The organism is Luteimonas aquatica, assembly GCF_022662575.1.
In the GTDB taxonomy this organism is placed as follows: Bacteria; Pseudomonadota; Gammaproteobacteria; order Xanthomonadales; family Xanthomonadaceae; genus Luteimonas; species Luteimonas aquatica.
The window spans coordinates 1-57,671 of record NZ_JALBFU010000008.1 but is presented as its reverse complement, the minus strand read 5'-3'; the positions used below and the strand labels follow the sequence as shown (position 1 = coordinate 57,671).

Below are 57,671 nucleotides of genomic sequence, written 5' to 3'. Positions count from 1 at the left end.
AGGACCTGCTGCTGGAGAACGCCAAGATCTTCACCGAGCAGGGCAAGGCGCTGAACGAAGTCGCCAGCCGCAACGTCAAGGTGCTGGTGGTCGGCAATCCGGCCAACACCAATGCCTACATCGCCATGAAGTCGGCGCCGGACCTGCCGGCGAAGAACTTCACCGCGATGCTGCGCCTGGACCACAACCGCGCGCTGAGCCAGCTCGCCGGCAAGGCCGGCGTGGCCGTGGGCGACATCGAGAAGCTGATCGTGTGGGGCAACCACAGCCCGACCATGTATCCCGACTACCGCTTCGCCACCGCCGGCGGCGCCTCGCTGAAGGACAGGATCAACGACGCGGCGTGGAACAGCGACACCTTCATCCCACAGGTCGGCAAGCGCGGCGCGGCGATCATCGAGGCACGCGGCCTGTCCTCGGCCGCCTCGGCCGCCAACGCCGCCATCGACCACGTGCGCGACTGGGTGCTGGGCAGCAACGGCAAGTGGGTGACGATGGGCGTGCCGTCCGACGGCAGCTATGGCATCCCGGAGGGCGTGATCTACGGCGTGCCGGTGACCACCGCCAACGGCGAGTACACCCGCGTGGAAGGCCTCGAGGTCGACGCCTTCAGCCGCGAGCGCATGGACAAGACGCTGGCCGAGCTCGAGGAAGAGCGCGCCGGCGTGGCGCATCTGCTCTAAGTGCCTTCCACGACGCCTTCTCCCGTGACGCGGGAGAGGGCGGCGGGCATGATCGGCATCCGGGCCATCCGCCGGGCGGCGGAGCCGGCGAAGGCACCGCTTACTTCATGCGCGCGTCCACCGCGCGCCAATCCACGATGTTCCAGAACGCCTCGAGGTATTTGCCGCGCGCGTGGCGGTAGTCGAGGTAGTAGGCGTGCTCCCACAGGCAGCAGGCCAGCAGCGGCGTGTCCTCGCCGGTGAGCGGCGAAGCCGCGTTGGCGGTGGCGGCCACGGCCAGCGCGCCGTCTCCGCGCTGCAGCAGCCACAGCCAGCCCGAACCGAACAGGCGCTCGGCGACGCCGGCGAATTGCGCCTTGAAGCGCGCGAAATCGCCGAAGGTCCTGTTGATGGCCTCGGCCAGGCGTCCTTCCGGCTCGCCGCCACCGCCGCCGGCGGAGGGCCGCAGGCCTTCCCAGTAGAAGGCATCGTTCCAGGCCTGCGAGGCGTGGTTGAACAGCGCACCCTGCGCCCGGCGCACGATCTCCTGCAGCGGCAGCTCGGCCAGTTCGGTCCCGGCCACGGCGGCGTTGACCTGCTCGATCAGGGCCTGCTGCCGGCCGTGATGGGCTTCCACCGTATCGGCGGACAGGTGCGGTTCCAGGGCGCTGCGGTCGTAGGGCAGGGGGGAAGGTTCGATGCTCATGTGCCGTTCGGGGGAAAAGGGGCGTGGAGCGCCGCCGCTGCGGGCTCCGGGGCTTACAATATGCAATTCCCACCCCACAAGCACGACCCACGGCTTCCGGCGCATCGCCGCAGCCCGTGCCGCGCAGGAGTTTTCCGCAATGCCCGTCCTCGAGCGCATCCAGGCCGAAGTCGAAGGCCACCCCATCGTCCTCTTCATGAAGGGCACGCCGCAGTTCCCCATGTGCGGCTTCTCCAGCCGTACCGTGCAGGCCCTGAAGGCCGCCGGCGCGGGCGAGCTGCACACCATCAACGTGCTCGAGGAGCCGGAGATCCGCGCCAACCTGCCGCGCTATTCCAACTGGCCGACGTTCCCGCAGCTGTTCATCCACGGTGAGCTGATCGGCGGCTGCGACATCACGCTGGAGCTGTACGAGTCCGGCGAGCTGGCGCGCATGATCTCGGAAGTGCAGAAGGCGTGAGCGCGGTGCGGGCCGACGACGCGGCCGCGACGCGGGATCCGCAGGCCGGTTCCGCGCTCGCGGGCCGGGTGATCCTGGTGAGCGGTGCCTACGGCGGCCTCGGCCGCGCCGCCGCGCTCGCCTGCGCGCGCGCGGGGGCCACGCTGGTGCTGCTCGGCCGCAAGGTGCCCAGGCTCAATCGCGTCTACGACGCGATCCGCCAGGAGACGACGGCCGCGGAGCCGGCCAACTATCCGCTCGATCTGGAGGGCGCCTCGCCCGACGACTACGCCGAACTGGCCGCGCGCCTGGAGTCGGGCCTCGGCCGCCTCGACGGGCTGCTGCATTGCGCCGCCGAGTTCAAGGGCCTGGCGTCGATGGAGCGCACCGATCCGGCCGACTTCGCGCGCGCGGTGCACGTCAACCTGACGGCGCGTTGGTGGCTGACGCAGGCCTGCCTGCCGCTGCTCAAGCGCGCCGAGGACGGCGCCATCGTGTTCGCGCTCGACGATCCGGCGCGCACCGGCGCCGCCTACTGGGGCGGCTACGGCCTGGCGCAGCATGGTGGCGCGGGCCTGGTCGGCATGCTGCAGGCCGAGCTGGCCAGCACGCCGGTGCGTGTGAGCGGCCTGCAGCCGGGGCCGATGCGCACCGTGCTGCGCTCGAAGGCCTACGTGGAGGAAGACGACCGGCAGGCCCGCGATCCGGCCGCCTATGCCGAGGCCTGCGTGCGGCTGCTCTCCCCGGCCGGCGCCGAGCATCGCGGCGCGATCTGGGCGCCGCGCGCGTAACGCCATGTCGATCGCCTCGGCCGCGCTGCTGCTGTTCATCATCCTCGATCCGCTGGGCAACGTGCCGGTGGTGCTCAGCCTGTTGCGTCCGCTCACGCCCAAGCGCCAGCGCATGGTGCTGATCCGCGAGCTTGTGATCGCGCTGGCGGTGCTGCTGCTGTTCCTGTGGTTCGGCAAGTACGCGCTGGAACTGATGCACCTGCGGCAGGAATCGGTGTCGATCGCCGGCGGCATCGTGCTGTTCCTGATCGGCATCCGCATGATCTTCCCGCCGCCGGAAGGCCTGATGGGCGAGCTGCCGGGCGGGGAGCCCTTCATCGTGCCGGTGGCGATCCCGATGATCGCCGGGCCCTCGGGCATGGCCGCGGTGATGCTGATGGGCAGCAACGACCCGGCGCGCCTGGGCGACTGGAGCCTGGCCCTGCTGATCGCCTGGGGGGCGACGGCGGTGATCCTGCTCTCGGCCACCATGCTCTACAAGGTTCTCGGCGGCCGCGTCCTGACCGCCATCGAGCGGCTGATGGGCATGCTGCTGGTGGCGATCTCGGTGCAGATGTTCCTGGACGGCATCAGCGCCTACCTGGGCCTGGGCGCCACCCCCTGATCGGCCCGACCGGGCCTCAGCCACTTAGCCGGGATTGCTGAGGCAGGCCGGCAGACAGTGCCGCTAGATCGCCTCCGCGGCAGGCCGGGATGACATTTTAGAGTCAGGGCTCGAGCCGATTCCCGTTGCGCTGCAAGGCCGTGATCGCCTTCGGCGAAAAACCGTCATTTCACTGTCATCCGGGCGGGCTACCGTGTTAACCTGTTGTTAACCCCGCGTGAGTGCCACGTGCAGCCGAGGGGTTGGGGAAATCCCTCACAGAACATCATTTCGATCGCGCGATCACGCGCGTGTCATCCGTCTAAATCTGTTCCGAGGCCATCATCGATGAAACATAACCGCGTCCGACTCTCCAAGCTGTCGCTCGGTCTGATCGCCGCGCTCGCCGCAGCGCCCGCCTTCGCACAAAACACCTCCGCCGGCGTCGGCGGTACGGTCACCGGCGCCGACGGGCAGCCGGTCGCGGGTGCCGAAGTCACCATCACCCACGTCGAGTCGGGCACGGTCAGCCGCGCCACCACCGACGCCAACGGCCGCTACACCGCGCGCGGCCTGCGCGTGGGCGGTCCGTACAGCATCACGGTCAACAAGGCCGGTTCCGGTACGGACACCGAGGAGAACGTCTACCTCGGCCTGAGCCAGATCAGCACCGTCGACGCGCAGCTGAAGAACGACGTCACCACCCTGGGCACCGTGCAGGCGGTCGCCGCCGGCGGCTCGGAAATCTTCAGCGCCACCAAGATGGGCACCGGCACCAACGTGACCCGCGAGACGATCGAGGCGCTGCCCTCGATCGGCGGCAACATCCAGGACTACATGCGCACCGATCCGCGCGTGGCCTTCATCGACCGCGCCTCGGGCAGCATCAGCGCCGGCGGCCAGAACCCGCGCTACAACGCCATCCGCATCGACGGCGTCTCCGCCAGCGACACCTTCGGCCTGGAAGGCAACAACATGCCGACCCGCCGCCAGCCGGTGGCGATGGAAGCGATCGAGGCGATCAACATCGACCTGGCCAACTACGACGTCACCATCACCGGCGCCACCGGCGCGGTGGTCGACGCCGTGACCAAGTCGGGCACCAACGATTTCCACGGCTCGGTGTACGGCACCTACCGCGACGACAGCATGGTCGGCGACGATCCGCCGGACGCCAGCGGCCGCCGCAACGAATTCGCCGGCTTCAAGAAGGAAGAGAACTACGGCTTCACGCTGGGCGGTCCGCTGATCAAGGACAAGCTGTTCTTCTTCGTCAACTACGACAAGTTCAAGCAGGCCGCCCCGGGCGCCGACGTCACCAGCGGCCCGCTGGGCGAGGGCACGCTGACCGACGCCGACATCACGCGCGCGCAGCAGATCGCGCAGGGCTTCGGCATTGCCGCCGGCAGCCTGGCCTCCAACTCCGACACCGACGTGGAAGAGTACGCGGTGAAGCTGGACTGGAACATCAACGACGACCATCGCGCCAGCTTCCGCTACAGCAAGATCGACCAGAGCAAGCTGCGCCTGAACGGCTTCTTCGCCGGCGACGACGGCGCGGTCTCGCTCAGCTCGTACTGGTACCAGCACGACAAGAAGGTCGAAAGCTACGTCGCGCAGCTGTTCAGCGACTGGAGCGACAAGCTCTCGACCGAGTTCAAGGTCTCCTACCGCGACTACACAGCGGTGCGCAACATCCCGACCAATGCGCCGAGCGTGGAGATCCTCTTCGCCGAGGACGGCGACTATTCGAACCCCGACGTCGCCCCGAGCGGCGCCTCGATCTTCCTGGGCACCGAGACCAACTCCCAGGCCAACGTGCTGGAGACCAAGACCTGGAACGCGTTCGGCGCGGCCACCTGGCACGCCGGCGACCATGACGTGAAGTTCGGCTTCGACTACTCGAACAACGAGATCTACAACCTGTTCGGGCCGCAGGTCTACGGCGTCTACCAGTTCTACGGCATGGACCGCTTCGCCGCCGGCGAGTGGAGCCGCTACGACCTGCGCACGCCGCGCGCCGGCCAGGACGTCGACTCCATCGCGGCCGTGTTCAAGTACAAGAACTACGGCCTGTTCGTGCAGGACCAGTGGTTCGTCAACGATCGCCTGACCCTGACCTTCGGCCTGCGCGGCGACAAGTCGGACGTCAACGTCAACCCCGAGCACAACGCGCTTGCGCAGCAGGTGTTCGGCTACGACAACAGCAAGGTGCTCAGCGGCGACATCCTGTGGCAGCCGCGCTTCGGCTTCAACTACACCTTCAACAGCGAGCGTCCGACCCAGCTGCGCGGCGGCGTCGGCCTGTTCCAGGGCGATTCGCCGCAGGTGTGGCTGAGCAATGCCTATTCCACCACCGGCCTGAACTACATCCAGTACACCCAGTTCCACAACTCGGGCGAGAACTGGGAGGACCTGCCGTTCAACGGCAACGGCAACAACCAGCCGGTGCCGGGCAACCCGGCCAGCCAGCGCCAGAACGTCAACTTCGTCAGCCCCGACTTCGAGCAGCCCTCCACCTGGAAGGCGAACCTCGCGATCGACCACGAGCTGCCCTGGAACAACATCGTGTTCTCGGCCGAGCTGCTGCTGACGAAGGTCAAGAACGCGCTGTTCTACCGCAACCTCAACCTGGGCACGGCCACCGGCATCGCGCAGGACGGACGCCTGCTGTACTGGGATCCGAACAAGCCGTCCGACTGGGCGTCGGGCAATGCCCGCTCGCAGCGCGACAAGCGCTTCGACCAGGTCATGCTGCTCGACACCACGCACAAGGGCAGCAGCCAGCAGTTCACGGTCGGCCTTGAGAAGCCCTGGACGCCCGGCAGCGACTGGTCCTGGAGCCTGGCCTACACGCATACCAATGCGGAAGAAGTCAGCGGCCTGACCAGCTCCACCGCGACCTCGGGCTGGAACTACAACTACGTCTTCCAGGACAACGCCGACGAGGCCACCACCGCCCGCTACGAGATCGAGCACCGCATCACCGGCGCGCTGAGCTGGAAGCACAACTTCTTCGGCGACTACAAGACCGAGATCGGCCTGTTCTACGAAGGCCGCAGCGGCCGTCCGTACAGCTACCTGTTCTCGAACGACGTGAACGGCGACGGCCGCAACAACGACCTGTTCTACGTCCCCAACGGTCCCGGCGACGTGCTGTTCGGCACCTACCGCAATGGCGTCTTCACCGCCGATCCGGCGAAGGAAAAGGCCTTCTTCGAGTGGCTGGGCAAGCACCCGGAGCTGGCCCGCTACCGCGGCGGCTACGCGCCGGCCAACTCCGGCCGCGCCAGCTGGGTGAACACCTTCGACGTGCGCATCAGCCAGGAACTGCCCGGCTTCTTCAAGGACAACAAGGCCGAGATCTGGCTGGACATCCAGAACGTGGGCAACCTGATCAACAAGGACTGGGGCCACATCTACGACTACGGCTTCTTCGCCGACAAGACCGTGCTGAACGCTCCCAGCATCGTCGGCGGCAAGTACGTCTACAACTTCACCGGCGCCGAGGCTTCCACGCCCGCGAACGCCGATGCCGACGGCTTCAACGTGGGCGTCTCGCAGTGGTCGGTGCAGGTGGGTTTCCGCTACCAGTTCTGATTCCGGTTCGGGTGCGAGCTTGGAAAACGGCCGGGTCTCCCGGCCGTTTTCTTTTTGGGGGGAGAGTGAGCTAAAGTCCCGCTCCAACAAGAGAAATTGTGATGAAAATGACCGATACGAGTACGGCGGCGAAGGCGCTGCCGGTGGTGGACGCGAGGATCTACCCCAAGGGCGGCCTGGACGTGCTGTCCCGCGACGAAGTGGCGCGGCTGAAGGACGCCTCCGGCGGCGGCATGCACGAGCTGCTGCGGCGCTGCGCCCTGGCGGTGCTGACCAGCGGCAGCGCCTCGGACGATCCGCGCGCGGCGCAGGAGCTATATCCGGACTTCGACATCCAGGTGCTGCAGCAGGACCGCGGCGTGCGCATCGACCTGGCCAACGCGCCGGCGATGGCGTTCGTGGACGGCGAGATCATCCGCGGCGTCGCCGAACTGCTGTTCGCCGTGGTCCGCGACCTGGCGTATACCGCCATCGAGCTGGGCCCGGAGTACGCGGCCGACCTGGAATCCTCCTCCGGCCTGACCAACGCGGTGTTCGGCCTGCTGCGCAACGCGCGCATCCTGCAGCCGTCCGAGCCCAACCTGGTGGTGTGCTGGGGCGGCCACTCGATCGGCCGCGACGAGTACGAGTACACCAAGGACGTCGGCTACGAGCTCGGCCTGCGCGGCCTGGACATCTGCACCGGCTGCGGCCCCGGCGCCATGAAGGGACCGATGAAGGGCGCGACCATCGCCCACGCCAAGCAGCGCAAGCGCCGCACGCGCTACATCGGCATCACCGAGCCGGGCATCATCGCCGCCGAATCGCCGAACCCGATCGTCAACCACCTGGTGATCATGCCGGACATCGAGAAGCGGCTCGAGGCCTTCGTCCGCCTCGGCCACGGCATCATCGTCTTCCCTGGCGGCGTCGGCACCGCGGAGGAGATCCTCTACCTGCTCGGCATCCTGCTGCGCGAGGAAAACGCGCAACTGCCGTTCCCGCTGATCCTCACCGGCCCGGTGGCCGCGGCGCCGTACTTCGAGCAGATCGACAAGTTCATCCGCCTGACCCTGGGCGATGCCGCCACCAGCCGCTACCAGATCATCGTCGGCGACCCGGCCGCGGTCGCCAAGCGCATGAGCGCCGGCATCGCCAAGGTGCGCGAGTACCGCATCGCGCAGAAGGATTCGTTCTACTTCAACTGGGCATTGACCATTCCGCTGGAATTCCAGCAGCCCTTCGCGCCCACGCACGAGGCCATGGCCGCGCTCGACCTGCACCACGGGCGCAAGCCGCACGAGCTGGCCGCCGACCTGCGCCGCGCGTTCTCCGGCATCGTCGCCGGCAACGTCAAGGAGGACGGCATGCGCCGCATCGAGCAGTACGGGCCGTTCCAGATCCACGGCGACACCGACATGATGCAGGCCCTGGATGCGCTGCTGCGCGCCTTCGTCGAGCAGCGCCGCATGAAGATCGCCGGCGAATACCGGCCCTGCTACGAAGTGCTGGCCTGAGCCGCGAGCGCCGGCGGGCTAGGGGGCGCCAGCGTCGTCGACGCCCAGCGGCAGGTTGACGGTGGCGTAGAAGCGCAGGCCGTCGCTCTGGATGCGGACGCTGCCGCGGCCGCCGGTCAGCGCCTCGATGCGCACCTGCGACGCGCTCAGGCCCACCTGGTGGCCATGCGCCTGCTTGCCGGCGGGCGGCACCGGATTGCTGATGCGCACGGTCACCGCGTTGGACGTGACCGTGACCGCGATGTCGATGTCGCCGCCGCCGGGCAGCCGTTCGATGCCGTGGCGGATGGCGTTTTCCACCAATGGCTGGATCGAGAGCGAAGGCACGTTCGCCGCGGGGAGCGCCTGCGGCAGGTGCCAGTGGACCTGGAGCCGGTCGCCGAGCCGGAACGCCTCGATCTCCAGGTAGCGCCGGACCAGGAACAGTTCGTCCTCGAGCGAGATCTCGCGCGGACCGGCCAGCGCCGCGCGGAACAGGTCGGCCAGATCCAGCAGCACGCGCTCGGCCGCCTCGGGCTGCTGGTGCACCAGCGCCGCGCCGGTGTTCAAGGTGTTGAAGAGGAAATGCGGGCGGATGCGCGCCTGCAGCGCTTCCAGCTCGGACTGCTTGGCGCGCAGCGCCATCTGTCGCGTGCGCCACTGGTTCTGGAACGCGGCGAGGCCGAAGATGCCCACCGTGGTGACGATGCCGAGCGCCCGCCACTGCGTCCACGCCCATTCCCCGCGCGCGATCCGCCAGCTGTCGCGGAACACGAACCCGATCAGTTCGGTGATGCCCCAGGTATTGAACAGCAGGATCGCCAGCACGACGTAGGCGATGCGGTGCGGCGGCAGCGGACGCAGCGGCTTGCGGATCAGGTAGGTCACCGCCAGCGTCCACAGCAGCGTCCACTGGATGGCGATCGACACCAGGCCGAAGTAGCGCAGGCGGTGTTCTTCGCTGCCCGGCGCCAGCGCCAGGACCAGCGCCAGCGCTTCGCCGGCGAACAGCATCCAGGCGATCGCCGGCGCCTGCCACAGGGTGTCGAGCGGACTGTGCTTGGGGGGCGAAATGGGCATTGCGTCACATGATAGGGGCCGGCGATGCGTCCGTCGGGCCATCTGACCGCCTGTCCCGATTCCGCTTGCCCGGCAATCGCGGGCCGCTAACCTTGGCATATCAAGGGGAGGGGGTACATATGCGACCGGGTCCGGTGCGCGGCTTCACGCTCGTGGAATTGATGATCACCGTGGCCGTCCTGGCCATCGTGTGCGCCATCGCGTTCCCGAGCTTCGAAGGCGTGATGCGCTCCAACCGCCTGGCCACCACCACCAACGAGATGATCGCCTCGCTCTCGCTCGCGCGCAGCGAGGCCATCCGCAGCGCCCATCCGGCCAGCATCTGCGGCAGCGACGACGGCAGCGCCTGCAGCGACGACTGGGAAGGCGGCTGGCTGGTTTGGGACGACGCGGACGGCAACGGCGAGATCGACGACGAGGAGCGGATCGTGCGCTTCTCCAAGGCCAACGCCAAGATGAGCGTCGCCGGTCCGGAAGGGGGCGTGATCACCTTCGACGGCCGCGGCCGGCGCGCCGGCAACGATGCCCAGGCCGTGGTGCTCAAGGCCAAGGACTGCAACGGCGACAATCTGCAGATCACCTTGGCGGTATCGCCAACCGGCCGCGCCGACGTCAGCGAGAGGCAATCATGCACATGAAGGCAAGACCAAGACACGCGCCGCGCGGCATGCGCGGCTTCAGCCTGATCGAAGTCCTGATCGCCATCCTGGTGCTGTCGTTCGGACTGCTGGGCCTGGCGATGCTGCAGACGATGAGCGTGCGCTTCGCCGAAAGCGCGAACTACCGCACGCAGACCACCAACCTGGCCTACGAGCTGCTCGACCAGATCCGCGTCAACCGCGTCAACCTGGCCTCCTACGAAGGCACCTACCGGGCTACCGCCGGCGGCGACGATTGCGCGCCGGCCACGGGCGCCAATCTGACCACGGCGCGGTACATGGCCGCCTGGCGATGCCGCCTGGGCAGGACGTTGGGCGACGACGCCACGGCGAATGTCGCGATCGGCGCGGACGACGAAGTCACGGTCACCATCAACTGGGGCGACGAGCGCTGGAACGCCGATTCCGGCACGCAGAGCCTGGAGGCGACGACCCGGCTATGAAACCACGGCGCAACCAATACGGCCTGTCCCTGATCGAGCTCATGATCGCGCTGCTGATCGGCACGATCCTCATGCTCGGCCTGCTGCAGGTCTTCAGCGCCTCGCGCGCCTCCTACCAGCTCTCGGAAGGCCTGAGCCGCACCCAGGAGAACGGGCGCTTCGCGCTCGACTATCTGCAGCGCGACATCCGCATGGCCGGCCATTTCGGCTGCGTCAACGACCAGGCGCACGCCCAGCAGAACCCGAACGGATTGGACACGACCTTCGGTGCCGGCGCCGAGGAAGGCCTGCGCTTCGACATCTCGATCCGCGGCTACGAGGCGACGGGCACCGCGCCCAGCGCCACCGGCGTCGCGGTGGAGGAGAGCCCGGGCGCCGGCAGTACCGCCTATACCCCGGCACTGCCCGACGACATCGAAGAGGCCACCCCCAACCGGATTGCCGGCAGCGACATCATTGCCTTGCGCTACCTGGCGCCCGAAGGCGTGCCCGTGGCGGTCATCGCCGGATCGGCGGGAGAGCCGAGCTTCAGTTTCGATGCCGAACGCTGGGACGTGCTGCGCAGCGGCGTCGACGATCCCGGCCTGTTCGGCGTGGCCGACTGCACCGGCGCGACCGTGTTCGAGGCGGGGAACGACAGCGACGGGGCCGGCGGCGAGATCGTCGTGGACGCCGACGCGCCGGCGAACGATGGCGACTTCAGCAAGGTGTTCACCGCCGGGCAGGCCATGCTGTATCGCGCCGAGAGCGTCGTCTACTACGTTGGCCGCAAGCGGATCCCCGACGGCAGCTGGCGGCCCGCGCTGTACCGCGTGCGTTTCCAGGCGGCGCCGGGAGGCGAGGTCGAAGCCTCCGATCCGCAGGAACTGGTGGAAGGCGTGGAAAACCTGCAATTGCTCTACGGCCAGGATCGCGAACTGAGCGCGTCGGCATCGCCCACCGGCTTCGTCGATCGCGTCGGCACGGCAGGGGCGGTGAACACCTCGGTACCGAACGCCGCCGATGCCTGGCGCCGCGTCGGCCTGGTGCAGGTCGGCGTGCTGATCGCCAGCAACGACCGCACCGCGTCCGAGCAGGCCACGCAGCGGCCTCCGACCTCGCTGGGCGTGGGGTTCGCGCTGCCCGACGACGGACGCTACCGCACCGTCTACGAAACCACGGTTGCGCTGCGCAACCGGCTGTACGGCAACTGACGCTGGAGTCCGCCATGACCGGTCGAAATTCCCCGTCCGCAACGCCTGCTCGCCAGCGCGGCGCGGTGCTGTACGTGGCCCTGGTCCTGCTGATCCTGATGGCCCTGATCGGCATCGCGGGCATGCGCGTGATCAGCATGCAGGAGCGCATGTCGTCCAATTACCGCGGCGCCAACCTGGCCTTCCAGAACGCCGAGCGTTCGGCCCGAGACTCGGAGGCCAACATCAGCCGCGCGCTCACCAGCGCCGCCGGCACCTTCGCCGCCGACCAGGAAGTGTGCTCGCCGAGTTTCGATCCGGCCAGCTGGGCCGACGGCAAGGACACGACCCGGCCGATCGGCGACGTCAACGAGGATACCTACATCCGTCGCGTGGACCGCTGCTTCGCCGCATCCAGCCGGCGCGTCGGCAACAAGCAGAACGAAGAGACCGGCAACATCTACGAAATCACGGCATTGGCGAGCGATGCCGAAGACAACCCCAGTTCCAGTGCGGTCATCGACACCGTTTTCATCCCCTGATCGACCGCGGAGACCGTTATGACCATCCCAGCCTGGTTCCGCCTTTCCGCGATCGTCCTCATGGTGACGCTTCTGGTCACCCGCAGCGTCGACCTGACGGCCGGCAACAACGACTACGACGTCTCGCAGGTGCCGCTGTTCTCCGGGCAGTCGGATCCGCCGCTGATGATGCTGGTCATGTCGCGCGACGAGCAGCTGTTCAACAAGGCGTACCCGGACTACACCGACCTGAACGAGGATGGAAAGCTCGATACCACTTATCAGGATCGTTTCGACTACGCGGGCTATTTCGATCCGAAGCTGTGCTATGCCTACAACAACGGCAAGTTCAAGGCGGCCGGTCAGGCAAATGGCCACAAGTGCTCGAATCAGTGGAGCGGCAATTTCCTGAATTGGGTCACGATGAGCCGTCTCGACATCCTGCGGTTCGTGCTCTACGGCGGGCAGCGCAGCACAGACAACGCCACCACGGTGCTCGAGCGAGCCAATATCCCCAGCGATCTGCATGCCTGGGTGAAGGTCTACAGCGGTTCCGACATCGGCAGCTATACGCCGCTCTCGGGGCCCCAAACGTTCTGCAACACCAGTACCGGCATCAACAGCGATCCCCTGATGCGCGTCGCGTCCGGAAATTGGTCGGAATGGGCGGCGACGGCGGTGCGGCAGTGCGCCAAGCGAGGAGAGGTTTCCAGCGGCGACGATGATCGGCCATCCGGCACGATTACCGACATCACCGTGCGCGTGGAGGTCTGCGATCCGCGCGCCAGTGCCGCCAACCGCGAGAGCTTCTGCCAGAAGTACAGCAGTGGCACGACCGACAGTTTCAAGCCGGTCGGCCTGCTGCAGACCTACGGCGAAGCCGGCCGCCTGCGTTTCGGCATGGTCAGCGGCACCTTTTCCAAGCCGCGCAGTGGCGGCGTGCTGCGCCGCAATATCGGCCGCCTGGCGGGGAATAGCGGCACCGCCACCGGATGCACCGCAGGCGACGAGGTCGATCTGAGCAACGGTCGTTTCTGCAATCAGACGGACGGCACCGAAGGCATCATCAATACCCTGTCGCGCTTGAAGCTGACGCAATGGAACTACTCCCACGTCTGGAACGACTGCAATACGTGGGGCTACCTCAATCGCCAGGGCTTCAGCGACGCGGGCAACGGCTCGCTCAACAATCCGGGTACGGGCACCAACGACTGCAACGCCTGGGGCAATCCTTTGGCGGAAATGTACGCGGAAGCGCTGCGCTACGTTGCCGGACAGACCACGGCAACGAGCGCCTTCGCCGGTGGTACCGACCTGTTAGGAATGCCGGTGCCGACCTGGTCGGACCCCTACCGTGCTCCGGAGAGGGGCGGCAATTCGTTCTGTGCGACCTGCAACATCCTGGTGATGTCCTCGGGGCTGCCTTCCTTCGATAGCGACGAAGTGCCGACCGTTCAGCCTATCGCCGCCGCGGCGACGGCGACGGACAATGTCGGTACGGGCGAGGGTCTGTCCGGTAGCTACATGGTCGGCCGCGTGGTCGCCAACCAGGCCGAACTGGCCGTCGGCAATTCGGTCAACACGCACGAGGACATCTGTACCGGAAAATCGCTTGGAGCGGCGCTGTCCAGGGCGCGCGGCCTGTGTCCGGACGTGCCGTCCATGGAAGGCAGCTATCTGATGTCCGGCCTGGCCCATCAGGCCAGGATCACCGACATGCGGCCTGGTCTGCAGGGCAAGCCGGCGGGCTACAAGAACACGGTGACGACCTACGCAGTGGCGATGGCCGAGAACCTGCCGAAATTCGATATTCCGGTGGGCAACGGCAAGATCACATTGTCGCCCCTGTGCCAGGCGAACAAGTCCGGCACCGCCAAGATCAACGGCGGCAGCGAGGACAAGAACTGGCGCACCTGCTTCCTGGGGTCGGTCGGGGTCGGGAAGAAGGAGTCCCGAGTGTCCCCGTACCATGTCTATGGCCGCGACCTGGAAAGCGACGGCAGCGCGGGAAGCTTTTCCCTGGTCTGGGAAGACTCGCTATGGGGCAACGACCACGACAACGACGTGGTGTCGATGATGACCTATTGCGTCGGTTCCGCCTGCAATGCGAACACCAATCCGCGCAACACCAGCTACAACGGCAAGGACATCTGCTGGCGCTCGGATTCGCCCGTCTGCGGCGCAAACGGCTCGCCGTCGGTCGGCGCCAACGAGGTCCTTGTCCGCATCGAGAACATGTCCGCCTATGCGGGCAATGCGATGATGACCGGTTTTACCGTGACCGGCAGCAACGACGACGGCGTCAAGCGCCTGGCGCTGCGGCCCGGCAGCTCCGACAATTCGATCCTGACCACGCAGGCCGATCCGCCGACCAACTGGTTCAAGCCGAAGGTACTCAAATTCACCCTCGGTACCAGCAATGCCAAGCTGCTGGAGAGCCCGCTCTGGTATGCGGCCAAGTATGGCGGCTTCAAGGACAGCAACGGCAACAACCTGCCGGACCTGGCCAGCGAATGGAGCACGCGCCAGCCCGGGACGCCCGACAACTACTTCCTGGCCCGCGATCCGTCGAAGCTGAAGACCGAGCTGGACCGCATCTTCGCCGAGGCGGCCGGCAGCAAGGCGCCCACCGGCGGCGCCGGCGGCGGCGCGCGCATCACCGGCAACTCGTTCACGCTCGAAGCCACCTACGAGCTGAAGGACGGCACGGTCAACGACTGGATCGGCAACGTCCGCGGCGTGCAGGTCAAGCAGGACGGCTCGGCCGGCAACGAAATCTGGAACGCGGAGGCCAAGCTGCCGACCGCGAGCAGCCGCAACAAGATCTTCATGGTGACCGAACCCACCAGGATCCGCGCCGACGGCACGGTCAGCGATGAAGCCTCGGCGGCCTCGTTCACGGGCAACAACATCCCCGGCACCACGCGCGAGGCCAAGCTGGCATCGATGGGCATGCCCGCGATCCCGACCTGGTTCCGCAGTACCTACAGCGTGAACACGCTGGTGTCCTACATCAAGGGCGATCATTCCAACGAACGCGGCAAGGGGGCCGACAGCCAGAAGACCTTGCGCAACCGCAGCTCCGCGCTCGGCGACATCATCAATTCCACCCCGGAAATCGCCTCGCCGCGCGACGATTTCGGCTACGCGAACTGGGCGAGCTTCAGCACCGTGGAATGGAAGCGCAAGCTGGGCGGAAGCTACGGCACCTACCTCACCACCAAGGCCACGCGCACGCCGGTGATCTACGTGGGCGCCAACGACGGCATGCTGCACGGCTTCAGCGCCAAGAACGACGCGAGCGGCGGCGAAGAGCTGTTCGCCTTCATTCCCTCAGGCTCGCTCGACCACCTGGCCAGCCTGGCCGACCCGAACCTGCTGCACCGCTACTACCTGGACGGTCCGGTCACCACATCGGACGTGCCGTTCAGCGCCGAGGGCGACTGGCACACCGTGCTGGTCGGCACCCAGGGCGCGGGCGGCAAGTCGGTGTTCGGCCTGGACGTTTCCACGCCGGGCGCCTTCGACGACGACGACGTGCTCTGGGAACTCAGCGGCAAGACGGTCAACGAACTCGGCATGGTGATGGGCAAGCCCGTGGTGGTGCCGGTCAAGAGCACCGGCGGCAAGCCGCGCTGGGTGGCCATCTTCGGCAACGGCGTCAATTCCGACTCCGGCGCACCCGTGCTGTTCGTGGTCGATGCCAAGGACGGGACCGTGCTGGCCCGCCTGAAGCCTTCCGAGACGGACTACGCCGTCCGCAACGGCCTGATGAGCATCGCGCCGGTGGCGCTGTCCAACAACGACGGCATCGTCGACACCGTCTACGGCGGCGACCTGCAGGGCAATGTCTGGAAGTTCGACCTGTCCGACGAAAACCCCGAGGACTGGACCATCGCCTACAGCGAGCAACCGCTGTTCACGGCGAAGATCGGCGACGTCGCCCAGCCGATCACCGGCGGCATCGAGGTGGCCACCGGACAGGGCGGCGGCGTCAATATCTTCTTCGGCACCGGCCGCTATTTCGTGGTCGGCGACAACCAGATCAGCGCCGATCCGCCGGTGCAGAGCCTCTACGGCATCCTCGACAACCTCGGGGCGGTCCGCATCGCCGGCCGCGACGAGCTGGTCGAGCAGACCATTTCCAACGTGGCGCTCTCCAACGGCTACACCACCCGGGACGTCTCCAACAACCTGGTCAGCTACGGCACCAAGCGCGGCTGGTACATCGACCTGAAGGTGGATGACGCCGCCAAGGGCGAGCGCTTCATCGGCACGCCCAGGGTGCAGAACGGCAAGGTGATCTTCACCACCTACGAAGGCATCGACGCGACCTGCTCGGCCGGCGGCGGCAACAACTGGCTGTACGCGCTGAACCTGTTGAGCGGAGCGGGCGGCATGTCGGGCGTCTCGAACACGCGCGGCGGCAATCCGGTCTGCACGGGCGACTGCGGCGCCATTTCCTTGAACAAGGAAGGCAAGAACATGCCGCCGGTGAAGGACACCAATGTCTTCGTGCCGCCGCCGCCGACGCTCGAGGAGCTCAACGGCCTGTGCAACATCGCGACCGACCCGACCTGCCTGCAGAAGCGCCTCGACGCCAAGGAGTGCACCTTCGTGCTGCGCGCGCCGGGCGCCGATCCGCTCTTCCTGCCGCGTCCATGCGGCCGCCAGTCCTGGCGACAAGTCCGATAGGTGGCATGTCCATGATCCTTCTACCCATTGCCGCGGCGCGCAGGTCCAGGGGATTCACCCTGATCGAGCTGATGATCGTGGTCGCCGTGATCGCGGTCATCGTGGCCTTCGCCTATCCTTCCTACGTCGACCACGTCCGCAAGTCGCGCCGTGCCCAGGCCAAGGCGGACATGGTGGAACTGGCGCAGCTGCTGGAGCGCTGGCATACCGTGGAGAACACCTACGAAGGGTTCGCGGCGCCTTTCGAGCGCTCCCCGCGCGAGGCGGCCGCGGACACCGAGCAATATCAGATCGGGGTCGCGGTGGACGATGCCAACAGCTTCACGATCACCGCCACGCCGCAGAGGCAGCAGGCGGACGACCGCTGCGGCACCCTGACGATGAACCAGGCCGGCGTGAAAACGCCGGACAGCCCGCCCGAATGCTGGTAGCGCGGCGGGCCCGCCCGCCGAGGGATTCCCGTCCCGGCGATCGCCGCTGGGCGGGCTCGAGCGTCTCGCGGCTTGCGGCCGAGGTACCTCGCCTTTAATATTCGCATCCCCCGCCCGAATAGCTCAGCCGGTTAGAGCACTTGACTGTTAATCAGGGGGTCGTTGGTTCGAGTCCAACTTCGGGCGCCATTTTCAGGATCAAGGACTTACGGAGTCTCCGGGTCCTGTTCCCGGCGTGATGCGGCGATCGCCGCCGCGCAATCCGACCTCCCGGCGGCACGCGACGACCGCACCCGGCCGACATTGTTGACGGCGACGACGGCGTTCAGCTCCCCGCCGGTGCACAGGCGGATCACCACATTGCTGCCGGCGGCGCGGCCGTCCGGCTGGAAGCGGATCAGGCGGCGCGCGACGCTGCTGCGCAGCCGGAGCGGACTCGGGGCGCGTTCCACCACCTGGAGAATGTCGGCGCGGCCCTCCGGCTGACCCATGTGCCGCGGGTCGCGGAAGACCATCCAGCCGCGATCCCAGACGCCGTCGCGGCGGCAGCGCAGCCGGGGCGGCGTGATCGGGCACACGACCGTCGGCGCCGGCAGGGAGATCGCCGCCATGCGTGCCGATGCCAGCGACGCGCTCATCAGATGCATGCCGGTGATGACGCGGCCGCTAGTCACCAGTCGCGCGACGGCGGGCATCGCCACGCCGAGGCCGATCGCCATGACGGCGACGGTGACGACCATCTCGATCAATGTGAATCCCAACTGACGCCGCATCCCCGCTGCTCCGTTTCGATCCGTGGAACATTCTCGGCAGCGGGCCGCGGACCGGCGATCGGTATCAGCCGGTGAGAAGGGTAGGGATATCCTGTCCGGATGTGTCGGCGACGTTCCCGCGCCCGGGTCGGCCGCGATCCCGCGCACGGCATCGCCGGCACGATCGCCGTAAACTAGCCAATCGCCCTTTCGACGCACACATGAACGACGCTTCCCACCCAGCAGGATTCGAACTGATCGCGCCCTACCGGCCTGCCGGCGACCAGCCGCAGGCGATCGAGCGCCTGGTCGACGGCTTCGAGTCCGGCCTGGCGCGGCAGACGCTGCTCGGCGTGACCGGCTCCGGCAAGACCTACACGATCGCCAACCTGATCCAGGCGATCCAGAAGCCGGCGCTGGTGATGGCGCCCAACAAGACCCTGGCCGCGCAGCTGTACGGCGAGTTCAAGGCCTTCTTCCCGCACAACGCGGTGGAATATTTCGTCAGCTACTACGACTACTACCAGCCGGAAGCCTACGTGCCGTCCTCGGACACGTACATCGAGAAGGACAGCTCGGTGAACGAGCACATCGAGCAGATGCGGCTGTCGGCGACCAAGGCGCTGCTGGAGCGGCGCGATGCGATCATCGTGTGCACCGTCTCGGCGATCTACGGCCTGGGCGATCCCACCGAGTACTTCAAGATGGTGCTGCACATGGTCAAGGGCGAGCGCATCGACCAGCGCGAGCTGATCCGGCGCCTGACCGAGATGCAGTATTCGCGCAACGACACCGAGCTGCGCCGCGCCACGTACCGCGTGCGCGGCGAAGTGATCGACGTGCACCCGGCCGAGTCCGACGCCGAGGCGCTGCGCATCGAGCTGTTCGACGGCGAGATCGAGAAGCTCACGCTGTTCGATCCGCTCACCGGCGAGACCATGCGCACGCTGTCGCGCTACACGATCTACCCGAAGTCGCATTACGTCACCACGCGGCGCACCACGCTCGACGCGATCGAGGCGATCAAGCAGGAGCTGCCGCAGCGCCTGGAGCAGTTCTACGCCGAGGGCAAGCTGGTGGAGGCGCAGCGCCTGCAGCAGCGCACGCAGTTCGACCTGGAGATGATGGCCGAGGTCGGCTACTGCAACGGCATCGAGAACTATTCGCGCCACCTCACCGGCCGCATGCCGGGCGAGGCGCCGCCGTGCCTGTTCGACTACCTGCCGCCGGACGCGCTGCTGGTGGTGGACGAGTCGCACGTCACCGTCCCGCAGATCGGCGCGATGTACAAGGGCGACCGTTCGCGCAAGGAGACGCTGGTGGAGTTCGGCTTCCGCCTGCCCTCGGCGCTGGACAACCGGCCGCTGCGCTTCGAGGAGTGGGAGGCGCGCTCGCCGCGCAGCGTCTACGTCTCGGCCACGCCCGGCAAGTACGAGATGGAGAAGACCGAGGGGCAGGTGGTCGAACTGGTGGTCCGGCCGACGGGCCTGATCGATCCCGAGGTGGAGATCCGCCCGGTGGCGACCCAGGTCGACGACCTGCTGGGCGAGATCCACGAGCGCGTGGCCCTGGGCGACCGCGTGCTGGTGACCACGCTGACCAAGCGCATGGCCGAGAACCTCACCGAATACCTGGGCGAGCACGGCGTGCGCGTGCGCTACCTGCACTCGGACGTGGACACGGTCGAGCGCGTGGAGATCATCCGCGACCTGCGCCTGGGCAAGTTCGACGTGCTGGTGGGCATCAACCTGCTGCGCGAGGGCCTGGACATGCCCGAGGTGTCTCTGGTGGCGATCCTGGACGCCGACAAGGAGGGCTTCCTGCGCTCCTCCGGCTCGCTGATCCAGACCATCGGCCGCGCCGCCCGCAACCTGCGCGGCAAGGCGATCCTGTACGCGGACCGGGTGACGCGCTCGATGCAGGCCGCGCTCGAGGAGACCGACCGCCGCCGCCAGAAGCAGCTCGAGTACAACGCCGAGCACGGCATCGTGCCCAAGTCGGTGGCCAAGCCGGTGGTCGACATCATGGAGGGCGCGCGCAGCGAGCCCGCCGCCGAGAAGCGCGCCCGCGGCCAGGCCCGCCGCGTGGCCGAGGAGACGGCCGAATACGCCGCGCTCGATCCGGCCCAGCTCGCCAGCCGGCTCAAGGCGCTGGAGCAGCAGATGTACCAGCACGCCCGCGACCTGGAGTTCGAGGAGGCGGCGCGGATCCGCGACCAGATCCGCCGGGTCAAGGAGGCCTCGCTGGCGGGCTAGGGCGGGACCGGGCCTCGGCGGCGCCCCGGGGCCGCCGAACCGGGATTCGCTTGTCCGCGAGCCGCCTGGTGGGCTAGAATCCGCGTCCTTTCGGGCGGTTAGCTCAGCGGTAGAGCACTACCTTGACATGGTAGGGGTCACAGGTTCGAACCCTGTACCGCCCACCACCTTAACCCCATGATTCGTGGCGGGTTTCGGTGGAATCTTCGATCTGGATTTGCGGGCGACTGCCCCGCACCGACTCCGCTAAGCGCGAGCACATCCTTCGCCAGATCCGTCATCCAGGCGTCTAGCGCCTTGCGCACCTTCTCCTTGTCGAGCTTGGCGCAAGCGCGCGTTGCCGCGGCGCCGTCGTCTTCCGCTGCCGGCTTCAGTACCGCGGAATCGACCCATCCACAGTCGCCGCCCATGCATCGATGCCGCCTTCGATCGCGTAGACGTCGCGATGGCCCAGCATGAGAAAGTATTCGGCGGCATGCCAACTGCGGTCGCCGCGATGGCAGAGCACCGCCAGCGGCACTTCCGGGGCCAGGTTGCGGATTTCGTGCGTGCCTTCGTCCATGAACAGGAACGGCAAGGAAAGCCGCGCCAGGGCGCGCTCTTCCTTGCGGCGGATGTCGACGATGGTCAGCGTCCCGGCGCGGACGCGGGCATCCGCGTCGGCGGGAGACATCCAGCGCACCGGCTCGGGCACGGGCGCCCTGGGATGGTGGATCAGCAGGCTGGGGCCGCGCTCGACGTCTTGCCAGTCGATCGACAGGCCGTCGGCGCGGCGCGCGCTGGCCAAGTCGAACTGCAGCGGGACGCCGTCCACCTCGGTCGCGATGGTGTGTTTCCTGCGCGCACGAAAGTGCAGACTGGTGCGGAACTGCGAGTCGATCGCGATGTCCACGACCACGACGTTGCCTGTGCCGTCGACGACGTCACGCAGGAACCGGGCGGCGGCCGGGGTCAATCGCACCGTGGGCGGCGTGCGGTCGGGCGCGGACAGCCCCAGCGCGGCATGCAGTTCGTCAGCGTTGGCCATCCGCTCGACGGCATCGCTGTCACCTACGAGTTTCCCGTCGAGATACAACTGCGGGATGGCATGCAGCCCGCCATAGATCTTGATGTGTTCGCGGAGCCTCGAATCCGACGATACATCGACGTGCGCATAATCCAGTCCCAGGTCGTCGAGCAGACGGCAGATCTTATGCGAGAAGAAACGCTCGGGCGTATCGGGCGCCCCGTTCATGAAAACGACGAGTCGATCGGCGCGCAGCAGGGTTTCGATGCGCTGGCGGGCTTCGGCGGACAGTGTCATGGCGGTCGGCGGCAATGGGAATGTTCGGTGCGGAGCGCCGGGGCACGGCGTTTTGGCGAGTGTGTTCCAAATGCTTCGGCAAATCGGCGTCGCATCAGTCGAAGCAGGCCTCGAAGTTGTGCGACTCGATCCGCATTCGATTGAATGTCCTGACGAATGTCTCGGGCCTTTGCAGGTAGCGGTCGTAGCTTTCCCGGCCGGTGGATACCGCATGGGCGACCGCGTCGTAGAAGCTGTCGTCTCCGCCCAGGAAAAGCTGTCGCTTCGCCTGCTTCTCGGCCTTGAGCACCGCGGCCTGCAGCCGGCGCCTGTGGCCGATGGCCATCCGCCACAGGCGCCTGACGTTCTGCAGGCCATAGCATTCGCGCAGGGTCGCCCTGGCCTGTTCGGCATAGGCCGGATCCTTGTGGTGCCTGGGCCAGTTCAACGCATGCACGACGGCCCAGAAATCCTTCGGGTCCGTGCGCTCGAGCCGCGAAGCGAGCGCCCTCGTCCTGGCATCGGCTGCGGGAGGCCCCTCCGCCAGCGGCGTGCTGCGTTTCAGCAGCAGTCGCGCCTCCTCCTCGGTCAGCGAGAAGACTGCCGTGGGGCCGAGTTCCTTCAGGATCAGGCGATAGACGCCTTTTTTCGAACCCGCCCGGCGCAGGCCGAACAGGCCTCCCTTGATGAGCGATCCTTGCTGGCGCTTCGCGCTTTCAAGCGGGTGCACGGCCTTCGCCGTGTAGACATGCCAATCGTAAGCATCCGTTCCGCGCAAAGCCATGGGCGTCCCCGCTGTCCGAACCGCGCTTTCCATCCTGTCGGATCGCAGCATAGCCGACCGGCGCGCTCCAGGCCGATGTCTTCCAGGCAAATCCCCGGGACGGCGATCCCCTGGTGCTCGGCGCGAATCCATGCTGTCATAGGCCGCAGCGAAGGGAAGCACCGATGAAGCATGTCGCGCACATCGTCGTATTGACGTTATTGGCAGTCGCCGTCCCGTGCCACGCAAGGGAAGGGCGGCCCGGTTCCCCGGACCGGAAGGCGGACACGGCCGTTCGAGGAGCCTCGGCTCCCGTCGACGACGACCGGCTGGTGCCGAGCGAGGTCTCCGGCGACGACTGCGCCGCGGATGCGAGCATCGGCGTCGTCCCCGACCAGCGGATGCGCCTGCTCCACGCCCGCCTGTGCGAAGCGCAGGTGCAGCCGGCCTATCGGGCGCGCTGCGGCGGATTGGCCAAGGATCTGCGCACGATCCCGTTCGTGACCGATCACTGCGCATCGCTCGAGGAGCCGCTGGAGGTTTCCCTGGGCGGAAAGTCGTACCGGCTGCGCCGCGTCGGCACCGAACCTGCCGAGGGCGCGCCGCTGCTGGCCGGAACCTTCGCCGGCGACGGCTTGCGGATGCAGGTGCGACCCGGACGGGTGATCCGGGAACACCTGGAAGAAGGCGAGCGCATCGGCATCGAGCAGGAAGTGGCGGTGACCTTGACCCTGGGCAGCGCCACGCGCACCTTGTCCGCGGTGTACTCGGACGGCCCGTGAGCGCCGACGTCGATGCGACCGCCGCGTAGAACCGCGACCGACGACACAGGAATCGATTTGCATGAATCTCCATCCGCGCATCGTCGCCGTCGCCGCCATGCTGCTGTTCGGGCTCGGCATCGATTCTGCCGCCGCGCCGCGCTCCGGCGGCGAGCAGCGCTGCGGCTGGTTCGACAATCCCAGCCCGGGCAACGCTTCCCTGCACGACAAGGAGGGCGAGTGGACCATCGCCGTCCAGGGAGGCCACCAGGCCAAGGGCGACTGGCCGCCGAAATATCGGCAGGGACAGTGGCAGCGGACGAATGCCGGCGGCCATGGCTACGGCTGCGCCTGCCTCACCGTGCGGGTCGATGCCGAGGAAAAGAACGTTCTGGAAATCTTCTCATCGAGGGCGCAGCCTCTTTCGGTTTGCCGGAAGGACCGCGCGTTGGCGGGCGTCGAGGAGAGCCTCCGCTAGATCCGCGCCGCGACAAGCAGGCGAGGGCGCCGGTATCGGTCGCGCGCGCCCGTAAGGCGGGAGGCGATCGGGGCGAAAAGGGGAATGGTGTGTTCCCGCCGTCGCGGGTCGCCGGTCGGGGTTTTGATCGATAGTGGCGACGGGAAGAGACCCTCCAGGTGACGTCCATGAAGCTGCTGTACCAGACCCACTCCCCCTATGCGCGCAAGGCGCTCGTGTTCGCCCACGAGGCCGGTCTCGCCGACGGAATCGAGGTGGTCCATCACGAAACCAGTCCCACGCGCCGCAACGAGGAGGTGTTCGCGCAGAATCCGCTCGGCAAGGTGCCGGTGCTGCTGCGCGACGGGCTGCCGCCGATCTTCGATTCGGACGTGATCTGCGCCTACCTCGACACCCTGCACGACGGCCCGCGGCTGATTCCGCAGGCGGGCGAGGCGCGCTGGAAGGCGTTGCAGGTGCAGGCGGTCGCGCAAGGCCTGGCCGATGCGGGAATCGCGGTGCGCTGGGAAACGGTACGGCGCCCGGAGGCGCTGCGGTACGCGCCGCTGCGCGAGGGCTATACCGAGAAGCTGATCGCGGGCTACGACTGGCTCGAGCGCGAGCTCGACACCGGGGCGGCGCCGGACGTGGGGCAGATCGCCGTCGCGACCGCGCTCGACTGGCTGGAATTCCGCGAGCTGCCCGGCTTTCGTGCGGGCCGTCCGAAGCTGTCGGCCTGGTTCGACGTCTTCCGGGCGCGGCCGTCGATGCGCGCCACGCCGCTGGCCGGAGAGACGCAGGACTGATGGGCACGGCGCGCTCGCGCCGACGGCGGGGCGCCTGATCGCCGGAGCCGTGCGACGCGATGCCGGCGAACGCCGGCCGGAATCGTGATGATCGCGGCCAGTTGCGAGATACTGGGGAAAATCCCCCAGGAAACCGCATGAACACGTCCTCGAATGCCCCTTCCAAGCTGGCGCAGTTGCGCGAGATGTCGGTGGTGGTGGCCGATACCGGCGACTACGCCGCGGTCGAGCGCCTGCGCCCGGTCGATTGCACCACCAATCCCACCATCGTGCGCAAGGCGCTGGACCTGCCGGTCTACGCCGACCTGATCGAGGAGCAGCTCGGCTGGGGCCGCGCGCAATCCGGCGATCGCGCGCGCGTGGCGGCGGACGTGGCCGACCGGCTCACCGTCGGCGTCGGCAAGCGCCTCTCCGGGCTGATCCCGGGGCGCGTGTCCACCGAGGTCGACGCCGACCTGTCCCACGACACCGAGGCCACCATCGCCAAGGCGCGCCGCTTCATCGCCATGTACGACGAGATCGGCGTGCCGCGCGAGCGCGTGCTGATCAAGGTCGCCGCCACCTGGGAAGGCATCCGCGCCGCCGAGCGGCTGCAGCGCGAGGGCATCGACTGCAATCTCACGCTGATCTTCAACAAGACGCAGGCGCTGGCCTGCGCCGAGGCGGGCGTGTTCCTGATCTCACCCTTCGTCGGCCGCATCCTCGACTGGTACGTGGCGAACGGACAGAAGCCGGCCAGCATCGACGAGGACCCGGGCGTGCGCTTCGTGCGTGGCGTCTACGACACGTTCAAGCGCCGCGGCGCCGCCACCGTGGTGATGGGCGCTTCGTTCCGCTCCACCGCGCAGATCGAAGCGCTGGCCGGCTGCGACCGGCTGACGATTTCGCCGGACCTGCTGCAGGCGCTCGAGGACGAAACCGGAACGCTGGAACGCAAGCTCGTGGCGCCGCCCTCGGACGGCGCCACGCAAGACGCGCCGATCGACGCGCAGGCGTACCAGCGCGATCTCGCCGCCGACGCCATGGCCACCGAGAAACTGCGCGACGGCATCGCGACCTTCGCCAAGGACCTCGCCGGGCTGCGGACCGACCTCGCCGGACGCCTCTGAGCCGGGCCGGACGGATGCCGGCCTGACGCGATGCCGGGCCCTCGCCGCTTGCGATGGCCCGGCGCGGGCGTCGGGTTCCTGCGTTGACGGAACGCCGCGCCGCCGGAGAAGCGCCGGAAGTCCGCGCGTCGCAGGTGTGCCGCACGCATTCGCGCCGATCCACCGCATGCCGGACCGGCCGCCATGAATACGTATGCGGGGCCGATGGCGCGCCGGCGGACGGGCTTATGCTTCGCTCCACCCTCGACAACTTCGGCGATCCGGGCAGGCGATGAGCGATACGCAGTGGTGGCGCGGCGCCGTCATCTACCAGGTCTATCCGCGCAGTTTCCTCGATACCGACGGCGATGGCGTCGGCGACCTGCCGGGCATCGTCGACCGGCTCGACTACATCGCCGGCCTCGGCGTGGATGCGATCTGGATCTCGCCCTTCTTCAAGTCGCCGATGGCCGATTTCGGCTACGACATCGCCGACTACCGCGCCGTCGATCCGCTGTTCGGCACGCTGGAGGATTTCGACCGCCTGCTGCACAAGGCGCATGCGCTGGGCCTGAAGGTGATGATCGACCAGGTGCTCAGCCACACCTCCAGCGACCATGCCTGGTTCAAGGAGAGCCGGCAGAGCCGCGACAACCCCAAGGCCGACTGGTACGTCTGGGCCGATGCGCACGAAGACGGCACGCCGCCCAACAACTGGATGTCGCTGTTCGGCGGCGTGGCCTGGACCTGGGAGCCGCGCCGCGGCCAGTACTACCTGCACAATTTCCTGTCGTCCCAGCCCGATCTGAACTTCCATCATCCCGACGTGCGCGCGGCGACGCTGGAGAACGTGCGCTTCTGGCTCGAACGCGGCGTCGACGGCCTGCGCCTGGACGCGATCAATTTCTGCTTCCACGACGCCAGGCTGCGCGACAATCCGCCCAAGCCGATCGAGAAGCGGGTGGGGCGGGGCTTCAGTCCCGACAATCCCTACGCGTTCCAGTACCACTTCTACAACAACACGCAGCCGGAAAACCTCGCCTTCCTGGAGGAATTGCGTGCGCTGATGGACCGCTATCCGGGCACGGCGGCGCTGGGCGAGATCTCGTCCGAGGATTCGCTGGCCACCACCGCCGAATACACCCGCGCCGGCCGCCTGCACATGGGCTACAGCTTCGAACTGCTGACCGACGACTTCAGCGCCGGCTATCTGCGCGAGACCGTGTCCCGCCTGGAGGCCGGGCTCGGCGAGGGCTGGCCGTGCTGGGCGCTGTCCAACCACGACGTGCGCCGCGTGCCGACCCGCTGGGGCGGCGCGGAGGCGTCGCCGGCGCTGGCCAAGCTGCTCAATGCGATGCTGTGCTCGCTGCGCGGATCGGTTTGCGTCTACCAGGGCGAGGAACTGGGCCTGCCGGAAGCCGACGTCCCCTACGAGGCGTTGCGCGATCCTTACGGCATCGCTTTCTGGCCGAACTTCAAGGGCCGCGACGGGTGCCGCACGCCGTTGCCATGGACCGACGAACCCGACGGCGGCTTCAGCGGGGGTTCCCCCTGGCTGCCGATCCCCGAAGCGCACCGCGGCCGTGCCGTCGCCGTGCAGGAGCAGGATCCGGATTCGGTGTTGCGGGCCTTCCGCACGTTCCTGCGCTGGCGCGCCGGGCATCCTGTGCTGCGCGACGGCGCGATCCGTATGCTCGAAACGCCCGAGCCGGTGCTGGCGTTCGAGCGCGGCGGCGATGGCGAGCGGGTGCTGGCCGCATTCAACCTGTCCGGCGCCGCCGTCGACCTCGTGCTCCCCGTCGCGGGCGCCACGCTCCTGGAGGGGCATGGATTGCCGTCCGGCGAACTCGGGAGCGCGGGCGCGTTGCGCCTGCCCGCCCATGGGGCGCTTTTCGCGCGGCTGTAGGCGCGGCGGCCGTTCCCGGCATCTTGGATTTGCAAACGCATTCGTCGAATGCTGCATCGCAGCGAGACCGGCCGTGCAGGCGCAATGGCGATTCATCCGCCATGAATACGTATGCATCCAATTGTTTCCGTCACTCCGGCGTAACACCATGGCCACGCGCCGAGGGGGCGGCTGTTGCGCATCACGCGATTGACGCCGCATCGCAGGCGCAATCGAAAAAATCCAGATCAACGACCCGGAGGGGGTACGTCTGATGTTCAAGTCCAGCCGTCAACGGCCGACTGCAATTCCATCGGCTTCGGCCAAGCATGCTTTCATCGGGCGTGCTGTCATCGAACGTGCTTCCATCGAGCGTGCTTCCATCGAGCGCGCTTCCATCAGACATGATCTGCTGGCCGCGGCGCTGGCGTGCGCATGCGCGAGCTTCGCGCTGCCCGTCGCCGCCCAGGAGCAGGCCGAACCCGCGTCCGCTCCGGCGCAGGCGCAGCCGGCCGCGGAAGCGGCCACGCTCGATACCGTGCAGGTCACCGGCAACCGCCGCGTGCAGTCGATCCAGAAGTACGCCGGCACGATCCAGTCCTTCACCGGCACGCAGCTCGACAAGCTGGGCGTGAACACCGACATCCGCAACCTCTCGGCGGTGGTGCCGGCCCTGCAGATCACCAAGCAGGAAGGCAAATACGAGATGTACCTGCGCGGCATCGGCGCCTCCGATTCCGACTTCTCCTCCGACCCGGCCGTGGCCACGTACTACAACGGCATCTATCTGCCGCGGCCGCGTTCGATCGGTCCGATGTTCTTCGACGTCGAGCGGGTGGAGGTGAACAAGGGGCCGCAGGGCACCGTGCGCGGCCGCAACGCCGCCGCCGGCTCGATCAACGTCATCCCCAACCAGCCCGAGCTCGGCGCCTTCAACGGCAACGTCAAGATGGGCCTGGGCAACTACGACTTCCGCCAGTACGAGGCCGTGGTCAACGTACCGCTGACCGAGACGCTGGCCACGCGCATTGCGCTGTTCAACGAGAAGCGCGATTCCTACATCGAGAACGGCTATCCCTACGACTACGAAGGGCCCGGCGCGTTCGACAACACCGCCGTGCGCGCCTCGTTCCTGTGGCAGCCAACCGACCAGTTCAGCGCCTACGTGATGCTGGACAAGGTCAAGGAGAAGGGCACCGGCGATCCCGGCATGTTCACCGAGCGCGCCCTGGCGGCCGGATACGACATCAAGGATCTGGACGATCCGTTCCGGCAGTACTTCCGCCGGCCGGGCTATACCAGCAACGACATCGAGGGCGCCGCGGGGACCTTCACCTACCGCTTCAGCGACGCGGTGTCGGTGGAGTTCAATACCTCCTACCGCGCCTACGACTTCTACAACAAGAACGCCTCGCGCGAATGGCAGCTGGGGCCGGTGTATCCGGGCTCCGACGCCGACGCCTACCACGCGCCGAACCGCCTGCCGTGGTACGACACCTTTTACCAGGCCGACAAGTCCAGCTCGCGCGTCAACGAGCTGCGCTTCTTCGGCGACACCGGCCGCCTGATCTGGTCGGCGGGCCTGTTCAACTACGGCGAGAAGTACGACTTCGTGTCGTGGGACGTGGGCAACGGCTATTGGGGCGACTGCGACTGGTATCGCCCGGGCACCATCTGCGGTTGGCAGAACGGCCTGGGCGGCGAGAACCGCGGCGACGGCTCCGAGGTGGAGTCCAACGCCATCTACGCCGACCTGAGCTTTGCAGCCACCGACAAGCTGCGGCTGATCGGCGGCATCCGCTACACGCGCGACAAGAAGACCTCCAAGGACACCAATGCGCAGTACCAGTTCGTCGTGCCGGAAGAGCTGTTCGCCGATTTCGGCGTCGTGCCTTCCGACCTGGTCATCGGCTCTCCTGGCTTCCGACTGAAGGCGCCGGGAGATCGCTCGTTCGGGGCGCCGAGCGTCTGCAGCAACAGCGGGTGCACGCCCGGACCGAATTCGGTCGACTACTTCCTCGATGGCGTCGCCAGCTGGGGCGCGAACGACACCTGGGACGACTTCCTGCGGGCCTATCGCGACCAGATTGAGGTGCGCATCACCTCCGACTTCCCGGAAGGCAGGAACAAGGACGTCTACAAGAACAGCTTCGTCGACTGGCGCGCGGGCGTGGAGTACGACATCACCGACGACACGATGTTCTATGCCACCGTGTCGACCGGCACCCGTTCCGGCGGCCTCAACAAATCGCTCTTCCTGGACGACGGCACCAAGCTCTCGACCACCTTCAAGCCGGAAAAGCTGACCTCGTACGAGGTGGGCCTGAAGAGCGACATGAATTGGGGCGAAGTGCCGGTGCGCATGAACGCCGCCTTGTTCTACTACGACTACAAGGACAAGGTGCTGCAGAACATGATCGATGTCCCGAACCCGAACGGCGGCAACCCCAATGCCACCAAGCGCCTGGTCTACAACGACAACGCGGCGAACGCCGAGTTGCTGGGACTGGAGCTGGAGGGCAAGTTCGGTTTCGCCCACGGCATCGACCTGGGCTACAACTTCACGTACCTGGACGCGAAGTTCAAGGACTCGACCATCCTCGACACCCGTTCGTTCCTGTTCGTGCCGATCGACGGCAACCGCTTGCCGTTCACCTCCAAGTACAACGTCAACCTCAGCCTGTCCCAGGTCGTGGACGTGGAGTGGGGCGGCATCCGCTCGTTCGACTGGACGGTCAATCTGGCCTACCGCTCCAAGTACTACCTGACCGCCTACAACAGCCAGGGCTGGGCGGCCGGCCCGAACGGCCCGGTGCGGGTGCCGCTCGAGCAGATGGCATTCAGCAACAACCGCGACGCCTTCGGCGGTCCGGAGTTCCTGAGCGGCAACGCCATGCGCGACGACGTCGACGGCTTCACCACCGTCAACGTGTCGGCCGGCCTGAACTTCGGCCAGGAGGAGAGCATGCGCGTGGACGCCTTCGTCTCAAACCTGACCGACGAGGTCTATTCCGGCAAGGGCTTCATCAACAATTCGGTCAACATCCGCTATCTCAACACCCCGCGGATGTACGGCGTGCGCTTCAGCGCCAAGTTCTGAGCGGCGGAGCGGGAGCGTGCGAGCGCTCCCGCGCCTGGCCTGTATGCTGTCCGCAACGCCGACGGGTAGAGCGCATGAGCGGTAAACCGCAGCTGTCGTTCTGGCAGATCTGGAACATGTGTTTCGGGTTCCTGGGCATCCAGTTCGGCTTCGCCCTGCAGAACGCCAACGTCAGCCGCATCTTCCAGACGCTCGGCGCCGAGGTCGACGAGATTCCGCTGCTGTGGATCGCCGCGCCCCTGACCGGGCTGCTGGTGCAGCCGATCGTCGGCTATTGCTCCGACCGCACCTGGACGCGCTTCGGGCGCCGCCGGCCCTATTTCATGGTCGGCGCGCTGTTCGCCACGCTCGCCCTGTTCGCGATGCCGAATTCGCCGGCCCTGTGGGTCGCGGCGGGCTTGCTGTGGATCCTGGATGCTTCCATCAACGTCTCGATGGAGCCGTTCCGGGCCTTCGTCGGCGACCAGCTCCCGCAGCGCCAGCGCCCGGGCGGCTATCTGATGCAGAGCTTCTTCATTGGTGCCGGCTCGGTGGTGGCTAGCCTGCTGCCGTGGCTGCTGGCCAAGGCCGGGGTCGGCAACACGGCCGGGCCCGGGGAAGTGCCGGATACGGTGCGCTACGCGTTCTACTTCGGCGGCGCGGTGCTGTTCCTGGCGATCCTGTGGACGGTGCTGCGCACGCGCGAGTATCCGCCCGACACCCTCGCGGCCTGGGACGAAGCGCCGCCGCTGCCCGCGCGCGCCGTCGATCGCCATCGCCTGCGCCGCCAGGCCCTGGCATGGCTGCTTGCCGGTGCGGCGGGGATCGCCGCGGTGACGTATTGGCGGCTGGACAGGCAGCTGTTCATTCTCGGTGGCCTGATGGGCTTCTATGGCCTCGCCTTGCTCGTGCGCACGCGGATGCGCGGCGACGGCGCCTTCGCCAGCATCGTCGACGACATGCAGGAGATGCCGGCGGCGATGCGCACCCTGGCCGTGGTGCAGTTCTTCTCCTGGTTCGCCCTGTTCGCGATGTGGATCTACACCACCTCGGCGGTCGCGCAGGTGCACTTCGGCAGCGCCGATCCGGCGTCGGCGGCCTACAACGAAGGGGCCAACTGGGTCGGCGTGCTGTTCGCGGCCTACAACGGTTTCGCGGCCCTGGCCGCGATCGCGATCCCGTGGATGGTGCGAGCACTGGGCATCCGCGCGAGCCACCTGATCAACGCGGTGCTCGGCGGCCTCGGGCTGCTGTCGATCGCGGTGATCCGCGATCCGCATTGGCTGCTGCTGTCGATGCTCGGCGTCGGCTTCGCCTGGGCATCGATCCTGTCGCTGCCCTACGCATTGCTGTCCGACAGCGTTCCCGCGCAGAAGATGGGCGTCTACATGGGCATCTTCAATTTCTTCATCGTCATTCCCCAACTGGTGGCGGCCAGCGTGCTGGGCGTGCTGCTGAAGACCTTCTTCGGCGCGCAGCCGATCCATGCCCTGACGATCGGCGGCATCAGCCTGATCGTCGCGGGCCTGTGCGTGCTGCGGGTACCGCGTCCGGCGCCGTCCGTGCATCCCTTGGCCGCGCGGTGAGGACGATGAAGACGACGCTGCTGCCGCTCGCGATGCTCGCGGCCCTGGCCGGCTGCCAGTCCCCGGGCCCCGCGATGAGCGCGGACGCCGCCGCCGGCGCCCCCGACTACTACGGCACGCTCGAGCCCTTCGCGGCCAACGCGGTGTATTTCGTGGTCACCGACCGCTTCGTCAACGGCGACCCGGGCAACGACCATCGCGACCAGGGCGGCGCCCATCGCACCTTCGACCTTCCGGTGCGGGGGCCGGACGGCGAGACCGACAACATCGGCTACCTCGGCGGCGACTTCAAGGGCATCGTCGACAACGCCGGCTACATCCGCGGCATGGGATTCGACGCGGTCTGGGTGACGCCGATCGTCGACAATCCGGACGAGGCCTTCACCGGCGGCAAGCCGGTGACATGGGGCAGCTCGCTCACCGACCGCGGCAAGGCCGGCTACCACGGCTACTGGGGGGTGAACTTCTACCGGCTCGACGAGCATCTGCCGAGTCCCGGCCTGGACTTCGCCGGCTTCACGCAGGCGATGCGTTCGAACAACCTGAAGGTGGTGCTGGACATCGTCGGCAACCACGGCTCGCCGGCCTACACCATGGTAGAAGCGCAGCCGATGTTCGGGCAGGTGTTCGGCAAGGACGGCACGCTGCTGGCGGACCACCAGAATCTGCCGCCGTCCAAGCTCGATCCCGCACGCAACCCGCTGCATGCCTTCTACAACACCGGCGGCGGGCTGGCGGAGCTGTCGGATTTCAACGAGAACAATCCGGCGGTGCTCGACTATCTGGTCGGCGCCTACGAGCAATGGATCGAGCAGGGCGCCGCCGCCTTCCGCATCGACACCATCGGCTGGATGCCGGATGCCTTCTGGCAGAAGTTCACCAGCCGCATCCGCGCCAGGCATCCCGGTTTCTTCATGTTCGGCGAGGCCTTCGACTACGACGCGGACAAGATCGCCCACCACACCTGGCGCGGGCACGGCGAGACCAGCGTGCTCGATTTTCCGCTCAAGGCGGGGATCGCGGAGGTGTTCGGCGGCCAGCGCGCCGGATTCGAGCGGTTGCGCGAACCGCTGCACCTGGAGAACGGCCCGTACGCCAATCCCTACGAGCTGATGACGTTCTACGACAACCACGACATGCCGCGCCTGGACGCCACGGATGCCGGGTTCGTCGATGCGCACAACTGGCTGTTCACCGCGCGCGGGATCCCGGTGGTCTATTACGGTTCCGAAGTCGGGTTCATGCGCGGGCGCGCCGAGCACGCCGGCAACCGCAACTATTTCGGCCAGCCGCGGATCGAGGCGGCGCGCTCGCATCCGATCCGCAGGGCGCTCGCGCGCATCGCCCTGTTGCGCCAGGCGACGCCCGCGCTGCAGCGCGGCCTGCAGCTGAACGTGCGCCTGCAAGGCGACGAGGCGGTGTTCTACCGCGTGCTCGCCCACGGCGGCGAGCGCCAGATCGCGCTGGTCATGCTCAACAAGGGCGATGCGCCGCGGCGCATGACGGTGAGCGAATACCTGCAGCCGGGCAGCTGGCGGGATGCGTTCGGCCTGGGCGATTCCAATGTCGAGGGGAGATTGGAAGCGGACGTTCCGGCCCATGGCGTGCGCGTATTCCTGTACGGCGGCCCGATCACCCGCCAGGACCTGCGCACGCGGCTGGCGGAACTGATGGCGCGAAAATCGCGCCAGCCGCATTGAGGCCAGGCGCCTAGGCGCCGGTGGAGGCGCGCAGCACCAGCTTCGCCGGTATGGTCTGGTTCTCCACGCGCTCCCCGCCGATCAGCCGCAGCAGGCTGTCCACCAGCAGGGTGCCGGCCAGCCGCGTGTCCTGCTGCACCGTCGACAGTCCCGGCGTCACCAGGCCGGCCATCGGGATGTCGTCGAAGCCGGCCACGGCCACGTCCGACGGCACGCGCAGGCCGCGCTCGGCCAGCGCGCGCAGGGCGCCGATGGCGATCAGGTCGCTGGCGCCGAACACGGCATCGAAGCGCTCGCCGCGCTCGAGCAGCGCGCAGGCGGCCTCGTAGCCGGACTGCTCGGTGGTGATGGCGTCGGCCTGCAAGGCCGGCGAAGCCTCCAGTCCGGCCGCGCGCAGCGCAGCGACATGGCCGCGGTAGCGTTCCAGGAATTCCGGATAGTGGTCGGAGGCATGGCCGAGGAAGGCGATGCGCCGCCGGCCCCGCGAGAGCAGGTGCGCGGTGATGTCGTGGCCGCCCTGCACGTTGTCGCAGCCGATGGACACCCCGGGCTGGTCCCTGGAGGCCGAGCCCCAGCGCACGAAGTGCGTGCCGCGCTCGGCCATCTGCCGCAGCCGCGCCTGCGATTCCAGGTAGTCCCCGTAGCCGAGCAGCAGGATGCCGTCGGCCTTGTGGCTGTCCTCGTACTCGGCCTGCCAGTCCTCGGACAATTGCTGGAACGAGATCAGCAGGTCGTAGCCGCGCCGGCCGCAGGCGCGGGTGATCGAGCCGAGCATGGACAGGAAGAAGGGGTTGATCTGCGAATCGTCGGGCGTCGGGTCCTCGAAGAAGAGCAGGGCGATGGTCCCCGAATGCCGCCGGCGCAGGCTGGAGGCGTTCTTGTCGACCTTGTAGTTCAGCTGCTCGGCGATGGCCAGGATGCGCCGACGCGTCTCCTCGCTGACCATCGGGCTGCCGCTCAGGGCGCGCGAGACCGTCGGCTGGGACACCCCGGCCAGGTGCGCGATGTCCAGCGATGTGGGTTTGCCTTTGATGGTCATGGATCGGGCCAGCGCGGATCGGGGGTGCGTCGCCGCTGTTTGGCCTGTTCCATGCGCGCGGCGGATGTCTCCGCCCATGCCCCGAGGCGGTCGGCGCCTCGGCGCAGGGGCGGGATCGCGAGCATAAGCCACGACAGCTGCCCGGCGAGGATGCCGCCGTAGTAGATGGCGCCGATCCAGGCGGCGATGTACGGCTGTTCCAGCAGCAAGCCGCCGTGCCTGCGTATCTCGTCATAGCGGGAGGCCTGCAGCCACGCCTCGTCCAGGCCCATCCTCGGCAGCAGCGCGCCGCCGAACGCGCATCCCATCATCACCACGAAGTACCACATGATCCGCAGCGCCATCGCCCCGGAGGCCTGCATGGAGGCCTCGTCGCTACGCTGCACGAAGGGCAGGAAGTGGCCGACCAGCACCGAGGCGATGATGAACTTGATCGCCTGCGCGTCGATCATCAGCATGGCGAAAGACACCACGAAACCGGCGAAGAAGACCACCACGCCGATCTTGCCCAGCAGGCTGCGCGAGAGCATCAGCAGCATCAGGTTGAGCGGATTGAGGATGAATTCGAATCCGATGAGGACCGCGAAGTCGTAGATCTGCGCGGCCTCGTCCGGACGCGGCTCGAGCAGGTACACCAGGCTGACGTAGAACAGGAACACGGTGCCGCCCCCCGCCACCAGGCGGAAGGCGCCATGCAGCGAGGCCGGCAACCGGATCAGGGACACAGGGACATGGGCGTGTGCGGGTATGGAGGGCGCGCGGCCGCCATTGACTTGCCGGCCCCGATCCCCAACTATTGCCAAGCATCATGGCATACCGCCATGACCGAGCCGAAGGTGGCCCGCGGAAACGCCGGCCGAGCGTGCGACATGAGCACTACGCCCCTGCAGCGCTGACCCTTCCCAAGCGCCTCGAGAACGGCGCTTCGGCGCGCCACGTCCGTCCTTACAAGACCCCGGCCATCCCCGGCCGGACCATCCAATTCCGAGCCTTGCGCCTCCGAAGCCAATCGGGGCCGTAGGGACGCGCTTTCGCCAGACGCCCATGATCAACATCACGCTCCCCGACGGCAGCCGCCGCGAATACGAACACCCCGTCTCTGTCATGGAGGTGGCCCAGTCGATCGGCCCCGGCCTGGCCAAGGCCACCCTGGCCGGCAAGGTCGACGGCAGGCTGGTCGATGCCAGCGACCGCATCGACCATGACGCCACCCTGCAGATCATCACGCCCAAGGACGAGGAGGGGCTGGAGATCATCCGCCACTCCACCGCGCACCTGGTCGGCCATGCGGTCAAGCAGCTGTATCCGGGCGCGAAGATGGTGATCGGGCCGGTGATCGAGGAGGGCTTCTACTACGACATCTGGTTCGAGCGCCCGTTCACCCCCGAGGACCTGGCCGCGATCGAGCAGCGCATGGTGCAGCTGATCGACCAGGACTACGACGTGGTCAAGAAGATGACGCCGCGCGCGGAAGTGGTGGAGGTGTTCAAGTCGCGCGGCGAGGACTACAAGCTGCGCCTGGTCGAGGATATGCCCGACGAGACGCAGATGGGCCTGTACTACCACCAGGAATACGTCGACATGTGCCGCGGTCCGCACGTGCCGAACACGCGCTTCCTGAAGGCCTTCAAGCTGACCCGCATCTCCGGCGCCTATTGGCGCGGCGACTCGAAGAACGAGCAGCTGCAGCGCATCTACGGCACCGCCTGGGCCGACAAGAAGCAACTGGCCGCCTACATCCAGCGCATCGAGGAGGCCGAGAAGCGCGACCACCGCAAGATCGGCAAGCAGCAGGACCTGTTCCACCTGCAGGAGGAGGCCCCGGGCCTGGTGTTCTGGCACCCGAAGGGCTGGTCGATCTGGCAGGTGGTGGAGCAGTACATGCGCGGCGTCTACCGCGACAGCGGCTACGGCGAGGTGCGCTGCCCGCAGATCCTGGACGTGTCGCTGTGGCAGAAGTCCGGCCACTGGGACAACTACAAGGAGAACATGTTCTTCACCGAGTCGGAGAAGCGCACCTACGCGGTCAAGCCGATGAACTGCCCCGGCCACGTGCAGGTCTTCAACCAGGGCCTGCACAGCTACCGCGACCTGCCGATCCGCTACGGCGAGTTCGGCTCCTGCCACCGCAACGAGCCTTCGGGCGCGCTGCACGGCATCCTGCGCGTGCGCGGCTTCACCCAGGACGACGGCCACATCTTCTGCCGCGAGGACCAGATCGAGGCCGAGGTCACCGCCTTCCACCAGCAGGCCCTGGCCGTCTACCGGCACTTCGGCTTCGACGAGATCCAGATCAAGATCGCCCTGCGCCCCGAGCCGCGCCTGGGCGACGATGCCACCTGGGACAAGGCCGAGGCCGCCCTGCGCAGCGCCCTGTCGGCCTGCGGGGTGGAATGGCAGGAGCTGCCGGGGGAGGGGGCCTTCTACGGGCCCAAGATCGAATACCACCTCAAGGACGCCATCGGCCGGACCTGGCAGCTGGGCACGATGCAGGTCGATTTCATGATGCCCGGCCGCCTGGGGGCCGAATATGTGGACGAGCAGAGCCAGCGCCAGACCCCGGTCATGCTGCACCGGGCCATCGTGGGCTCGATGGAGCGCTTCATCGGCATCCTGATCGAGCACCATGCTGGTGCATTCCCGGCCTGGCTGGCCCCCGTTCAGGCGGTTGTGATGAACATCACGGACAGCCAGGCCTCCTACGTCGAGGAGGTCCGGAAATCCCTTGTAAATCAAGGCTTCCGGGTCGAGTCGGATTTGCGGAACGAGAAGATCGGCTATAAGATTCGCGAGCATACGCTGCAGCGCGTGCCGTATCTGCTCGTCGCGGGCGACCGCGAAAAGGAAAATGCGGCGATCGCGGTGCGCTCGCGCACGGGGGAAGATCTGGGCTCGATGTCCGTCGCAGACTTCGCCGCGCGCCTGCGCGAGCACGCAGCTTGAAGCGTGGCCTGCGCGCGCCCATATCGCGGGCGTGCGCAGTAGGCCCGGGTGCGGTGCGCATCCGGTATGAGTCATTTTGGAGATCGCAACATCAGTACTCCTGAAAAGCAAAATCGCCGCAACAACGAGATCCGCGTCCCGCGCGTGCGCGTGATCGGTTCCGATGGCGAAATGATCGGCGTGCTTTCGCGCGACGAAGCACTGCAGATGGCCGAAAGCGAAGGCCTGGATCTGGTGGAAATCCAGCCCAATGCCGATCCGCCGGTCTGCAAGATCATGGATTTCGGCAAGTTCCGCTTCGAGATGCAGAAGAAGGCCAACGAGGCCAAGAAGAAGCAGAAGCAGGTCGAGATCAAGGAACTGAAGTTCCGCCCGGTCACCGACGAGGGCGACTATCAGATCAAGATGCGCAACATCCGCCGCTTCCTGGAAGAAGGCGACAAGGTCAAGATCAACATCCGCTTCCGCGGCCGCGAGATGAGCCACCAGGAACTGGGCCGCGAGATGGCCGCGCGCATCGAGGCCGACCTCGGCGAGGATATCGTCATCGAGTCGCGTCCGCGCCTGGAAGGGCGGCAGATGGTGATGATGATCGCGCCCAAGAAGAAGTGAGCGCGAGGCACCGGCTTTCCCTCTCTTGCTGAGAGAGCGGAAGCCGGGGTCGGCCAGGGGCGCGCGCCGCCGCGGCGTACGCCGCCTCTCTCGGCCTTCGCATCGCCCGCCCCGGAGCCGCGCACAGCGCGGCCTTGGCCGGCTCAGGCCGGCCGATAGATCTGCAATACCGATCCGCGCGGAAAAGTCCTCGAACCGGCCAGCGTGAGCCTCGTCGGCGCGCTCAGGTCGGAGAAGATCGGCGCGCCCTTGCCCAGCACGATCGGATGCACCAGCAGGCGATATTCGTCGACCAGGTTCCGGGCGATGAGGCTGCGCGCCAGGGCGGCGCCTCCCAGGACGATGATCGGCTTGCCTTCCTGGGCTTTCAGCCTGGCCACTTCCTCCGCCAGATCGCCGCTGGCCACGTGGGCCTGCGCCCAGCTTTCCGCGCCGGGCTGCAGCGGGGCGATTTGCGGCGCGCCGTCCTGGGCATCCTGGGTGGCCGCGGCCGCCTTCAGGATCGCCGGCCCCTCCTTCGAGAAGACCGCCTTGGGAATACGGTTCATCGGCGGCGCGAACGCCGTGGTGGACGTCTGCCAGTAGGCGGCCATGCTGCGGAAGGAGCGGCTGCCCATGGCCAGCAGGCCGGCGTCCCACAGGTTCTCCACCTTCCAGGCCAGGGCCTCCGGGTCGCCGTCGAACATCCATTGGACGTCGTCCCCCGGGCCGCTGACGAAGCAGTCGAGCGACATGGTCATCGCCAGGATCAACTCTCTCATCGCTGTCTCCTCGTTCCAGTCCGTCCCCGGAGCGGGGCGGATCGATGGGTCCGGCACGTGTCTTGCCGGCCTTCCCATCACGACGCGCGACCGGAGGCGAATTCGACACGAAGCCGCGAAATCGATCCGGAGGAATGCCGGCAGGCGAGGCGTTGCATGCCGCGCGGCGGGGAGATCGTGCGGAGCGAACTCCCTGATTTGCAAGGGAATCCCGGGCAGGGCATAATGCTCGGCCCGGTTCGCCGGGGTTTTGTTTGCAGTATTTCTGGACCTGTCGTCGATTCCTTTGGAATCAATGACTTAATAAGCCGGCAAGGGCAGGACGGAAAGCCCGTCAGGGTCGCGCGATGCCTCGCGCAACCCAACGACGGCGCCCAGGCCAGTCGAAGAACATCCCAAAGGAAATCGCTATGCCCAAGATCAAGACGCATCGGGGCGCGGCCAAGCGCTTCCGGAAGACCGCTTCCGGCAAGTACAAGGCGGGCCACGCCAACCGCAGCCACATCCTCACCAAGAAAGCGACCAAGCGGAAGCGCAACCTCCGGCAGACGAACCACGTTCGCGCCGAGGACAGCGGCCGTCTGGACCGTATGCTGCCGTATCTCTGAGGAGGCTGAACCATGGCACGAGTCAAGCGTGGTGTGACCGCACGTCGCCGTCACAAGAAAATCCTCAAGCAGGCCAAGGGCTACTACAACGCCCGTCGCAAGGTCTTCCGCGTCGCCAAGCAGGCGGTCACGAAGGCCCTGCAGTACGCCTACATCGGCCGCAAGCAGAAGAAGCGCCAGTTCCGCACCCTGTGGATCGCGCGCATCAACGCCGCGGCCCGCATCAACGGCCTGAGCTACAGCCGATTTATGAACGGCCTCGCGAAGGCCGGCATTACCCTCGACCGCAAGGTGCTGGCGGACATCGCCGTGCACGACGCGACGGGGTTTGCGGCCTTGGCGGAGAAGGCGAAGGGCGCTTTGGCCGCGTAAACGGTACGCAGGTCCCTCTGCAGAAGTCCGCGCGTTCCCGCGCGGGCTTTCCAGGAAGGCAGGGGTTCCCGGCTTACGTGCGGGGAAGGGCGCAAGTCCTTCCCCGTTTTCATTTGTATCGCCGTTTTTGTGCCGTCCCCCTCCCGCGGGACGGCAGCAACGAGGGTTCGGGGCAATCCGCATGAGCGACATCGAATCACTGTCCACCCAGGCGCTGGCCGACATCGCCTCGGCGCAGACGCCGGACGCGCTCGAGGCGCTGCGCGTCGCGCTGCTCGGCAAGGCCGGCAGCGTGACCGCGCAGCTCAAGGCGCTGGGCGCGCTGCCCGGCGACCAGCGCAAGGCCGCCGGCGAGGCCATCAACCGCGCCCGCGACGCCATCGGCGAGGCCCTTGCCGCACGCAAGAACGCGCTCGATGCCGACGCGCTCGACGCGCGCCTGGCGTCGGAGACCATCGACGTCACCCTGCCGGGCAGGGACGCGGCGCGCGGCGGGGTGCATCCGATCACCCGCACCATCGAACGCATCGCCGACATCTTCGGCCGGCTCGGCTACGAGCTCGCCGACGGCCCGGAGATCGAGGACGACTGGCACAACTTCGAGGCCCTGAACTTCCCGCCGCACCATCCGGCGCGGGCCATGCACGACACGTTCTATTTCGAGGACGGGCGCCTGCTGCGCACGCATACCTCGGGCGTGCAGATCCGCTACATGCTGCAGCACAAGCCGCCGCTGCGCATGATCGCGATCGGCAAGGTCTACCGTTCCGACTCCGACCAGACGCACACGCCGATGTTCCACCAGTGCGAAGGCCTGCTGATCGACGAGCGCGCCAGCATGGCCGACCTGAAGGGCACCATCGCCGAGTTCGAGCGCGCGTTCTTCGAGCGCGACTTCGCCATGCGCTTCCGGCCGAGCTACTTCCCCTTCACCGAGCCCTCGGCCGAGGTCGACATCGCCTGGGAGCAGGCCGACGGCAGCACGCGCTGGCTGGAGGTGATGGGCTGCGGCATGGTGCATCCGAACGTGCTGCGCAACTGCGGCATCGATCCGGAGCGCTACACCGGCTTCGCCTTCGGCATGGGCGTGGAGCGGCACGCGATGCTGCGCTACGGCGTCGACGACCTGCGCGCGTTCTTCGACAACGACGTGCGGTTCCTGCGGCAGCTCGCGTAGGCGGCTTGCGAACATCGTCCGTCCCGCGCTCGCCGGGACGCGTCAACGGCACACAGCACTGGCTCTTTCAACGCTATGAAATTCTCCGAAAACTGGCTGCGCCAACACGTCGCATTGGGAAGTCCGGCCGAAAGCGGCTACGTGACGCGCGAGCGGCTCGCCGACACCCTGACCGCGATCGGCCTGGAAGTGGAAGACATCACCCCGCTGGGCGAATCGCTGCAGGGCGTGGTGGTGGCGCGGATCGTCGAATGCGCCAGGCATCCGGAAGCCGACCGCCTGCAGGTCTGCCAGGTGGACGCCGGGCAGGGTGCGCTGCTGCAGATCGTCTGCGGCGCGCCGAACGCGCGCCCGGGCCTGGTCGCGCCGCTGGCCACCATCGGCACCCGGGTCGGCGACCTGGTGATCAAGGCCGCCAAGCTGCGCGGCGTGGAATCCAACGGCATGCTCTGCTCGGCCAAGGAACTGGGCGTGGACGCCGACGCCTCGGGCCTGCTCGAACTGCCCGACGACGCGCCGATCGGCGCGCCGCTGGCGCAGGTGCTCGGCCTGCCGGACGCCAGCTTCGAGCTCAAGCTCACGCCCAACCGCGCCGACTGCTTCGGCATCCGCGGCATCGCCTACGACGTGGCCGCGGCCTGCGGCAGCGAGGTGGCGCCGCTGGACGCCACGCCGATGCCGGCGCTGAGCGATGCGGCGATGGCGGTGGAGCTGCACGCCGGCGCCGACGTGCCGCGCTATTGCGGCCGCGTCATCCTGGGCGTCGACGCCGCGCGCAAGACGCCGCTGTGGATGTCCGAGCGGCTGCGCCGCAGCGGCATCCGCCCGGTGTCGCTGCTGGTGGACGTCACCCAGTACGTGATGCTGGAGATCGGCCAGCCGATGCACGCCTTCGACCGCGACACGCTGCGCGGGCCGGTGGGCGTGCGCCATGCGCGCGCCGGCGAAACCGCCAAGCTGCTCAACGGCGAGACGGTGACCCTGGACGGCCAGTTCCTGGCCATCACCGACGGCAGCGGCGAGGCCGAGCGGGTGGTCGCGCTGGGCGGCATCATGGGTGGCTACGACAGCCGCGTCACCGAGGCCACGCGCAACGTGTTCCTGGAAGCGGCGCACTTCGCCGCGAGCGCGATCATCGGCCGCGGCCGCAGGCTCGGGCTGCACACCGACGCCGGCCACCGCTTCGAGCGCGGCGTCGATCCGGAACTGCCGCGTACCGCGATCGAGATCGCCACGCGCCTGATCGTGGAGATCGCCGGCGGCACGCCGGGCCCGGTCACCGAGGCGGTGCTGCCCGAGCACCTGCCGCAGCGCCATCCGGTGACGCTGCGCCGCGAGCGCCTGGCCCGCGTGCTCGGGCTGACGGTGCCCGACGCCGAGGTGGAGCGCATCCTGCGCGCGCTCGGCCTGGGCGTGGAGGTGCTCGCGGAAGGCTGGCGCGTCACTCCGCCTTCGCGCCGCTTCGACATCGCCATCGAGGAAGATCTGATCGAGGAGGTGGCGCGCATCCATGGCTACGACGCGATTCCCGGGGCGCTGCCGGGAAGCACGTCGGGCATCCTCGCGCCGAGCGAAACGCGCCTGGGCGAGGCCGAGCTGCGCCGCCGCATGACCGCGCGCGACTATCTCGAGACGGTGAACTACGCCTTCGTCGATGCCGCGCTGCTGCAGCGCTGGGACGCGGCGGCGGGCGGCGTGGCGCTGGCCAATCCGCTCAGCGCCGAGCTCGGCGTGATGCGCACGCGCTTGCTGCCCGGGCTGGTCGAGTCGCTGTCCCGCAACGCCGCGCGGCAGCAGCCGCGGGTGCGGCTGTTCGAGATCGGCAAGGTGTTCGCCGCCGCCGAGGGCGGCGATGCCGACACCCGGCCGGCACCGGTCGAGACGCCGCGCATCGCCGCGGCCGTCTACGGCAGCGCCGCGCCCGAGCAATGGGACGAGAAGCCGCGCGCGGCCGACTTCCACGACCTCAAGGGCGACCTGGACAGCCTGGCCGCGCTCGCCGACGCACGCCTCGACTACCGGCCCTCGCAAGCGCCCTGGGGGCATCCCGGCCGCTCGGCCGACGTCTTGCGCGACGGTGTCCAGGTCGGCTGGATCGGCGAGCTGCATCCGCGCCTGCAGCGGGCGCAGGACCTCGACCATCCCGTGATCGCCTTCGAGCTGGATCTTGCGGCGTTGCAGCAGCGTGCGCTGCCGCGCTCGGGCGCCCTGTCGAAATTTCCGTCGGTGCGGCGCGATCTCGCGTTCATCTTCCCGGAAAGCGTCGCATGGTCGGCGATCGCCGCCACCGTGCGTACCGCCGCCGGGACGCCGTTGCGGGAGCTGCATCTGTTCGACCGCTACGTCGGACGCGGGGTTGAATCCGGTTTCAAGAGTCTCGCCATGGGCTTGATTCTGCAGGAAGATTCCCGCACTCTGACCGACCGCGACGTGGAGTCGGTGGTCGCCGAAGTCACGGCTGCGCTGACCTCCGCGCATGGGGCGCGGATTCGAAGCTGAAGGAGCTGCGCCGATGCCATCCGGCATCGCGCGCTCCGTGAACGCCCAGTCATGGACGGCAGGGCAGGACGTCCGAGGCAGGCAGTGCGGGCTGCGTCATGGAAGGCATCAGGGTGGGCAGGTAAGGAGCAGACATGGCGGCACTGACCAAAGCGGAAATGGCCGAGCGGTTGTACGAGGAAGTCGGCCTGAACAAGCGCGAGGCGAAGGAGTTCGTCGACGCGTTTTTCGACGTGCTGCGCGAAGCGCTGCAGCAGGGTCGGCAGGTCAAGCTGTCCGGCTTCGGCAACTTCGACCTGCGCCGCAAGAACCAGCGCCCCGGGCGCAACCCCAAGACCGGCGAGGAGATTCCGATCTCCGCGCGCACCGTGGTCACCTTCCGTCCCGGCCAGAAGCTGAAGGAACGCGTGGAAGCCTACGCAGGCGGCGACCATGCTTGATCCCGGCAGCAATCGCGAGCTTCCGCCGATTCCGGCCAAGCGCTACTTCACCATCGGTGAGGTCAGCGAGCTGTGCGACGTCAAGCCGCACGTGCTGCGCTACTGGGAAACCGAATTTCCGAGCCTGAGCCCGGCCAAGCGCCGCGGCAACCGCCGCTACTACCAGCGCCACGACGTGCTGATGGTGCGGCAGATTCGCGGCCTGCTCTACGAACAGGGCTACACCATCGGCGGCGCGCGGCTGCGCCTGGAGGGCGAGACCGCCCGCCAGGAATCGGCCCTGAGCAGCCAGATCGTCAAGCAGGTGCGCATGGAGCTGGAGGAAGTCCTGCAACTGCTGCGCCGCTGAGGCGGCAGCGCATGCGCTTCAGCATCTTCCATTGGCTCGTCGCCCTGGCCTGCGTGGCCATCCCGGTGGCGGCCATCGCCGCGGTCGCCTGGATCCTGGTGCGGCAGCGCCGCCAGGCCGAGGAGGCCGCGCGCCGGCCCTTGCCGCCCCCGCCGATCCCGGCCTTGCCGGCCGCCCAGCCGCCCGAACACGGGGCGGGGGCTGCAAAGAACGATTGAGCAGAGGGTATAATCGTCCACCACCGGGGTATAGCGCAGCCTGGTAGCGCACTTGTCTGGGGGACAAGTGGTCGTCGGTTCAAATCCGGCTACCCCGACCAAATTCGCCGTCCATCACGGCCTGGAAAGTTCAGAAAACCCGCAGAGATGCGGGTTTTTTGTTGTCTCAGTGTCCGGGAATGTCTGATGCCGTCTCTTGCAATCTGGGGACAAATATGGGGGCAACTGGTGGAGGCTGAAATACCGTTGTGGCGGCAAGGAAAAGCGGCTGGCGCTCGGAGTCTATCCCGAGTCGGGGGTTGGCGCAGGCGCGCGCCAAGCGAGACGAGGCGCGCAAGCTGCTGGCCGCTGGCGGTGATCCAGGCACCCAGCGCAAGGCCGAAAAGGTCGCAGGCAAGGCGCGCGCGGCCAATAGCTTTGCGGTCATCGCCACCGAATTGATGGCGAAGCGGGCGGGGAAGCTTGCTGCCGGTACGGCGATCCGTGAGCGTCGCCTGCTCGAAAAAGACCTGGGGCCGTACATCGGAAGCGTGCCGATAGCCGAGAGCGGGCACGGTGAATATGTCTTTCCAGGCGTGCGCGGTAAGGATCAAAAAGCCCCGGACTTCGTGAAGGCATAGGCAGCGCAGGGCTGGCGCAACAACAAGTCGGATTTGAAACGCCATGCACACCACGATCGTTGCGGTGTTTCGGCCGCCGCAGGGCATACCGCCCCGGGAAGAACCCGCTTTTTCCGGGCGGACAACAGCTCAGAAACCGTTGCTGGCTTACCTCGTGCCGCGCCTTGCCTGTTGTTGCATGAATTCGTGCTAGGGGCCTAGTCGAAGGTCGGCGGGAAGCTAATCAGTATTGGGCCCATGCAATCTTGAATTTTTATCATCAATGGCGTAGATATCTCGCCATTGCAGGGTGGCAAAGGCTGTCAATCACCGTTGAGTCATTGCAAGGGGGAAGAAATGCGCGTTAAGACATTCTCGTACTCGGCGGTTTTCTCGAAAATTGATGTAAGCAGATTCACTATTGATTTTGATGCTTGGGTCAAATCAAACGCAGGCATTGAGATCAAAGAAATCAAGCACGACATTTCGTCGGGTGCCTTCTGGTATCCGCCGCAATTGGTCGTCTCTGTGTATTACGTCGAAAAGGCATAGCGCCAACGCGGGATTTGCATCGCTGTTTCATGGATTGTTGTATCGATATTGCCGCAGGTTCGTCAGCGCTCGCGCCTTATCCGCTTCCGTGCGTGGCCGGTGCTGGTCCTACCATGCCACTTGTAGCGGCGCTTGCCCGGTTCGGCCAGGGTGCGGCAGGGCTGGCCGTCCCGGTGCCGTCGTGCGTCACAGACGACCCGGCTCGATGCCTGTTCCGTCCTGTTCTCAGTCGGCTACCAGAAAATTCAGAAAACCCGCAGAGATGCGGGTTTTTTATTGCTTGTCCCAAGAGCCCCGATGCACAGTCGACGGGCGGACATGCAGCCTGCCCGCCGCTCCGGTGGCGAGGTCGGATGCCTCGGCCATTCTCCTGGCGCCAGTTGCCAGGATCGGTTACGGCTACTGCACCGTGCAGGTCAGCGTGAAGGCGAGCGAGGAGTTGGCGGGAAGGGTGGCGATCGTCACGCCCGAGGCGGATTGCAACGCCGCGACCGTGACGGTCGGGCAGACGGCGCCGCCCGTTGGGCTGCCGCAACTGGCCGCCGTGCAGTTCAGGCCGGTGGGAGCCGGGTCGCGCAATACCGCGCCGTCGCTGGCGTCGGGTCCGCCGTTGGCGACCACGATCCGGTAGTTGACGGTGCTGCCCGCCAGGACCGTGTCGCCGGTCTGATCGGTCGGGCCATTGGCCGGGGAATTGGTTTTCGTCACCGACAGGTTCGACTGCCGCAGACGGTTGACGAAGGTGCAGACGATCGTCTGGTTGCCGCCGTAGTCCGACGGCGCGATGCTGAGGCTGGTGCCCGCGAGCGTGGATGCGATCGCCGCGCCGCTGCCCTGTTCGACGCAGGACGCTCCGTTGAGAGTGAAGTTGTTCGGAAGCAGCGTCTCGTTGATCGTGATCTGCTGGGTGTGGTCGGACACCGGAAAGGTCGCGGAACTGGCGGGATTGGCGCCGGCGGTGTCGAGCACGAAGCTGCCGACGCCGTTGCTGCCGGAGAAGCTGAAGCTGCCGGTGCCGCCGTTGGACTGCTTGCGAACGATCACGCTGGAGCCGGCGAAGCTCCAGCGCAGTTCCAGGCCGTCTCCGGCGCCGGCGGCGCCGACCATCACCACGGAGAAGGTGAGGCTGGTGATGCCCGTGCCGTTGAATTGAATCGAGCCGCAAGCGGCGCCGGCGGTCGTGGTGGTGCATTCGGTGCCCGAGGTGCCGGCGACGCCTTCCTGGCGCTTGAAGGTGCTGCCGGTGAGCACGAACTGGCTGTTCCCGGCGAGCCTGGTCAGGGTGACGGTTCCGCCTTGGGAAACGCTAGAAGACAGCGTCCAGGCCGCGCTGTTCGAGTTGCCGGAAGTGCCGCCCAGCCGATCGACATGCAGGACGGGATTGTTGACCGGCTCGCTGAAGGTGACGGTATGGGTGATCGCGGTGGTGACGGCGGGAATCTGCAGCAGCAGCGATGGCCCGCCGGCGACGGTGTCGCCGTAGGGATCGCTCCAGAAGTTGCTGGTGTTGAAGGTGTCGTTGGCGTAGTTGACGCTGGAGGTGCCGGTGTGGGTGACGGCGATTCCCAGTACCGACGTGGTGGCGGAGCTGGTGCCGTTTCCCGTCCAGGTTCCGGTCAGGGCCGCGACGGCCACCGTCGAGGCGAGGGCCAGCAGCATCGCGATTGCGAATGCCCTGGCTTTTAGTAAGGCGGCTTTTCGTAAGGCTGAAGGCGTTGATATGCACTGCATGTCATTTCCCCAAAAAATGACTTGCCGTCCATCGAGTCATGCGATGAATGGTGTTATCCCGATCCCCGCATCCCTGCTCCTGTCCTTTTATGTGTATCTCGCAGAGCGCCGGTCCCGGTTGCGGACCGGCGAATTCAGCGGCGCATCCCCATTTCTTTACAGAGGATTGAATATTTGAAGTGAGGACTGTGTCAAGGTTTCAGTGCGAATGATTTCGCAGGAAACCGTTGCCGGCTGCACTGACCGCGGCCGTCATCCATTCGCAGCCGGCGCCGGCTCGACCGGTGCTGGCCCAGTGTTGTGTCGCTCGTCGGGACGAAGCGAGATTGCGCTCCGGGAGGTTCACCGCGAACAAGCCGGGCACCGCTCCGGCTTGTTCGTCCTGCGGCGGCAAGGCCGCGGCGCGCATCGTCAGAACGACGAAAACCAGTTCGATGCAGAAGTGAGGAAATAATCGGGCGGCTGGTGTCCGAGATATCCGCCGCCGCCGGAATACTGGCCGCCGGCATAGAGCGTCAGCCTGAGGTCGGCGGCGCAGCCGGTGGTGTAGCGTCGGGTCTCGCCGGAGGTCGTGTGGGCGCCGGTGCAGGACAGCCGCTGCATCCAGAAATCGTTCTGCGCTTCCCCGAACAGGCCGTCCGGGCTGGAATCGCCGAAGTAGTCGTCGTCCAGGCCGAAGAAGGTCCATACCGCCGGCTTGCCGACGCAGAGAGCGGGGTTGGGCGGCGCGCCGAACCAGTACGGCGTGTTCGCGGCGACCGGGGCGATGGCCTTGAACTTGTCGCCCAGGAAGCAGCCCACCACGGCGGCCATGTCGCCGCCCCAGGAGTGGCCGGTGGCGAAGACGCGGTTCTTGTCGATCGAATAGGTGCTTTGCAGGACGGCGAGCAGTTCCTTCACGAACACGATGTCGTGGTTGCCGCCGTAATCGCCGGCATAGGGTCCGAGCGCCCAGCCCTTGTCCCCGTACCAGCTCCATTTCTGGTCGGGGTAGACGAAGATCGTATCGCTCATATGCGATTCGAGGCCCGTGACGGTGGGCGGCAGCCAGCCTTTGCCGAACCACTCCCGCATTTCCTTGCCGGTGGTGTCGGTGCCCGCGAACACCAGGACGAGCCGATAGGACTTGCTGGCGGTGTAGTTGCTTGGCAGGGCGACGTAATAGCTGCGCTTGTCGCCGGCGTCGCTGGAGAACGTGCGGGAGATTTGTCCGCTTGGCGGCGCGCCCAGCGCGCCGCAGGCAGTGCACGAGAGGAGCAGGAGCGTGAGCATCTTCAGGCCGGGGATCGGGATACGCATCGTTTTTGCCTCCACATGGTCGTGTGCAAGATGAAATGGCGCGTGAAGCCCGGGCAAGCAAGCGGGCCGACGTGGCGGCACCCCATGCTTCTTGGGCGGTGCGGAATCTCCTGTGTGCATGCGCGCCGGGAAGGGCTCGTTACCGAGCCCAGGCGATAGTGGATTCAGGCGGCACGGACGGTCTTGTGCTATTTGCCTCGAGCGGGCGCGGAATTGATCCGGTCGCGCCTCGGCCCGCGAGACGGCCGATTGCGATCGCACGTGCGAAGAAAGCCGCAAGGCGCAAAGACGCCGGCTGCGCGGTGCACGGCCAGCGGCGACGAATCAATCGGACTGGTTCGAGGGGGATCGCAGGCGCAGCGTACGGTAGTCGCGCGGGGTGACGCCGACCACAGCGCGGAACTGGCGCGAGAATGCGCTTTGGTCGCAGAAGCCGCAGGCTTGTCCGATGCTGGCGATGGTGGCGCTCGAGCGCAGCTGGCGCATCGCCGACTCGATGCGGATCTTGGTGAGGAACTGCTGCGGCGTGAGCTGGAAGACGCGATGGAACAGCCGCTCCAGCTGCGCCACCGAGATTCCCGCGATCCTGGCCATCTCGGCCACGCGGATGGCTTCCGCATAGTGGTCGTACATGTGGCTGACCACCTGTTCGAGCTGCGCGAACGAGGAATGGCGCTTGTCGGGCTGGCCGAGGTCGCGGGAGATGCCCAGTACGCCGACGACGCTTCCGCCGGCGAGGATCGGGCGCTTGAAGGTCAGGCACCAGCCGGGAAGGCGATTCGGATAGAGATGCACCTCGAGCTGGTTCTCGAGCACCTCGCCGCGCAGCACGCGACGGTCCTGCTGCAGGTATCGCGTGCCCAAAGGCGCCGGGAAGAGATCCTCGGCGGAGCGCCCCACCACGTCGCCGATGCGCTTGCGGCCGATGCGGCGGATCAGCGTCAGATTGCAATGGGTGTATCTGCCTTCGCGATCCTTGACGAAAAACACCACGTCCGGCAGCGCGTTGAACAGCGTCTGTATCTCGTCGGTGACAAGCGCTTCGCTCATGGTGGCCGGGCACGCAGGGGCAGGAGTCGTGGAGGCCCATGCTACGCGCGGACGGCCCCCGGGGATTGTGCGGATTTCCGCATCCGGGCGGAGAAAACCGCGCTAGGCCGGGTCAGGGGGCGCTGGGATGATGGAAGACCACGCGCACGGGCCGGCCCAATGTTCGAAATCGAGGTTGTCGATACCCATACCGCCGGGGAACCGACGCGCGTGGTCGTCGCCGGCTTCCCGGAACTGGGCGAGGCCGATCTGGCCCAGCGCCGCGAGCGATTTCGTGCCGAATTCGACCATTGGCGCAGCGCGATCGCCTGCGAGCCGCGCGGGTCGGACACGATGGTGGGCGCGCTGCTGCTGCCGGCATGCGATCCGGCAGCGTGCACAGGCGTGATCTTCTTCAACAACGTCGGCTACCTGGGCATGTGCGGCCACGGCACGATCGGCGTCGTGCGCGCGTTGCAGTACCTGGGGCGCATCCGGCCGGGACAGCACCGCATCGAAACGCCGGTCGGCACGGTCGGCGTCGACCTGGCCGAGGATGGCCGGGTCTCGATCGACAACGTCGAGAGCTATCGCCATGCGCGCGACGTGGCCGTGCAGGTGCCGGGATACGGCACGATCCGCGGCGACATCGCCTGGGGCGGAAACTGGTTCTACATCACCGGGCAGTCGCCGTTCGCGCTCGATCTGTCGCACCAGCGCGCGCTGGCCGCCTATGCCGAAGCGATTCGGCAGGCGCTGGAAGCCGCGCGCATCACCGGTGCCGACGGCGGCGAGATCGACCATATCGAAATCAATGGGCCGGCGCCCGACGGCACCGGCCATGCGCGCAACTACGTGCTGTGCCCCGGCCTGGCCTACGACCGCTCGCCCTGCGGGACCGGCACCAGTGCCAAGCTCGCCTGCCTGGCCGCCGACGGCAAGCTGGGCGAGGGCGAGCGCTGGGTGCAGCAGGGAATCCTCGGCAGCGCTTTCGAAGCAAGCTATCGGCATGGCACGCGCGGCGTGCTGCCGCGCATCACCGGCAGCGCCTTCGTCACCGCGCGATCGCGGTTGCTGGTCGACCCGGCCGATCCCTTCGCCTGGGGTGTCCGCGCCGGATGAATGCCTACGACCTCATCGTCGTCGGCGCCGGCATCGTCGGCGCGGCCTGCGCCGAGGCTGCGGCGAGCGAGGGGCTGCGGGTCGCCATGGTCGAACCCGGCCCGGTCGGCGGCGGCAGCACCGCGGCGGCGATGGGGCATCTGGTGGCGATGGACGAGGATCCCGCCGAGCTGGCGCTGTCGGCCTATTCGCTGCGGCTGTGGGAGCGCTATGCGCGATTGCCGGACGCCGAGTTCAGCCGTTGCGGCACCCTGTGGATCGCGCGCGACGCGCGCGAGATGACGGCGGTGCCGGGCAAGATCGCACGGCTGGCGGCGGCCGGCGTGCGCGCCGAGGCGGTCGAGGCGGGACGCCTGTACGAACTCGAGCCGCATCTGGCGCCGGGCCTGGCCGGCGGCATGTGCGTGCCGGACGAGGCGGTGGTCTACCCACCGCGCATGGCGCGCCATCTGGTCGATGCGGCGGGCGCGATGGGCGCGCAGCTGTATGCCGGGCGGCGCGCGATCGAGCTGATCGCGGACGGCGTGCGCCTGGACGACGGGCAGGCTCTGCGGGGGACCGTGCTGGTCGCCAGCGGCGTGGCCCTGCCCGAGCTGCTGCCCGAACTGCCGCTGCGTCCGCGCAAGGGACAATTGGCGATCACCGACCGCTATCCGGGGCTGGTAAGCCATCAGTTGCTGGAGCTGGGCTATGCCGATTCGGCGCACGGCGATGCCGACAGCAGCGTCGCCTTCAACGTGCAGCCGCGCCCGACCGGACAGATCCTGATCGGTTCCTCGCGCGAATTCGGCGCGGCCGACCGCGAGGTCTCGCTGCCCCTGCTGCGGCAGATGCTGCAGCGCGCCTTCGCGTTCCTGCCGGTGCTGCGCGAACTGCAGGCGATCCGCATCTGGACCGGGCTGCGCCCGGCGACGCCGGACGGGCGCCCCTACCTCGGCCCGGTCTTCGGCCGGCACAACGTGTGGGTCGCGGCAGGCCACGAGGGGCTGGGCATCACCACCGCGCTGGGCAGCGCGCGCCTGGTCGTCGACGGCCTGCTTGGACGCGGCACGGCGATCGATCCGGCGCCGTACCTGCCGGCACGCATGCTGGCGCGTGCGGCATCGTGAGCGGACGGGTGCGATTGACGGTCGATGGAGCCCCGGTGAGCGTGCCGGACGGCGCGAGTGTGGCGGCGGCGATCGCCTGCGCGGGGCGCCCGTTCCGGCGCTCGTGCGGCGGCCAGCCGCGGGCGCCGCTGTGCGGCATGGGCGTGTGCTTCGAATGCCGGGTGCGCATCGACGGCGTGGCGCAGCAGCGCTCGTGCATGGCGACGGCGCGCGAGGGCATGCGGGTGCAGACCGATGCGTGAGCCGCGCTTGCGTTACGACGTGCTGGTGGTCGGCGCCGGCCCGGCCGGGCTGGCCGCGGCGCATGCGGCGGCGGCCAGCGGCGCGCGGGTGGGTGTGGTCGACGCGCAGCCTCGCGGCGGCGGCCAGGTGTGGCGTCACGATCTCGAGCGCGGCGTGCCGGCGGCGGCGCGCCGCGCGCTGCGCGTGCTCGACACCCTCGGCGTGACCTGGATGCCGCAGGTGCAGGTCACGATGGCGCAGCCAGGCTGGCTGCTGGCCGATTGCCGCGAAGGCCCCCGCCAACTGCACTACCGCGCGTTGGTGCTGGCCACCGGCGCGCGCGAGCTGCTTTTGCCGTTTCCGGGCTGGACGCTGCCCGGGGTGACCGGGGCCGGCGGCGCGCAGGCGTTGTCGAAGCTGGGCTGGCCGCTGCGCGGCAAGCGCGTGGTCGTGGCCGGCAGCGGACCGCTGCTGCTGGCGTCCGCGGCGACGTTGCGCGCGCACGGCGCGCAGGTGCTCGGCATCCACGAGCAGGCCAGCGCACACGCGCTGCGCGCTTTCGCGCTGCGGCTGCCGCGCTGGCCGGGAAAGGCCGCGCAGGCGCTGGCGCTGCGGACGCGGCTGCTCGGCGTGCGCTACCGCACCGACAGCATCGTGGTCGCGGCGCACGGCGACGATGCCGTGCGCGAGGTCGAGATCGAAAGCCCGCACGGACGCCGCCGCATCGCCTGCGACCAACTGGCCGTCGGCTACGGCCTGGTCGCCAATACCGAGCTGGCGCAGTTGCTCGGTTGCCGGCTGGAACACGAGGGACGGCACCCGCGCGTGGCGGTCGATCCGATGTTGCGCACCAGCGTCCACGGCGTGTTCGCCGCGGGCGAGGCGCTGGGGATCGGCGGGCGCGACTGCGCCCTGGTCGAGGGCGCGATGGCCGGCTACATGGCCGTCGGCGCGGAAGCGATGGCCGAAAGGCTGCGCCGCCGTCGCCGTCGCGCGCGCGCTTTCGCCGAGCAGCTGCGCAGCGCCTTCGCGCTGCGTCCGGCCGTGCATGCCGCGGCGCGCGAGGACGTGCTGGTCTGTCGCTGCGAGGACGTGCCGCTGGGCGCGGTGCTCGGCATGGCCAACGCGCGCGAGGCCAAGCTCGCCTCGCGCTGCGGGATGGGCGCCTGCCAGGGCCGCGTTTGCGGCACGGCACTGGCCGAGCTGGGCCTGGCGCGCGCCGAGCGCTTTTCCGACGGCCGCCGCAGGCCGCCGCTGTTCCCGGTCCGCCTCGACGCGTTGGCCGGTTCCTTTCTCCACGATCCGCGAGACATCCCATCATGAGCAATGCCTCCTTCTGGAAGGGCGTCCTGCCCGCCATCACCACGCCGTTCCAGGCCGACGGCAGCGTCGACCACGCTTTCCTGGCCAGGCACGCCGAGCAGCTCGTCGACGCCGGCTGCACCGCGATCATTCCGCTGGGTTCTCTCGGCGAAGCGGCCACGCTGTCCTTCGAGGAGAAGGTGGCGATCATCAAGACATTGGTGGAAGCGGTGGGCGACCGGGTGCCGGTGGTGCCGGGCATCGCCTCGCTCTCCACCGCCGAAGCGGTGAGGCTGGCGCAGGCGGCCCAGGCGGCCGGCGCGGGCGGGCTGATGGTGCTGCCGGTCTACGTCTATACCTCGGATTGGCAGGAGGCCTCGGCCCATGCGCGCGCGGTGCTCGGTGCGACCGACCTGCCGTGCATCCTCTACAACAATCCGATCGCCTATCGCACCGATCTGCTGCCGAGCCAGATCGCGCAGCTGGCCGGCGAGTTCCCGAACATGCAGGCGGTGAAGGAATCCTCGGGCGAGATCCGTCGCTTCGCCGCGATCAAGGAGCTGCTGGGCGATCGCCTGGTGCTGCTGGTCGGAATGGACGATGCGATCGTCGAGGGCCTGGCCATGGGAGCCGAAGGCTGGGTGGCCGGCCTGGTCAACGCCTATCCGGCCGAGTCGGTGAAGCTGTTCGAACTCGCGCGCGATGGCGGCTACGCCGCGGCGGCGACGCTGTACCACTGGTTCCTGCCGCTGCTGCGCCTGGACACCGTGCCGAAGTTCGTGCAGCTGATCAAGCTGGTCCAGGCCAAGGCCGGCATGGGCGGCGAGGCCGTGCGCGCACCGCGCCTGGCGATCGAGGGCGCCGAGCGCCAGGCCGCGCTGAAGGTGATCGAGCAGGCCATCGCCACCCGGCCCGCGCTGTAGTGCAGGTACGCCCGCGGTTCGCGCGAACGTCGAACGGGCATGGGCCGGCCACGGAATAGCAACGAGGAAAGCCTGAGATGAACGAACAAGTTTCGCCGCTCCTGCTCGGCGGGCGCTGGCAATCCAGCCTGGAGATGGTGGGCAGCTTCCGCGCGACCGATCCCGAGACCGGCAATGCCGTCGGATCCGCTTTTCCGATCAGCGGCGCGGCCGACGTCGAAGCCGCATTGACCGCCGCCGGCGCCGTCGCGGCGGAGCTCGCCGCCACGTCCCCCGAGCGCATCGCCGCGTTCCTGGAAGCCTACGCCGACGCCATCGACGCCGATGCCGACACGCTGGCCGCGCTCGCGCATATCGAGACCGCGCTGCCGGCGCCCACGCGCCTGCGCGGCAACGAACTGCCGCGCACCAGCAATCAACTGCGCCAGGCGGCGCAAGCCGTGCGCGGACACACCTGGTCGCACCCGGTCATCGACACCGCCGCCGGCCTGCGCTCGCACCTGGCGCCGTTGTCCAAGCCGGTGCTGGTGCTCGGCCCGAACAACTTTCCGTTCGCCTTCAACGCCGTCGCCGGCAGCGATTTCGCCTCGGCGATCGCCGCCCGCAACCCGGTCGTCGCCAAGGCGCATCCGCTGCACCCGGCCACCAGCCGGCGACTGGCGCAACTGGCCCATCTGGCATTGCTGGACAGCGGCCTGCCCGCGGCCGCGGTGCAGATGCTGTACCACTTCGACAACGCCATGGGCCTGAAGCTTGCGGGAGACGCGCGCCTGGGCGCGATCGGCTTCACCGGAAGCAGGGCTGGCGGCCTTGCGCTGAAAGCGGCGGCCGAGCGGGCGGGCGTGCTCTTCTACGGGGAGATGTCCAGCGTCAATCCGGTGTTCCTGCTGCCGGGCGCATTGGCCGAGCGCGGCGAAGCGATCGCGCAGGAGTTCTTCGCTTCCTGCACATTGGGCAGCGGGCAGTTCTGCACCAATCCGGGCGTGGTGGTCGTGCCGCGCGGCGCGGACGGCGACGCCTTCGTCGCCGCGGCCGCGGCCCATTTCGCGGCGGCTGCGCCGATGACGCTGTTCTCGCGGGCCGGCGTCGATCATCTCGCGCAAGGCATCGCGGCGCTGCGCGAGGCGGGCGCCGAGCTGCTGGCGGGCGGTTGCGCGGGCGAGGGCGGGTTCCGCTATGCGCCGACGCTGCTCTCGGTGGAGGGCGAAACGTTCCTCGCCCGGCCGCGCGCGCTGCAGGCGGAAGTGTTCGGACCGGCCAGCCTGCTCGTCCGCGCGGACGGCCCGGCGGACATGGCGAGAATCGCCGGCGCCTTCGAAGGCAACCTCACCGGCACGCTGTACCGCGCCGCCGACGGCTCGGACGATGCCGCATGGCAGGCGATCGCGCCGGTGTTGCGCGCGCGCGTCGGGCGCCTGATCAACGGCAAGATGCCGACCGGCGTAGCGGTGAGCCCGGCGCAGCACCACGGCGGCCCGTTCCCGAGCACGGGCCATCCGGGCTTCACCTCGGTCGGCATGCCGGCGGCGATCCGCCGCTTCGCCGCGTTGCACAGCTACGACGCGGTGCCCGACGCGTTGTTGCCGATGGAACTGCGCGACGCCAATCCCCGGGGCATCGCGCGCATGGTCGATGGCCACTGGCGCGACGCCGGTCCGGAAGTGCGGGCATGAGCGCGCAGATCGGGCATCTCGACCTCGCCGAGGCGAGCGCGCAGCTGGCGCCCTGGACGCGGCGGGCGCCGGCGATCGATGCCGACGAGTACGGGCAGCGCATCGACAAGGCTCGCGCGCTGATGCGCGAGAACGGCATGGATGCGCTGCTGGTCACGGCCGGCACCTCGTTGCGCTACTTCGCCGGTGTGCCGTGGAACGCCAGCGAGCGCCTGGTGGCGTTGCTGGTGACCGCCCAGGGCGATCCGTTTCTGGTTTGTCCGGCGTTCGAGGAAGGATCGCTAGACGCGGTGCTCGCGTTCCCGGCCGTCAAGCGCCTGTGGGAAGAGCACGAGGATCCCTACGCGCTGGTGGCGCAGGCGATGGCCGAGCGCGGGGCGCGCACGCTGGCGCTGAATCCCGGCGCCACCTTCGCGGTCCATGTCGGCCTGCGCCGGCATCTGGACGTGCAGGCGATCGCCGACGCCACGCCGGTCATCGACGGCTGCCGCGCACGCAAGTCGCCCGCCGAGCTGGCGTTGATGCAGCAGGCCTGCGACATGACCCTGCAGGTGCAGCGCCTGGCCGCCGGCATCGCCCGCGAAGGCATCGGCACCGACGAGCTGGTGCGTTTCATCGACGGTGCCCATCGTGCGCTGGGCGCGGACGACGGCTCGTCCTTCTGCATCGTGCAATACGGCCATGCGACCGCGTTTCCGCACGGCATTCCCGGCGTCCAATACCTGCGCGAAGGCGATCTGGTGCTGATCGACACCGGCTGCACGGTGCAGGGCTACCATTCCGACATCACCCGGACCTGGGTCTTCGGCGCGCCCAGCGACGAACAGCGCCACATCTGGGAGCTGGAGCGCGCGGCGCAGGCGGCGGCGTTCGCCGCGGTGCGTCCGGGCGTGCCCTGCGAGGACGTGGACAGCGCCGCACGTAAGGTGTTGGAGGCGGCTGGCCTTGGCCCCGGCTACCGCTTGCCCGGGCTGCCGCACCGCACCGGCCACGGCTGCGGCCTGGCGATCCACGAGGCGCCCTATCTGGTGCGCGGCGATCGCACCGCGCTGCAGCCGGGCATGTGCTTCAGCGACGAACCGATGATCGTCGCGCCGGGGCGCTTCGGCGTCCGCCTGGAAGACCACTTCCATGTCGTCGAGGACGGTGCGCAATGGTTCACGCCGCCCTCGGCCGCCATCGACCAGCCGTTTTCCTGAGCCCGAAATCGCGGGCCGGCCGCCAGCGCAAGGGAACGCGCAGCCGCGGATTCCGGACTTTCCGCGTGTTGAAGGGGGAAGCGAAATCCATGTTCCGGATTTGCCGCGGTCGCGTGTCTTGATACGGACAACAGGGACCCTGGACGGGCCGTTTTGACCGTGCGGTCGGGGCGGCCTGGGCGGGGTCATGAGGTTCTGGCAGGCAGGACTGCAAGACCGGGC

50 protein-coding genes and 3 tRNA genes (1 of these 53 running past the window's edge) are annotated in these 57,671 nt (G+C 67.8%); 42 read left to right on the top strand and 11 right to left on the bottom strand.

Going from position 1 to position 57,671, the window contains the following annotated elements:
• Positions 1–683 carry the 3' portion of a malate dehydrogenase gene (locus MD221_RS13750; protein WP_242112400.1) on the top strand. The gene continues 301 nt to the left of window position 1, outside the view, so 683 of the gene's 984 nt are visible here — the last part of the coding sequence; its start codon lies off the left edge, out of view; the stop codon is at positions 681–683.
• A 100-nt stretch (positions 684–783) separates the two neighbouring features.
• On the opposite strand, the gene MD221_RS13745 is transcribed toward MD221_RS13750, so the two are convergent.
• Positions 784–1,368 carry a superoxide dismutase gene (locus MD221_RS13745; RefSeq protein WP_242112399.1) on the bottom strand — a complete coding sequence of 195 codons (585 nt, stop codon included), beginning with the start codon at positions 1,366–1,368 and terminating at the stop codon, positions 784–786.
• Between the two features lie 139 nt (positions 1,369–1,507).
• On the opposite strand from MD221_RS13745, the gene grxD reads away from it, so the two are divergent.
• The 5 genes from grxD to ppnN all read left to right on the top strand — a co-directional run bounded on the left by grxD (position 1,508) and on the right by ppnN (position 8,277).
• Positions 1,508–1,828: a Grx4 family monothiol glutaredoxin gene (gene grxD / locus MD221_RS13740; RefSeq protein WP_242112398.1), complete on the top strand. Its 321-nt coding sequence runs from the start codon at positions 1,508–1,510 to the stop codon at positions 1,826–1,828.
• Entirely contained in the window at positions 1,825–2,598 is a 774-nt protein-coding gene (locus MD221_RS13735) for an SDR family NAD(P)-dependent oxidoreductase (RefSeq protein ID WP_242112396.1), read from the top strand. The genes grxD and MD221_RS13735 overlap by 4 nt, the downstream gene beginning before the upstream one ends.
• Positions 2,599–2,602: 4 nt before the next feature.
• The gene (locus MD221_RS13730; protein WP_242112395.1) at positions 2,603–3,202 is read left to right on the top strand and encodes a YhgN family NAAT transporter; all 600 of its coding nucleotides are present in this window, start codon (positions 2,603–2,605) and stop codon (positions 3,200–3,202) included.
• Positions 3,203–3,529: 327 nt separating this feature from the next.
• Positions 3,530–6,781 (top strand): TonB-dependent receptor, encoded by a 3,252-nt coding sequence (locus MD221_RS13725; protein ID WP_242112394.1) that lies wholly within the window; start codon positions 3,530–3,532, stop codon positions 6,779–6,781.
• Between the two features lie 107 nt (positions 6,782–6,888).
• Entirely contained in the window at positions 6,889–8,277 is a 1,389-nt protein-coding gene (ppnN, locus tag MD221_RS13720; protein WP_242112447.1) for a nucleotide 5'-monophosphate nucleosidase PpnN, read from the top strand.
• 18 nt (positions 8,278–8,295) lie between these two features.
• On the opposite strand, the gene MD221_RS13715 is transcribed toward ppnN, so the two are convergent.
• Positions 8,296–9,336, bottom strand: a complete 1,041-nt coding sequence (locus MD221_RS13715; RefSeq protein ID WP_242112393.1) for a sensor histidine kinase — start codon at positions 9,334–9,336, stop codon at positions 8,296–8,298.
• A gap of 119 nt (positions 9,337–9,455) precedes the next feature.
• Here MD221_RS13715 and MD221_RS13710 point away from each other — a divergent pair, with 119 nt between their 5' ends.
• From MD221_RS13710 to MD221_RS13680, 7 genes are all read left to right on the top strand, one after another.
• Positions 9,456–9,974: a GspH/FimT family pseudopilin gene (locus MD221_RS13710; RefSeq protein WP_242112392.1), complete on the top strand. Its 519-nt coding sequence runs from the start codon at positions 9,456–9,458 to the stop codon at positions 9,972–9,974.
• The gene (gene pilV, locus MD221_RS13705) at positions 9,971–10,438 is read left to right on the top strand and encodes a type IV pilus modification protein PilV (protein ID WP_242112391.1); all 468 of its coding nucleotides are present in this window, start codon (positions 9,971–9,973) and stop codon (positions 10,436–10,438) included. Before MD221_RS13710 ends, pilV begins: the two co-directional genes overlap by 4 nt.
• A complete protein-coding gene (locus MD221_RS13700) occupies positions 10,435–11,631 on the top strand; it encodes a PilW family protein (protein WP_242112390.1) in 1,197 nt (398 codons plus the stop codon). Before pilV ends, MD221_RS13700 begins: the two co-directional genes overlap by 4 nt.
• Positions 11,632–11,645: 14 nt before the next feature.
• The gene (locus tag MD221_RS13695) at positions 11,646–12,152 is read left to right on the top strand and encodes a pilus assembly PilX family protein (protein WP_242112389.1); all 507 of its coding nucleotides are present in this window, start codon (positions 11,646–11,648) and stop codon (positions 12,150–12,152) included.
• Between the two features lie 18 nt (positions 12,153–12,170).
• On the top strand, positions 12,171–16,826 hold the full coding sequence (locus MD221_RS13690; protein WP_242112388.1) for a pilus assembly protein: 4,656 nt from the start codon (positions 12,171–12,173) through the stop codon (positions 16,824–16,826).
• 5 nt (positions 16,827–16,831) lie between these two features.
• Complete coding sequence (locus MD221_RS13685) at positions 16,832–17,257, top strand: type IV pilin protein (protein WP_242112387.1); 426 nt, start codon at positions 16,832–16,834, stop codon at positions 17,255–17,257.
• 112 nt (positions 17,258–17,369) lie between these two features.
• Positions 17,370–17,446, top strand: a tRNA-Asn gene (locus MD221_RS13680).
• A 17-nt stretch (positions 17,447–17,463) separates the two neighbouring features.
• On the opposite strand, the gene MD221_RS13675 is transcribed toward MD221_RS13680, so the two are convergent.
• Positions 17,464–18,030 (bottom strand): GspH/FimT family pseudopilin, encoded by a 567-nt coding sequence (locus MD221_RS13675; RefSeq protein ID WP_277928909.1) that lies wholly within the window; start codon positions 18,028–18,030, stop codon positions 17,464–17,466.
• Between the two features lie 200 nt (positions 18,031–18,230).
• Here MD221_RS13675 and uvrB point away from each other — a divergent pair, with 200 nt between their 5' ends.
• Both uvrB and MD221_RS13660 read left to right on the top strand, forming a co-directional pair.
• Positions 18,231–20,264: an excinuclease ABC subunit UvrB gene (uvrB, locus tag MD221_RS13665; protein WP_242112386.1), complete on the top strand. Its 2,034-nt coding sequence runs from the start codon at positions 18,231–18,233 to the stop codon at positions 20,262–20,264.
• Positions 20,265–20,356: 92 nt separating this feature from the next.
• Positions 20,357–20,431, top strand: a tRNA-Val gene (locus MD221_RS13660).
• A gap of 203 nt (positions 20,432–20,634) precedes the next feature.
• On the opposite strand, the gene MD221_RS13655 is transcribed toward MD221_RS13660, so the two are convergent.
• Both MD221_RS13655 and MD221_RS13650 read right to left on the bottom strand, forming a co-directional pair.
• Positions 20,635–21,567 carry a glutaredoxin domain-containing protein gene (locus tag MD221_RS13655; RefSeq protein WP_242112385.1) on the bottom strand — a complete coding sequence of 311 codons (933 nt, stop codon included), beginning with the start codon at positions 21,565–21,567 and terminating at the stop codon, positions 20,635–20,637.
• 94 nt (positions 21,568–21,661) lie between these two features.
• Positions 21,662–22,330, bottom strand: coding sequence for a DUF4240 domain-containing protein (locus MD221_RS13650; protein ID WP_242112384.1), 669 nt, complete (start codon positions 22,328–22,330; stop codon positions 21,662–21,664).
• 164 nt (positions 22,331–22,494) lie between these two features.
• Here MD221_RS13650 and MD221_RS13645 point away from each other — a divergent pair, with 164 nt between their 5' ends.
• From MD221_RS13645 to MD221_RS13610, 8 genes are all read left to right on the top strand, one after another.
• On the top strand, positions 22,495–23,091 hold the full coding sequence (locus MD221_RS13645) for a hypothetical protein (RefSeq protein ID WP_242112383.1): 597 nt from the start codon (positions 22,495–22,497) through the stop codon (positions 23,089–23,091).
• Positions 23,092–23,188: 97 nt separating this feature from the next.
• The gene (locus MD221_RS13640) at positions 23,189–23,548 is read left to right on the top strand and encodes a DUF4087 domain-containing protein (RefSeq protein WP_242112382.1); all 360 of its coding nucleotides are present in this window, start codon (positions 23,189–23,191) and stop codon (positions 23,546–23,548) included.
• A 167-nt stretch (positions 23,549–23,715) separates the two neighbouring features.
• Positions 23,716–24,333, top strand: a complete 618-nt coding sequence (locus MD221_RS13635) for a glutathione S-transferase family protein (protein ID WP_242112381.1) — start codon at positions 23,716–23,718, stop codon at positions 24,331–24,333.
• Between the two features lie 137 nt (positions 24,334–24,470).
• Entirely contained in the window at positions 24,471–25,442 is a 972-nt protein-coding gene (locus MD221_RS13630; RefSeq protein ID WP_242112380.1) for a transaldolase, read from the top strand.
• Between the two features lie 271 nt (positions 25,443–25,713).
• Positions 25,714–27,327, top strand: a complete 1,614-nt coding sequence (locus MD221_RS13625) for an alpha-glucosidase (RefSeq protein ID WP_242112379.1) — start codon at positions 25,714–25,716, stop codon at positions 27,325–27,327.
• A 253-nt stretch (positions 27,328–27,580) separates the two neighbouring features.
• Complete coding sequence (locus tag MD221_RS13620; RefSeq protein ID WP_242112378.1) at positions 27,581–30,406, top strand: TonB-dependent receptor; 2,826 nt, start codon at positions 27,581–27,583, stop codon at positions 30,404–30,406.
• Between the two features lie 74 nt (positions 30,407–30,480).
• Positions 30,481–31,971 (top strand): MFS transporter, encoded by a 1,491-nt coding sequence (locus MD221_RS13615; protein ID WP_242112377.1) that lies wholly within the window; start codon positions 30,481–30,483, stop codon positions 31,969–31,971.
• A 32-nt stretch (positions 31,972–32,003) separates the two neighbouring features.
• Positions 32,004–33,671 carry an alpha-amylase family glycosyl hydrolase gene (locus MD221_RS13610; protein ID WP_425602283.1) on the top strand — a complete coding sequence of 556 codons (1,668 nt, stop codon included), beginning with the start codon at positions 32,004–32,006 and terminating at the stop codon, positions 33,669–33,671.
• Positions 33,672–33,681: 10 nt separating this feature from the next.
• Here MD221_RS13610 and MD221_RS13605 read toward each other — a convergent pair whose 3' ends face one another.
• Together MD221_RS13605 and MD221_RS13600 are read right to left on the bottom strand one after the other, a co-directional pair.
• On the bottom strand, positions 33,682–34,710 hold the full coding sequence (locus MD221_RS13605; RefSeq protein WP_242112376.1) for a LacI family DNA-binding transcriptional regulator: 1,029 nt from the start codon (positions 34,708–34,710) through the stop codon (positions 33,682–33,684).
• Positions 34,707–35,435, bottom strand: coding sequence for a hypothetical protein (locus MD221_RS13600; protein WP_242112374.1), 729 nt, complete (start codon positions 35,433–35,435; stop codon positions 34,707–34,709). The genes MD221_RS13605 and MD221_RS13600 overlap by 4 nt, the downstream gene beginning before the upstream one ends.
• Before the next feature lie 319 nt (positions 35,436–35,754).
• Here MD221_RS13600 and thrS point away from each other — a divergent pair, with 319 nt between their 5' ends.
• Positions 35,755–37,653, top strand: coding sequence for a threonine--tRNA ligase (gene thrS, locus MD221_RS13595; RefSeq protein WP_242112373.1), 1,899 nt, complete (start codon positions 35,755–35,757; stop codon positions 37,651–37,653).
• Positions 37,654–37,719: 66 nt separating this feature from the next.
• On the top strand, positions 37,720–38,265 hold the full coding sequence (infC, locus tag MD221_RS13590; RefSeq protein WP_242112372.1) for a translation initiation factor IF-3: 546 nt from the start codon (positions 37,720–37,722) through the stop codon (positions 38,263–38,265).
• A gap of 143 nt (positions 38,266–38,408) precedes the next feature.
• On the opposite strand, the gene MD221_RS13585 is transcribed toward infC, so the two are convergent.
• A complete protein-coding gene (locus MD221_RS13585) occupies positions 38,409–39,026 on the bottom strand; it encodes a dihydrofolate reductase family protein (RefSeq protein WP_242112371.1) in 618 nt (205 codons plus the stop codon).
• A gap of 410 nt (positions 39,027–39,436) precedes the next feature.
• On the opposite strand from MD221_RS13585, the gene rpmI reads away from it, so the two are divergent.
• From rpmI to MD221_RS13540, 10 genes are all read left to right on the top strand, one after another.
• Entirely contained in the window at positions 39,437–39,634 is a 198-nt protein-coding gene (gene rpmI, locus MD221_RS13580; RefSeq protein ID WP_242112370.1) for a 50S ribosomal protein L35, read from the top strand.
• Between the two features lie 12 nt (positions 39,635–39,646).
• Entirely contained in the window at positions 39,647–40,006 is a 360-nt protein-coding gene (gene rplT, locus MD221_RS13575; RefSeq protein ID WP_242112369.1) for a 50S ribosomal protein L20, read from the top strand.
• A 181-nt stretch (positions 40,007–40,187) separates the two neighbouring features.
• A complete protein-coding gene (gene pheS / locus MD221_RS13570) occupies positions 40,188–41,183 on the top strand; it encodes a phenylalanine--tRNA ligase subunit alpha (protein ID WP_242112368.1) in 996 nt (331 codons plus the stop codon).
• A 75-nt stretch (positions 41,184–41,258) separates the two neighbouring features.
• Positions 41,259–43,682: a phenylalanine--tRNA ligase subunit beta gene (gene pheT, locus MD221_RS13565; RefSeq protein ID WP_242112367.1), complete on the top strand. Its 2,424-nt coding sequence runs from the start codon at positions 41,259–41,261 to the stop codon at positions 43,680–43,682.
• A 134-nt stretch (positions 43,683–43,816) separates the two neighbouring features.
• Positions 43,817–44,122, top strand: a complete 306-nt coding sequence (locus MD221_RS13560; RefSeq protein WP_226470114.1) for an integration host factor subunit alpha — start codon at positions 43,817–43,819, stop codon at positions 44,120–44,122.
• Entirely contained in the window at positions 44,115–44,471 is a 357-nt protein-coding gene (locus tag MD221_RS13555; protein WP_242112366.1) for a MerR family transcriptional regulator, read from the top strand. Before MD221_RS13560 ends, MD221_RS13555 begins: the two co-directional genes overlap by 8 nt.
• 11 nt (positions 44,472–44,482) lie before the next feature.
• Positions 44,483–44,689 (top strand): hypothetical protein, encoded by a 207-nt coding sequence (locus tag MD221_RS13550; RefSeq protein ID WP_242112365.1) that lies wholly within the window; start codon positions 44,483–44,485, stop codon positions 44,687–44,689.
• A gap of 24 nt (positions 44,690–44,713) precedes the next feature.
• Positions 44,714–44,790: transfer RNA gene (locus MD221_RS13545), tRNA-Pro, on the top strand.
• A 95-nt stretch (positions 44,791–44,885) separates the two neighbouring features.
• On the top strand, positions 44,886–45,047 hold the full coding sequence (locus tag MD221_RS17575; RefSeq protein ID WP_339328432.1) for an integrase arm-type DNA-binding domain-containing protein: 162 nt from the start codon (positions 44,886–44,888) through the stop codon (positions 45,045–45,047).
• Positions 44,989–45,309: an integrase gene (locus tag MD221_RS13540; protein WP_242112363.1), complete on the top strand. Its 321-nt coding sequence runs from the start codon at positions 44,989–44,991 to the stop codon at positions 45,307–45,309. The genes MD221_RS17575 and MD221_RS13540 overlap by 59 nt, the downstream gene beginning before the upstream one ends.
• A 930-nt stretch (positions 45,310–46,239) precedes the next feature.
• On the opposite strand, the gene MD221_RS13535 is transcribed toward MD221_RS13540, so the two are convergent.
• From MD221_RS13535 to MD221_RS13525, 3 genes are all read right to left on the bottom strand, one after another.
• Positions 46,240–47,499: a DUF11 domain-containing protein gene (locus MD221_RS13535; RefSeq protein WP_242112362.1), complete on the bottom strand. Its 1,260-nt coding sequence runs from the start codon at positions 47,497–47,499 to the stop codon at positions 46,240–46,242.
• Positions 47,500–47,982: 483 nt separating this feature from the next.
• The gene (locus MD221_RS13530; protein WP_242112361.1) at positions 47,983–48,870 is read right to left on the bottom strand and encodes a CE1 family esterase; all 888 of its coding nucleotides are present in this window, start codon (positions 48,868–48,870) and stop codon (positions 47,983–47,985) included.
• Between the two features lie 324 nt (positions 48,871–49,194).
• Complete coding sequence (locus MD221_RS13525) at positions 49,195–49,920, bottom strand: AraC family transcriptional regulator (RefSeq protein ID WP_242112360.1); 726 nt, start codon at positions 49,918–49,920, stop codon at positions 49,195–49,197.
• A gap of 159 nt (positions 49,921–50,079) precedes the next feature.
• Between MD221_RS13525 and MD221_RS13520 the strand changes: the two genes are divergently transcribed.
• The 7 genes from MD221_RS13520 to MD221_RS13490 all read left to right on the top strand — a co-directional run bounded on the left by MD221_RS13520 (position 50,080) and on the right by MD221_RS13490 (position 57,449).
• On the top strand, positions 50,080–51,021 hold the full coding sequence (locus tag MD221_RS13520) for a proline racemase family protein (RefSeq protein ID WP_242112359.1): 942 nt from the start codon (positions 50,080–50,082) through the stop codon (positions 51,019–51,021).
• Positions 51,018–52,130, top strand: a complete 1,113-nt coding sequence (locus MD221_RS13515) for an NAD(P)/FAD-dependent oxidoreductase (protein ID WP_242112357.1) — start codon at positions 51,018–51,020, stop codon at positions 52,128–52,130. Before MD221_RS13520 ends, MD221_RS13515 begins: the two co-directional genes overlap by 4 nt.
• Complete coding sequence (locus MD221_RS13510; RefSeq protein ID WP_242112356.1) at positions 52,127–52,372, top strand: (2Fe-2S)-binding protein; 246 nt, start codon at positions 52,127–52,129, stop codon at positions 52,370–52,372. Before MD221_RS13515 ends, MD221_RS13510 begins: the two co-directional genes overlap by 4 nt.
• Complete coding sequence (locus MD221_RS13505; protein ID WP_242112355.1) at positions 52,365–53,675, top strand: NAD(P)/FAD-dependent oxidoreductase; 1,311 nt, start codon at positions 52,365–52,367, stop codon at positions 53,673–53,675. The genes MD221_RS13510 and MD221_RS13505 overlap by 8 nt, the downstream gene beginning before the upstream one ends.
• Positions 53,672–54,577: a dihydrodipicolinate synthase family protein gene (locus MD221_RS13500; RefSeq protein ID WP_242112354.1), complete on the top strand. Its 906-nt coding sequence runs from the start codon at positions 53,672–53,674 to the stop codon at positions 54,575–54,577. Before MD221_RS13505 ends, MD221_RS13500 begins: the two co-directional genes overlap by 4 nt.
• A gap of 77 nt (positions 54,578–54,654) precedes the next feature.
• Entirely contained in the window at positions 54,655–56,250 is a 1,596-nt protein-coding gene (locus MD221_RS13495) for an aldehyde dehydrogenase family protein (protein WP_242112353.1), read from the top strand.
• Entirely contained in the window at positions 56,247–57,449 is a 1,203-nt protein-coding gene (locus tag MD221_RS13490) for a M24 family metallopeptidase (RefSeq protein WP_242112352.1), read from the top strand. Before MD221_RS13495 ends, MD221_RS13490 begins: the two co-directional genes overlap by 4 nt.
• Positions 57,450–57,671 lie beyond the last annotated feature (222 nt).

Coding starts and splice junctions, on each gene's coding strand:
- MD221_RS13745 (WP_242112399.1), bottom strand. CDS start 1,368: ATGAGCATCGAACCTTCCCCCCTGCCCTACGACCGCAGCGCCCTGGAA.
- grxD (WP_242112398.1), top strand. CDS start 1,508: ATGCCCGTCCTCGAGCGCATCCAGGCCGAAGTCGAAGGCCACCCCATC.
- MD221_RS13730 (WP_242112395.1), top strand. CDS start 2,603: ATGTCGATCGCCTCGGCCGCGCTGCTGCTGTTCATCATCCTCGATCCG.
- MD221_RS13725 (WP_242112394.1), top strand. CDS start 3,530: ATGAAACATAACCGCGTCCGACTCTCCAAGCTGTCGCTCGGTCTGATC.
- ppnN (WP_242112447.1), top strand. CDS start 6,889: ATGACCGATACGAGTACGGCGGCGAAGGCGCTGCCGGTGGTGGACGCG.
- MD221_RS13715 (WP_242112393.1), bottom strand. CDS start 9,336: ATGCCCATTTCGCCCCCCAAGCACAGTCCGCTCGACACCCTGTGGCAG.
- MD221_RS13710 (WP_242112392.1), top strand. CDS start 9,456: ATGCGACCGGGTCCGGTGCGCGGCTTCACGCTCGTGGAATTGATGATC.
- pilV (WP_242112391.1), top strand. CDS start 9,971: ATGAAGGCAAGACCAAGACACGCGCCGCGCGGCATGCGCGGCTTCAGC.
- MD221_RS13700 (WP_242112390.1), top strand. CDS start 10,435: ATGAAACCACGGCGCAACCAATACGGCCTGTCCCTGATCGAGCTCATG.
- MD221_RS13695 (WP_242112389.1), top strand. CDS start 11,646: ATGACCGGTCGAAATTCCCCGTCCGCAACGCCTGCTCGCCAGCGCGGC.
- MD221_RS13690 (WP_242112388.1), top strand. CDS start 12,171: ATGACCATCCCAGCCTGGTTCCGCCTTTCCGCGATCGTCCTCATGGTG.
- MD221_RS13685 (WP_242112387.1), top strand. CDS start 16,832: ATGTCCATGATCCTTCTACCCATTGCCGCGGCGCGCAGGTCCAGGGGA.
- MD221_RS13675 (WP_277928909.1), bottom strand. CDS start 18,030: ATGCGGCGTCAGTTGGGATTCACATTGATCGAGATGGTCGTCACCGTC.
- uvrB (WP_242112386.1), top strand. CDS start 18,231: ATGAACGACGCTTCCCACCCAGCAGGATTCGAACTGATCGCGCCCTAC.
- MD221_RS13655 (WP_242112385.1), bottom strand. CDS start 21,567: ATGACACTGTCCGCCGAAGCCCGCCAGCGCATCGAAACCCTGCTGCGC.
- MD221_RS13650 (WP_242112384.1), bottom strand. CDS start 22,330: ATGGCTTTGCGCGGAACGGATGCTTACGATTGGCATGTCTACACGGCG.
- MD221_RS13645 (WP_242112383.1), top strand. CDS start 22,495: ATGAAGCATGTCGCGCACATCGTCGTATTGACGTTATTGGCAGTCGCC.
- MD221_RS13640 (WP_242112382.1), top strand. CDS start 23,189: ATGCTGCTGTTCGGGCTCGGCATCGATTCTGCCGCCGCGCCGCGCTCC.
- MD221_RS13635 (WP_242112381.1), top strand. CDS start 23,716: ATGAAGCTGCTGTACCAGACCCACTCCCCCTATGCGCGCAAGGCGCTC.
- MD221_RS13630 (WP_242112380.1), top strand. CDS start 24,471: ATGAACACGTCCTCGAATGCCCCTTCCAAGCTGGCGCAGTTGCGCGAG.
- MD221_RS13625 (WP_242112379.1), top strand. CDS start 25,714: ATGAGCGATACGCAGTGGTGGCGCGGCGCCGTCATCTACCAGGTCTAT.
- MD221_RS13620 (WP_242112378.1), top strand. CDS start 27,581: ATGTTCAAGTCCAGCCGTCAACGGCCGACTGCAATTCCATCGGCTTCG.
- MD221_RS13615 (WP_242112377.1), top strand. CDS start 30,481: ATGAGCGGTAAACCGCAGCTGTCGTTCTGGCAGATCTGGAACATGTGT.
- MD221_RS13610 (WP_425602283.1), top strand. CDS start 32,004: ATGCTCGCGGCCCTGGCCGGCTGCCAGTCCCCGGGCCCCGCGATGAGC.
- MD221_RS13605 (WP_242112376.1), bottom strand. CDS start 34,710: ATGACCATCAAAGGCAAACCCACATCGCTGGACATCGCGCACCTGGCC.
- thrS (WP_242112373.1), top strand. CDS start 35,755: ATGATCAACATCACGCTCCCCGACGGCAGCCGCCGCGAATACGAACAC.
- infC (WP_242112372.1), top strand. CDS start 37,720: ATGAGTCATTTTGGAGATCGCAACATCAGTACTCCTGAAAAGCAAAAT.
- MD221_RS13585 (WP_242112371.1), bottom strand. CDS start 39,026: ATGAGAGAGTTGATCCTGGCGATGACCATGTCGCTCGACTGCTTCGTC.
- rpmI (WP_242112370.1), top strand. CDS start 39,437: ATGCCCAAGATCAAGACGCATCGGGGCGCGGCCAAGCGCTTCCGGAAG.
- rplT (WP_242112369.1), top strand. CDS start 39,647: ATGGCACGAGTCAAGCGTGGTGTGACCGCACGTCGCCGTCACAAGAAA.
- pheS (WP_242112368.1), top strand. CDS start 40,188: ATGAGCGACATCGAATCACTGTCCACCCAGGCGCTGGCCGACATCGCC.
- pheT (WP_242112367.1), top strand. CDS start 41,259: ATGAAATTCTCCGAAAACTGGCTGCGCCAACACGTCGCATTGGGAAGT.
- MD221_RS13560 (WP_226470114.1), top strand. CDS start 43,817: ATGGCGGCACTGACCAAAGCGGAAATGGCCGAGCGGTTGTACGAGGAA.
- MD221_RS13555 (WP_242112366.1), top strand. CDS start 44,115: ATGCTTGATCCCGGCAGCAATCGCGAGCTTCCGCCGATTCCGGCCAAG.
- MD221_RS13550 (WP_242112365.1), top strand. CDS start 44,483: ATGCGCTTCAGCATCTTCCATTGGCTCGTCGCCCTGGCCTGCGTGGCC.
- MD221_RS13535 (WP_242112362.1), bottom strand. CDS start 47,499: ATGCTGCTGGCCCTCGCCTCGACGGTGGCCGTCGCGGCCCTGACCGGA.
- MD221_RS13530 (WP_242112361.1), bottom strand. CDS start 48,870: ATGCGTATCCCGATCCCCGGCCTGAAGATGCTCACGCTCCTGCTCCTC.
- MD221_RS13525 (WP_242112360.1), bottom strand. CDS start 49,920: ATGAGCGAAGCGCTTGTCACCGACGAGATACAGACGCTGTTCAACGCG.
- MD221_RS13520 (WP_242112359.1), top strand. CDS start 50,080: ATGTTCGAAATCGAGGTTGTCGATACCCATACCGCCGGGGAACCGACG.
- MD221_RS13515 (WP_242112357.1), top strand. CDS start 51,018: ATGAATGCCTACGACCTCATCGTCGTCGGCGCCGGCATCGTCGGCGCG.
- MD221_RS13505 (WP_242112355.1), top strand. CDS start 52,365: ATGCGTGAGCCGCGCTTGCGTTACGACGTGCTGGTGGTCGGCGCCGGC.
- MD221_RS13500 (WP_242112354.1), top strand. CDS start 53,672: ATGAGCAATGCCTCCTTCTGGAAGGGCGTCCTGCCCGCCATCACCACG.
- MD221_RS13495 (WP_242112353.1), top strand. CDS start 54,655: ATGAACGAACAAGTTTCGCCGCTCCTGCTCGGCGGGCGCTGGCAATCC.
- MD221_RS13490 (WP_242112352.1), top strand. CDS start 56,247: ATGAGCGCGCAGATCGGGCATCTCGACCTCGCCGAGGCGAGCGCGCAG.